The following is a 57,671-nucleotide window of genomic DNA, read 5'->3' on the forward strand; positions in this document are numbered from 1 at the left end:
AAATGGCAAATAGATTTAGAAATGAAAGAATAGAAATAAAATTAACTAAGGAAGAGAAAGAAGTTTTTGAAAAGAAAATGAAACTTGCAAATTGCAAAACTATGTCCCACTTTCTTAGGAAATGTGTATTGGAAAAAGAAATTTATGTAGTAGATTTAGAACCATTTAGAAACCTACAATGGCTACTTTCAAATGCAACTAACATAGAGCAGATTGCAAAAGCTACTAATACAACTGGAATTATTTACAAAAATGAAATCGAATCAATGAATAAACAGATAGAAAAATTATCAAAAGAAATATAGCAGATCCATTCCCTACTTCTTAATAAATCAAAATAAATCTTGTTAGACATATCAAAATTTAAGTATTATTGGTCTTCAAATCATATAAAATCTAATACCTACTATAAGTCATTAAATATCAGACGAACAATATTACATTTTTAATAAAAACTAGATACATCAAATAGTATTTTAACGAATATGATTATGTTTTTATTTTTCAAATCAATCTATCAAATTTAAAAAATAACCTTCCAAACTTACATATAATATTCTAAGTAAATACAATAAAAAAGAATACCCCTATTCAAGAGTATTCTTAAAATAAAAGTAGTAATTATATTTTTTTATTCTATGGAATAATATTAAAAATCAGCATAAAACATAAGTAGAAATAGTACCTGATTTTCAATTAAATCGAAGAGATATCTATAACATTTTCTTCTCCAAAATACTCTTTAGCTTTTTCTAATACGTCAGGATCATCAGTAGGCATATATATTATTAAATTCTTTTTTGCTCTAGTTATGCATACATAAAATAATCTTTTTGTGCGTTTCTGAACATTAGAGTTCAGAGATCCTTTCCCAAATAAAGTATTAAAATCGTATTTATTCCAATCAGACTCTAATACAATAAGTACATTGTCATATTCGCTACCCTTAACACTATGTTGAGTACAAATTGGTGAAAATTCTTTTAAATATGAAACACTTTTTCTATATTGATTAAATGTTATCTTTTTTATTCTCTCCCATAAATAAAACCCTTTATTTAAAATATAATCGCTAAATAATTCATCTTCTTTGAGTAACCCTTTTACTTCCGCAAATTTTAAAACATTTTCTATCGTTTGATTATCTTCACTTACAAGATAACCAATTGCTTGCTTAAGACAAATCTTATCATTTCTATTATGAATAGAAAATTTTGTTATTCGTAGAAAATCATTAAATTTATTAGCCTCATATAATTCAATAATCTCCTCTAATATATCTAACCTGCGTAAAATCCTATCTCTATAAGAATTAGCTTCATATCTACCATTCATCCCATTTAATTTATATGACATAAGTGATTCCTTAGTAATTCTACATTTTTCGTAAGCTTCTTCCCATGACATATCTTCTAAAACACTGTATATTGACTGATAAATTTCATTCCCGTTAATTTGTTCCAGCAAATCTAATTTCTTAAATGTCGGTTCTACTTCTAACGCCAGTTCTCCCAAGGCCTTTTCGCTATCTAAATTTCCCTTACCAATTTTTTTCTTTATCTTGCTTATAAGCGTAATTATTAGATCAGCATTATATAGATTATATAAGTCTTTAAATCCCGCCATTCCAGCATTATATTTATGTGTTAACCTTAACTCTTTTGTTTGTTTTCCATCAGAAAAATCCCAAGATTCAAAAATATTCTTCCCCTTTACACTTATAAAATCATTTGTTCCAGTTCCATATAAAAATTTAATACTACCTTCTCTAATAGTACCATTCTCCATATTAGGTGCGTTTATATCTTCTGAAGGTCTTTGCTCAATATCATCATCTCTAAACTTATTGGCTACTTCGATTACAACTCTTGGATTTCTTCGGTTTTGCGTCTTTACTATTTTAGTTAAATTATATTGATTTAAATTACCAACTCCGTCGTCATATATAGACTGCATTGAATCTCCAAAAAAACCAATCACATTTTTCTTATTGCTTTGCTCAAGATGCTTTAGTAAAATATCAGCAACTAAAGGACTTGTATCCTGATATTCATCAACAAAAATACAATCTGCAATATCCTTTAAAATGTCCGCTATTTTTTTATATTTCCCAAACATTTTCTCTGCAACAATCAAAATGTGATCATGGCTGATTTTCACTATATTTTCATCATTTGGCGTTACAGAATAATACTCGTCATAATCAACATAAAGATTTTCGAAATATTCTTCAGAAATTAAATCCTCAGAAAAATCTTTTGGCTTTTTAAAGTTCTTTTCATTATCATCGTTAATAAGCTCAACTAAAATATTTTTTATTTCATTCTGATATTTTCTGATAAGAGCCCATATAAACTCATGTATTGTTGAAACCCAAATATTCTCATTTTCTATTCTTGATAAAATTTCGGCAACTGCATTATTTGTATATGTAATGCATACTATCTTAATATCTGGAAATTCCTCTGTGAGTGCCTTTATTAAGGAAATTAAGGAGTATGTTTTTCCACTTCCTGCTCCACCTTCTAAAATAAAATTTTCACCATTTTTTATACATTTAAGAGCTTCTAATACTTCTTTTTCCAATGTTAGCGTATCCATAATAAGCCCTCCTCAATATAATGTGGAACTACCCATTTTTCATCTTCTTCTCCATTCTCATCATCAAAATACAATAAGCTTGATGCAAATGCCGATTTCTTTTTTACATTATTTAAAGCAAAATTATAATAATCACCATTTTCTATTTCATCATTCGAAAAATCTTTTAAAGCTCCGTACTCACAAAGCCCCTCTTTATTCTTTAATATAAAGGCTTTATTTAACGCTATAAATGCATCTTCAAAACTACTTGCTTGGTACTCACCATCAGTTTCCGGTATTTGATAAGCTATTCTTATATTATTTTTAATTTTATCCTCAGGTGTTTTTTTTAAAAGTTCCTCAAATTCATTATTTGACTCATCAAGACAAGTATCTTTGAAAAAATCTTTTATGGAAGCGTTGCTTGTATACTTTGCTTCCTGAGGGTGTGATTTTACATATCTCCCATTGTTATTTTTAGTAGCGGCATCTATATCTGTGATTATTAAAACCTTAATACCTAAAAACTCAAATAATGGAATAAAGATATGTGAATGCGCTCCAACTTCTATTATAGAAATATTCTGTGATAATAGTGGTATAAGATCTGCTTTTGGCTTTTCTTTATTATCAATCTTATGCATCATCATTGGCATTAAAATTCGTTCAGTATCTCCTTCTATACAAATAGCTTTATCAGTAAAGAAAAGTTCACTTCTATTCATTGTAAGATATTGTTTTACAAACTTAAATCCTTTCTGTTCATCTCCGCCATACTCTTCTTTTAAAGAATTAAAACTCTTAGCTATAACCGTATTTCCGTTTTTCTTCAAATATATAATGTCATCAAAGTTACATTCAGAAACTATATGTGATGAATGCGAAGTAATTAAAATCTGCAACTGCTTATTCTTTTCTTTCAACAACTTATTTCTATGTGCTTTGATATGAGATTTAATATTCCTTATAAATATATACTGTAACTGAGGGTGTGTATGTGCTTCAGGTTCTTCAATATATAAAAGATTTATATCTGCTGGTTGTTCAAACAATTCCTGTATATTGGTTTCAATCTCAAATAAAATACCAATTAAATTCAAATACCCCAACCCATTATATGTTTCTGGAAGCGAACAATCTCCCCCTTGTCTATAACTTAAGTTTGTATTATCTGACAATAAATTTTTCTCTGAAATAGATGACTCTATTGCTATATCAATTCCATTTTCTGCGCCACCATAAGTTTTAATAACATCTATAACATCACTAAAAATACCATCAATAGGTTCTCCAGCTTCACTTTTTTCTCCATTGTAAATCTTGTATAATTCTTTATCGGCTTCCTCCAATTTTTCTTCAAGTCTTGTAAATACCGATTCACTTTCATCTTTTGCAGCTTTATAAGAACTGAAATATTTACCAGTTAAACTTGATAAAACATGATTACGATCATCATTAGAAACCGCTCGATCAGCTCTTATTCCTGCCACTTTAATGACTTTTTGAATATCTTTATTATCAATTTCTTCTGATCTATCTTGCGTTATTTTGTTTGCTTCAACATCAAACCCTCTTGAATATTTTTTCGTTTCAAAGAAGTTTCCAAAATTCTTACTCATAAATTTGGAAAATGATTTAAAATCTTCAATATTTTTTTCACTCATAATGTTTTTTAATTCTATAATTTTTTTTGCAGCTATTAACGAAATAAATTCTAAAACTATTATGTTATTATCTGGATTTAAGTCCATCATGAATTTTTGAATATTCTCATATGAATCATTATCATTATACTCAATAAATAATTGCATATTAATAGTTTCTAATAATTGAACTTCATCCAGCTTTGTTATATCAAACCCAATTATTTTTTTATAAAGATCTTTCTGACATTCTAAATTTATATCTTCCCAAAATAATTTAGATGAATTTAGCATTTTATCTAAAACAATAATGGATGATGTTTTTCCACAATTATTTTTACCTATAACTAGCGACAATTCATCTTTAAAATTTAACTCAAAATTTTTTAATAATCTAAAGTTTTTGACTTTCATCTTTTTTAAAATCATTTTAATACTCCTTTTTACCTTCTACATCAAACTTTTCTTTTATATTTATTTTCCTAAAATCCTTTGTCTACTTACATCAACTTGTTGTTTTCGAGACGATTCTCACTACATCAACAACTTTATCAAAGGTCAGATTTCCAATATACTTATTTTCATTAAGATATACTTCCCACAAGGATCTTAGGTATGAATCTCCTTTTATGTCATCGATTATTTCCTTATAGTCTTGCATTATCTCCTGACTTCCTCTTCTGTTTGAGGTTCTTTGTATTGCTTCTTTTAAAATCTCATAGTTTATCTGGTCTTTTTTTAGTTTGTAGAGGGTATATAGGTCGTAGAAGTCTCTCATTCGTGTTGTTGTTATATTTCTTCTGATTATGGTTTCGTATTTTTCTGCTAATATTGTTTCTACCGGATATGCCATTATTTTTATAGCTTCTTTGCTAAAGATACATGGATAGGTGTATTCTATTTCCCTTGGTGTTATTGCGTCTCCTGTTGTTAGGTCAAGTTTCATAGAGTTTTTAGTTTTCCCAACATTTGCTATTAGTGAAACTCTAAAGTTCTCGTACTCATCTTCTTCTCTAATATAGGAGATGTCTTTTATTTCAAATTTTATTCCATCGTCAACACTGATATTAATAATTTCTTGAACTATTTCTTTTATTCTTTCTTCTTTTAGAGCTATGCCTTTAATGGTTGTGTCCATATCCATAGTTGTTCTATTTTCGATCCCGATTAAAGATGATATTAGAAATCCTCCCTTTATTACAAAATTATTTTTGTATTGTGATTTAGACAGTCTATCTAAAAATCTTTCAAAGAAATATATTTGCAGAATTTCTTGCGACTTTAGATTTTTCTTCTCTGCCAAATTTCTTATTTTGCCCTTTATACTCTCGATATTAATCACGATAATACCTCCATGTATTTTCTAATTTCATCTTCTATTTTAAATAGTCTGCTGTATTTTATTATTCGTCTTAGATTTTTATTTGGTGATTTAAAGTATCTTTTTATGCCTTCTGTAAAAATTTGCTTATCTATTTTTTCTCTGTCGATTATGATATCGCATATTGTTCTTTCAATATCATAAACTGGGATAAGATTGCCTTGGGGTGATTTTATTTCTGTCTTTCCTAGTTCGTATAAATCTTTTTTTACATAGTGAACTTGTAGATCCTCATATCTCTTTTTGATATGGCTTGCATTATAGCCTTGAGGCACAGATATATGAAATAAATTTGGGGTCCTATCTGATAGGTCATGGAGGTATAGGGCTGTTTGATGGGAAAATATAATTCGATTGCTATTAGATGATATTAAAACAAAATCGTCTATTACTTTTCCTTTTAATTGATATAGTCCCGGTCTTAATCTTTCTAATTGTCCGCTCTTTGTTAATTCTGATAAATTATATCTACTATATCCAAGCTCTTCTGCTTCTTTGTTGGTGATTACTAAATTTTCTTGTATATATTCTTTAAGTGTATTCATAGTCTGCCTCCTATCGTTTACGCTTTTATTATATGTTATAAAAGCGAATATGTAAAATTGGCTTGTGATTGTTTTTTATTTTTTGAAAAAGGATGTAACGAATCCTTACTCCCTTCAGTAAAAAAAGAGCAGCTTTTTAAGCTACTCTTGTAGAAAGTACAAAATGAGTTAATTATATTTTTTGTGTTTTCTCATACCAGTCTCAAAACTACTCTTACATCCATATAGTTTTTTAAGTCTTTTTGACGTATCCTTCTTCATCTTTTTCAAAGACAAAATGCTTGTAGAACTGCTTAAAATGCAGGATTCCTAAGTTTACTTCTTTTGTATCAACGCTACCGTTTCTACGTGGGTGGTTTGGGGGAACATGTCTATCGGTTGTATTTTTATTAATTTGTAGCCTTTTTTGGACAGTCTTTCTATGTCTCTTGCTTGTGTTGCCACGTTGCAGGATACGTATACTATTCGTTCAGGATTTATTTTCCCGATTGCTTCTATTACTTTTTCGTCACAGCCGGCACGTACGGGGTCCAATACCACGACTTCCGCTTTTATACCTTTTTTTGCCAGTTCGGGCAGGTATTTCGCTACGTCTGCCGCGTGAAATTCTACGTTTTTTATTTTGTTTCTTTTCGCATTTTCTTTTGCGTTTTCTATTGCGTCTTTTATTATTTCTATTCCTATTACGTGTTTTGCTTTTTGTGCCAAGTACAATGAAATGGTTCCCGTTCCGCAGTATGCGTCTATTACCGTTTCATTTCCGGAAAGGTTTGCAAAGTCGAGTGCTTTTTCGTAGAGTTTTTCGGCTTGTTCTTTATTTACTTGGAAGAATGAGTACGGTGAGATTTCAAATGTCAGTTTTCCGATGGACGCTTTAAGTGTTTTTTCTCCCCATATGTGTTCCATTTTATTTCCTAGTATGACATTCGTTTTTTTATCTTGTACGTTATGGTAAATGGAAATAACTTCGGGAACGCTCTTTCTCATTTCTTCTATCCATTTTTCTTTGCAAGGAAGTTCGTTTGTGGAAGTCACGATTACAGCCATAAGTTTTCCGTCGTCGCCTATGCGTCCCACGATGTGTCGCATACTGCCCTTGTGTGTTTTTTCATTGTATACGGTAATTTTGTTTTTATTTATGAAATCTTGTGCAAATTTTGCAAGTTTATTGTTTGTTTCATTCTGTATCATGCAGTCGGTGGAAGGAATTATTTCATGTGTTCCGCTTTTGTAGTAACCCGATACCGCTTTTCCGTTTTGAGTTCCTATCGGTATGGACATTTTATTGCGATATCCTACGATATGCGTTGCCGACACTACCGGAAGCACTTTGTTTTCATCTTGTTTTCCGATACGTGAAATAACCGATTTTACACGATTAAGTTTAAATTTCAATTGTCCTTCATACGACAATTCGGGTATTTGGCACGCTCCGCAAGTCACGTCCGGTATGCAGTGCGATTTGATACGATCGGGAGATTTTTTTACAATCGAAATCAATTTGCCGAGTGCGTAAGTTTTTTTCACAAGCGTAATTTCAGCTTTTACAATTTCATCGGGCAATGCACCTTTTACGAATACCGTAAATCCGTTCACGTTTCCTATTCCTTCTCCATGCACTCCCAAATCACGTACAAAAACCTCATAAATTTCATGTAATTTCACGTTTTCCACACAAAACACTCCTTTAATTTTATATTTAACATTATATCATGGAGAATACACAAAATTGCACGAAAAAAGCCGACATTCATAGAGTCGGCTTTTTGTATTTGTTTTTAATATTTTATGCGAGTGAACCCATCGGATCCCAGGGTTTCAGATGTATGGGTTCTTTTTCGTATGCTTCCACAACTTCTTTTGAGAGATATTTTTTGTTGATAAGTGCCTGATACATGTATTCATCGAACCATGCATCGCTCATTACCAAGTAGCCTCTGCTGCCGGAGTCTTTTCCCCATGAGTTTTCTACTTTAAATCTGTTTACTTTTCCGGTTTTTTCGTCTACATCTGCACCTACGAATACCATTGCGTGTGTCATGAGTGATTCTTTGTAGTCGAGTCTTTCGGCTTTGGATAAATCATATTTTACGTTGAACAAATCAAATATTTTTACGCTTTCCAAGTCGAGTCTTGATCCGGCTCTATCGAAAAATTGTATTACATCGCAGCCGAACCATACGGGATGACCGTCTTTCAATTGGTCGATTACCGCTTTTTTCATTACGTCAATCGGCACATTGACATATTTTACATGGTCCAATTCGGTAACATTTCCCAAAAAGTCCACAGTGTATGACTTGTAGTACGGTTTGTCTTTTGTCGGTGCATTGATTAATGAAATATAATCGTCAAGATTGAGTCCGATATGTTTTTTCACGAACTCTTGAGGTGTGATATTTTTGTATGAAATGAATTTTTTCTTTTCATCTCTTGCTTCGAAATCTATAACTGTCGGCGGTGTACCGAGTGAAACGGAAAGAATATTGTAAATATTCGTCATAAATTCTTCGACTTTTTTGTCGAGTTTCTTCAAATCCTTATCCTTTTCATAAGAGTTTCTCAAATCTCTTGCATACATTCTCAAAACTTTTGTCAGGTAGTCGTTCAATGCGGATGTACAGGAGGAGTTTTCACTTTCCGGCATGGCATATGCAGGTACGAGTCCGTACTTGTTGATAATATTTTTAATCATGTCCCATTGTCCGCCGTCTCCCATCGGATCGGTCAATATATGCGCTACAAGTCTTCCGTCCAAATCTTCTTCTACGGTTTTGATTACGGATTCAAGGAAATAATTACATCTTTCGAGTTTATCATAAAAAAGTGTGTAACTTTTTGAGAGTTCAAAGCTTTTCAAATTGTATTTTTTGCAAAGTTCGTATTCCATTACGTTGAGAGCTGCAAACATCCAGCATCTTCCGGATCTCTTTTGATTTCTGATGTCTTTTTCTTTAAGTTCTATATTGAAAGTATGTCTGTTCGTATCGTCTTCGAAACGATTGAAAGCGGCTTTCATAATACCGTTATTTACAGACGCTCTCTGTGCGATAAGATTTCCTCTGTCGGAGGAGAAATTTTTTCTGCTTTTTTCCAAAAATTCTTTACTTATTTTCATATTTTCCCTCTTTCATTTCAAATTCCGTTTCACTATTATAATAATCGTATTGATAACAAGTATCAACTATGAATTTTATTTTAATAAAAACATGTGAGATACCACAGAAAAAAGCCGACTTTGCGGGTCGACTTTTTTTGAAATATTTATTTTTTCATGTTCATAATCATTTCTTCGAGTTGTGCAATTCTTTCTTCTTGCTGCGCCATTTTTTCTCTCATCATTTCGTTTTCTTTCTGCATTATGTAGATTGAGGAAATAGGTCCTGCCTGATAGCGCATCGGTATCATGCTCTTTTCTGCAGAGTGTCCGAATTTGTATGTTACTCCGACATTTGCCATGTACTTGTGTGAGTTTGTGAATGATACGCCACCATGTACCATGAGGTTTTCCGATGTGAAGTGTGCCAAGCCGAGTGCGTATGCCTGCTGACCTTCGTATGTGGATGCAGATCCCATTACTTGTGTGGGTGCCATAGGGTCGTATTGCAGAGGTTTGAGTCCTGCAAGTGCTGCAGACATTGCACCGGTCACATTGATACGTCCGCCGAGTTCGGCGATGTCTTTCTTCACATCGTTCTGTCCATTTGCCATCGCATCTATCTTTTGTTTTACTTCCAACGCCAATCGACTGGCTGCCGCCGATTCATCTTTTGCAGATTCCGCTTTAGTATCCGCTTGAGTAATATTATTTGCATTTTCTTTCACGGCTTGTTGAAGTCCTTCAGTTGCATCTTTTCCGACAACCTTCTTTAAATCTTCGAAATCCTTTTTCAATCCGCCTTTTCCGTCAACTCCCTCTAAAATGTCTTTATTATTTTTAGAAACTAATTTATTTGTTTGACTATCCTTAGTTACATCATAAATCTCTTTTCTTAACCCTTCTTTATGATCTTTTCCTATAGCATCTTGAAGTTTTTTAATATCACCTTTCAATCCGCCGTTTCCGTCATCTCCTTGTATGAGTTTTTTGTTTTCATTGATTTTACCTTCCAACTCATCCTTTGCTTGCTTAATTTTACCATCAACATCACCAAGAATAGACTGTCTTTGTTTAGTCAATTCGCCTTGCAACTTATCTTTATCAAGTTTTTTATCTACTTTTTCATTATTTTGAGTCTGATACTGATTAAATGAATCTCCAATATTATCAATTTTTTTGTCAAGACCATTTGCCTTGTCTACTTTACCTTCCAACTCTTTTATTTTATCATTGTAATCTTGTTGATTTACTTTCTTATTCAATTCCGCCTGTACATCCGGATCAATCTGTGCGTGTACCATAGGTGCGGCGCTTGTCAACATTGCCAATACAGCTCCGGTCAATATAATTTTTCTCATGTTATCCTCCAAGTTTTTGTTATACTCTGCAAAAGATGAATTCTATATACAATATTCTCTTTTACAAAAAACATAGACAAATTCAAGTTTTCATTTTCGTGCAAACTTTATCGCAGATTACATCTACTGTATATCTATATTTGTCTTTATCATTTATTGCTTGTAATTTTAAAACATTTTAAGAATTATGTATGAATTACGATTTAAAATATAACATAAGAGTTCGAGATTGTCGATACTTTCGGTACATATTTTTATCTCTTTTTAGTTTTATAACATTTTGTTTATATATACTTTCCGTTTAATTTAATACATATTATATAAAGCATGTATTGAATGTTTTTTATTTTTATTTTTATTTTTCCGCTTTTTGCAATTTCTTAAATTTATTTTATCTCAATTACTTTGTAATCTTTGTTTTCTATTGTCGTTTTAAGTGTTTCGTCCGAGACTTCTTTTGTGAGTTTTACAGTTGCGGTTCCACTTTCATGATTTACGTTTGCGTTTTCCACTCCATCCAAATTTTCAAGTGCTTTTTTTATTGTATTTTCACAATGTGAACACATCATTCCTTCGATTTTTATTGTTTTTTGCATTTTGTTTTCCTCTTTTCTTTTTATTTTTCGTTTTTTGATTTTCGTTTCTTTTTCAGATTTGTACAGACGCAGTGCATTAAGTACCACGCTCGTACCTGAGAGCGACATTGCAAGTGATGCCCACATTGGATTTATGTATATTCCGATCGGTGCAAGTATTCCTCCGGCTATGGGTATCAGTATTATATTGTAGGCAAATGCGAAGAATAAATTTTCGTGTATGGTTTTGAGTGTGTCTTTGGAAATTTTTACGGTTTCACAAATGCTTTCGAGATTTTCTTTCATCAAAACTATGTCTGCAGATTCTATCGCCACATCGGTGCCTTTTCCTATTGCGATACCTACATGTGCGCTCATGAGTGCAACTGCATCGTTTGTACCGTCACCGATCATTATAGTTTTATGATTTTTTGAAATTTCTTTTATTTTTTCGGCTTTTTCATGCGGAAGGAGTTCGCTTCCGTATTTTTTTATGCCGAGTTTTTTTGCAATGTTTTCTACCGTTTCTTTTTTATCTCCGCTCAGCAATATTATTTCTTTGCCGTCTTTTTGAAGTTGCTCGATTGTTTCTTTTGCGTTTTCTTTTATTTCATCGGACAGTATTACAAATCCGATGTATTTACCGTTTTCGGATACGTATACCACGATGTTTTCTCTTGCTTTTTCATTTGCTTTCCGTTTTTCTTCTTCAGGTATTTTTGCGTATTTTTCTACAAATGAGAGTTTTCCTGTAGTTATTTGTTTTCCGTTTATCGTGCCTTTTGTTCCGCTGCCGATTATTTCTTCGAAATTTTCAACCTCTCTCGTTTGAGTGTTTTTCACTTTCGCATATTCGCATATCGCTTTTGCTGTCGGATGTATGCTTTTCTTTTCTATTGAATATATTTTTTCAAGAAATTCTTTTTCGTCCGTTTCATAGGCGTATATTTCTCCAACTTCGAGTTTTCCTTTTGTTACGGTGCCGGTTTTGTCGAATATTATCGTGTCGCATTTTCCGGCTTCTTGGAGCGCTTTCGAGTTCTTGAAGAGTATTCCTTTTTTCAATGCTTTTCCGCTACCGGCCATTATCGCTACGGGTGTGGCAAGTCCCAATGCACAGGGGCATGAGATGACAAGTACGCTTATGGCACGCTCCCATGCAAATGCGAAGTTTTCACCGATTATGTACCAAAGTATGAATGTCAATACTGAAATAATTATTATCGAGAATACGAAAATTGTCGCAATTTTGTCCGCAAGTTTCGCCACACTCGCTTTTTGCGATGCGGTTTCGTTTACGAGTTTTATTATTTTGGCAAGTGTCGTATCTTCTCCCGTACTTTCCGCTTTGCATGTAATGTGTCCTTGTGTATTCACCGTTGCACACAGTACTTTGTCGCCGAGTTTTTTTACGTTTCCGCTACTTTCTCCGGTGAGTGATGATTCGTCCAGTACGGCACGTCCTTCCACGACAATTCCGTCCGCCGGTACTCTTTCACCCGTCCGTACGATGAAAATTTCTCCGATTTTCAGTTCTTCGGCATTTATTTCCGTTTCTTTTCCGTTTCGTACAACATTCGCTTTTGCAGGCATGATTTCCATAAGCTCGCTCAATGCTTGCGATACTTTCCCTTTTGTACGTTCTTCGAGCATTTTCCCAAGTCCGACAAAAGTAATTATCATCGCAGCCGATTCGAAGTAAATCATGTGAAATATCTCATGCGTTATATTTCCTAAGTTCATAAAAAGAACGATAAGGCTGTAAATGTATGAGATACCCGTCCCGAGTGTTATGAGTGTATCCATATTGAATGAGAACGTCAAAAACGTTTTAAGACCGCTTTTCAAAAGTTTTTTATTCAATATCAGTATTACGCCGCTCAAAATTACTTGCATGGAAATATTTATTTTCAGCGGAGTATGTATTCCGATCATTTCTCCCATAGAGAAAATCATGAGAATTATAAGAAGTATTATAGAAATTAAAGTACGATGGTTTTTCATCGTACTTTTTTCGCCGGTTGTATTTTCTTTTTTGTCTTTTATTCCGTATCCTAAATTTTTCACGACTTCAAATACTTCTTTTTCGTTGTAATTTCCGTCAAGTTGCATTGTGTTTGTCAGGATATTTACGGATACGTTTTGAGTTCCTTTTATTTCTTTTACACTTTTCTCTATACGATTTTTACATACACTGCAGTGCATGCCGGTTATTTCATATATTTTCATCATTTCACCGTAAGCTTTCTGTCCAATGAATCCGGTTCGTATGCAGGAATTTTTTTGAGTTTGTGCAAGTTTGCTTTGTGCATACCGTCTATGCGTTTTTTCGTTTCATCGTTTTCACATATTCCCGTAAGTATGTACTTGTCCAACGTTTTGTATGTAAATCCGATTTTTTCTTCGTCACTTAATCCGGAAAGTCCGTCACTTGGAGTTTTTTCAACTATTTCATCGGGAAGTTCCAGACATTTTCCGATTTGCTTCACTTCTTCCACGAGAAGTCCCGCTATGGGTGCGAAGTCGCCTGCGGAGTCGCCGAATTTGGTCGAGTATCCTACATAGTCTTCGGATAAATTGCAAGTGTTTGCCACTCTTCCGCCTTCCGGAAACATTTGCGCAACTGCATACAGTGCGGTCATACGTAATCTCGGTATGATATTTATTTTTGCATCTTCGGTCAATTCGTTTCTGCCCGAGATTTTTTTCATTTCTTCGCTTTCTTCAAGCATTTCACGCATGCTTTCATTTACTTTTTTTATGTTCAAAGTGATATTTTTTATATCTAAAAGTTTTACGGTTTTTCTTGCATCGTCAATGTCTTTTTGTTCTCCGTTCGGCAAAAGTACTCCTATTACACGTTCTTTTCCGAGTGCTTTTACGCATAACGCCGCTACCGTTGCGGAGTCTTTTCCTCCGGATATTCCGACAATTGCATATGATTTTTTTCCGTTTTCATCAAAAAACTTTTTTATCCAACCCGTTATTCTTTCGGTTGTGTGCTCAGGATTTGTTAACATTTTTACCTCCTCACTTTGTAAACTGTAATATATTATACATTATTTTAATTTCAATTTTTCAATTTTTCTTCCATGTGATTTGCAAGTATGTAGCTTTTATATTCGCCGTCAGTTTTCCGTTTATACTTTTTTCTTCAAAAAATCTTTTCGCCGCATCGAGTTCTTCTTCGGTATTTTCTCCGTTTTTCATGTATGAAAGCCACACTTCTGCCGGTTGTGTGACTTTATCCTTTATTTCCACAATTTCGGTTTCGTACTTGTAATTCAATTTTTTCAGAAGTTTTATTATTTCGTTTTCTTCTTTTCCTTCAATATTTTCTTTTTGTAAATATTCGTTTACCGCTTCGAATATGTCCGCTTTACCGTCTTGAAATTGCAGCAATCGTATGTATTTTTTCGACATTCTGCTCATTTCACGTACGGATTTAATATTCGCCATGTCCGGTCCCATTACGCTGTACACCAAATCATAGCTTTCATTCGGCGTTTTCTTTGCGAGTTCTTTCCAATCGCCGATTTCGTACTTTATGTATTTTCCGGTTTTTTCATCCGTAAATTTTTTTGCGATACTTATTGCGACTTCGGAAATATCCCAACCGGTGACGTATATTTTCCGTTTTGCGAAATTTCTCAAATCTTCGCCCGTTCCGCAACCTATATCAAGTGCATTTTTTATTTTTTCGGGAAATTTATAAAATACGGAGTTTTCATTTCTTTTTTCTTTTTCATTTTCAATTGTGAAATTTTTATATCTTTCGTCCCAAATTTGTGCTTCGTTCATTAATTTTTCCTATTCAATTCTTCCCATTTCAATTCACGATCATAGAAAGGATTTACTTTTTCATCGTGATGTATTGCAAATATGGTAATATTCGGGAAATCTTTTTCAATATTTTTCAAAATTTCATTTCTGCATTCAATATCCGTTGCGGAAAGCGATTCGTCCATGTATACCCAATCCGGATTTTGTACCCATATACGTGCAAGTGCCAGTCTTTGCTGTTCGCCGCCGGAGAGTATGAGTTCCCAATTGTTGAATTCATGAATTTTCCCTTTGAGATGATCGAGTTTCACTTTTTCGAGTGCATGAAGTACATCTTTGTCTTGAAGCTTCAATTTTTCATCCGGATAGGTAAGTACTTGCGCTATGGTTCCTATCGGAAGGTAGGGGTTTTGTGAGAGGAATATCGCTTTCCCTTTCGGTTTTTCTATTGTACCTTTTCCGTATCCCCAAAGTCCTTTTATCGTGTAAAGAAGTGTACTTTTACCGGCATTTGACGGGCCGGAAAGTGCTACGTGTTCACCTTTATTTATTTCAAGTTTCGGTATGTATGCAAGTTTTTTACCGTCCGGAAGTATCAATTCGATGTCTTTTAAGAGAAGTTTTTCTTCGTCACTTTCTTTTACTATGAAATTCTTCTGTCGTTCGCTCTTTCTTATCGCATTTTCAAATTGTATAAGACGATCTACCGTAGCTTTCCATTCCGCAAGTGATGAATAGTTGAATATAAACCACGAAAGGGCAACTCTTACTCCGCCGAATGCTTGAACGGTCTGCATTATTTCACCCATTTGAAATGCTCCTGCAAAGTATTGCGGTGCAGCTACGATATATGGTACATATGCCGAAAGTTGCGTGTATCCGGAGTGGAAATAATTCATATGTCTGCGTTTTATATACATATTTATCCAAACGGTGTATACGTGTTTGAATCTTTCCGAGAGTGATTTTTCTTCGTAAAGTTCTCCGCCGTATGCTCCGATTGCCTTTGCATTGTCACGTATACGCATGAGTCCGTATCGATAGTCCGCCTCTATTTTCTGACTTTGCTTTTCGAGATTTATGAGCGGTTTACCGATAAGGTGCGTGAAGTACGTACCGACTATGACGAATGCTATCGCTATCCACAAAAGACTTCCGGGTACATGGTATCCGAGTATTATATATTGATCTGAAAGTTTCCATAAAATTACCGAGAACACTCCCAATGACCCTATGGAGTCTATGAAATCGAATATCATATTTATCGTGAGTGCAGGAAATAATTGCAAATCCTGTGCTATACGTTGATCCGGATTATCCAAATTTCCCAGTCCCGTTTCACGATAGTAACATTTAGATGAAAGCCAACGATTTACATAATGTGCGGAAAGCCAACGTCTCCATATAAGTATAGCTTTACTGCAGAAAAATTTTTGGTTTGCAAAAAGTACGAGACTTACGCTTGCAAGAATACACAAAATTCCCAACTGTGTCATAAACTCTTCCAAGTTTCGAGATTGAAGTGAATTGAAAAAATCTCGTGACCAATCGCTGAGTCTTGCAGTTGTATATACATTTATCAAGTCGCACGCAAGTGCAATCAAAAGATAAACTCCTACTTTGTAACGTTCCTTCGTTTTCCAAAACGGTATCGCAAGTACTTTCCATTGCTTGTAAAAATCTTTTATAAGTTTAATTCTTTCAGACATAATATTTCCTTCGTTGTAATTGATACTGATTATCATATTATATCATAAGAATATCGCTTCTTACTTATATTTCATATACAATTCTTACAAAAAGCATATGAAAAAACCCGAAGATATTTCTCTTCGGGTAAATCGTTTTTCATTTTCAATTTTTTCAATTACTGATTTTTAGCCGCTTTGAGTACGGTTACTTTCGTTTCTTCCGGAACGTATGCAAGTGATTTTGCACGTCTTCCGTGGAATATGTAGTAAATTATCAAGCATGCTATTGCTATCGCACCTGAAATTTCATAAAGCTGAGAGAAGTTCATCATATCGTGCAATGAACCGAGTACGTAAGGTCCTACACCTATACCGAGGTCAAGTGCTACGAAGTATGTGGAAAGTGCAACGCTGACACGTGCCGGCGGTGTAATCTTTATACATACAGCTTGACCGTTCGACATGAATGTACCATAACCCAATCCGATGAATATACCGGAAAGAAGAAGTTCCCAAGATTTTGTAGTAATTGCAAGAAGGAACATTCCCAAAGCCAAGAATACATAACACGGATAAAGTACGGAGTTTTCACCTTTTCTGTCAAACAACACTCCTGTAGCCGGACGTGTAAGTGTAATAATACCGGCATAAAATACGAAGAACAATGTACTTGCTTCTACAAGATTTATTTCACGAGCATAAGATGCCAAGAAGGTAAGAACACTTGAATACGAAAAGCCCATCAAAAATCCTACTAAAGAAATTGCCCATACTCTCGGTTCCAAGTAATTTGAAACGGAAAATTTCTTCATAGCCTGACGTTGTTCTTCCGTAAGGTTAATTTCTCTGATATTGAGCATGAAGCATCCGATCATACAAAGCACAATCAATGCGCAGCAGAATCCGATAATCATTCTGAAGTCGGCAACGAGCAACAATATCATACCGAGGAACGGACCTACAGCCGCTGCCAAGCTTGTACTCAAACCGTAGTAGTTTACGCCCTGACCCTTCTTGGAACCCGGTATACATGCAGTGACAATTGTATTTGTAGCGGTGGATGTAATACCGTATGCAAGACCGTTCAAGAAACGAACTACAAACATCATTGTAAGACTGGGAATGTAGAAATACATAAGTGTTGTAATAAGGTAGAAAATCATTCCGCCGTACAATGTCTTTTTACGTCCGTAAATTTCAATATTGTTACCGAATTGCAAACGTGCAACCAATGTACCCAAAATAAAGATACCGGAAGCAAGACCTGCCTCACCCATTGATGCGTTGAGCTGATCTTTTGCAACGACTGCAATAATAACCATCAACAGATAATAAATCAAATAAACTAAAAAATTGATAACCGTATCAAGAATAAAATCCTTGTTCCAGAGTGTTCTCTCTGACATTTTAAAAATGCATCTCCTTTTTTCGAATGTAGAACCGATTATACACCTTCTTTTTTTATTTGTAAAATCTTTTGTATAAAAAATAAATTTTATCTATACAATAAAGCTTGAAAAAGGTAAATAAGCATACACTATTTAGCACTTTTCTCTATTTTATTTTTAATTTATGAAGTTATTTCTAATTTTAAATATATTTTTGTTTAATTTACTTATACCGTACTATAAAATTTTTTCGAGAAACACGAGCACTCATGCCGATATAAAATTTTTTCATAACGAATTTTGTTTATTATTTTACTTTTTGAATATTTTTCAAGTAAAAATCATATTTTTGTATATTTATAAATTTTTCATAAAAATAGCGTAGCAGCCATATAAACTGCTACGCTAAAAAAGTCTAACTTTTTTGTGTCACATCATAACGGGAGTTTTCATTTTACCATGTGTAACTGTAAGTAAACATAACCGTTCTTTCATCACCTAAAAATCCGATATTGGGACGTGGATCTTCAATTATTTCATTGGGATCTGTACCTTCCGGTATCGGGAAAATATCTTTTATATCTTCTCTTTTAACCTTTTTCGGATGATCTTGATAAAGACTTACATAATATTCTCTATCAAACAAGTTCTTTACTTGCAAACTGAATTTATCATTCTTTCTTTCATAGGTAAGTCCCAAATCATAAATAACCGCACCCGGGATTTTTACTGTATTTGTTTCATCAAGTGCTTCACCGAAATAACGCAAACCTGCATTTAAAATCCATTTTCCTTTTTTGTTTTGATTAATAACTTTTTCCGTTTGAATTGAAAATGTATGTTTCGGTGCTTCGGCCATAATTGCTCTGCCTCTTCTACCGACCAACTTCGGTATTCTCTTCGGATCTACATTGGGATTTACATTCGAATCGAACTCGGAATCTATTTTTATAGGCTTATCATCAAATACTTTTGCAATAAGGAAACTATAAGATAAATTTACATTCCATGTCGGATTTATTTGTTTTTCAAATTTTAAATCAATACCTTTTGAACCGACTTTTCCTACTCTTTCAAAACAATCAAATGTCGGTCTGTCTTTTTCATGTTTTTCATTATATTCTTTCTCGTAATTATCCAAACATTCATATTGACTGTCTTCAGTCGGCCCTTCATCGGGATTTATATTACATTTACCGTATGCTTCACTAGGGTCTATCGGTGGTAAATCTCCTTTTTGTTCTACCAATGCCGGTACATCAAATTGTGTAAGCTTAAATGTCGAAATACTTCCCTTTGTTTTTCCGTCACGACTTTCATAACGTACTCCGGCTTCCCATTCATCAGATTTTGTAGGCGGTAAAGGTCTTTTATCTTTATCCCATGCCATATTGGATCTGAATCCGCTGCTCCAATGTACATACGGCAGCCATTCATCGGTAAGTTCATATACAATACCAATCTGTCCGCTTGTTGCATATTCTCTGAAATTAGTTAAAGGAGAAACATCATCACTCGTATAAACATCATAAAGTCCTCTACGTATGCTGCCGGACAAATGATACTTACCTATATGCTCGGTATGAGATAAATATGCACCCCATTCTCTACTCCATGCAGGTACTACTTCTTTTACCGCGGGAACTTTCCAATCATTCGGCACCCATTTTTTCCTGCCCGACAAAAAATCCGGAATATCTTTCTTTTCCCATGTGCGCCAAACCCATTGTTCACCGGACTGATAAGTATGTTCATAATGCCAATCTGTACCAAGTACGGTATCTCGACTTCCTTTATCGGTGTCTTTATGTAACCTCAAATATTGGTCAAGTCCATATGAATCACCTTTCAAATCAAGAACTGTGCCTTCACGCTTAAATCCACCGTATCCGTCATCAAATCCCCATGTTTGTTTTGATAAAAGAGTAGTCTTTCTTACCGTACCTTGATGATGGAACGAAATATTTTTGTTGAAATTATGTTCCCACTCATAAACAGTTCCCCACTGTTTCAAATTAAATTTATCCCAACCTTTTTTACCTATGTATGCACGATCCGGAACAATTTTAAAAAATTCGTGATTTCCGAACTTTATCTGTGGTTGTGCCTTCAATCCGTCTACATGGTCATATTGATAAAACGGTTTAATTGTAAAACGATCTTTTTCCGTCTGTTTTTCAAATGAAGGTGCAAAATAAACTCTTGTATTTGAGGATTGATCGAAAAATAAATCTTTTTTACTCAAAAGTCCTACAAAACGCATTGCACTTTCATTATTTTTATTCGTTCTGTTTATGTCGAATGTTATCGTTTTTTCATTCTTGGTTCCGATACGTATTTCACCTTTTGCATAATCAAAAGTTTTCGGTGCTTTCATTTGCATATTGATTACACCGCTCGGTGAACCGTCACCGTGAAATGTTGAAGAAGGTCCACGTAGTACTTCTACTTTTTCCATTCCGTAAATTTCAGGACTGAAAATAAACATTCCCGTATCATAAGCTTTCATACCGTCAACAAGTAAATTTGACGGAGCCACATCCATACCCCTTATTTTGGCATAATTCTGAAATGGAATATCGCCGCGGTAATTACCGATTAATCCCGTTTCGTCTGAAAGTGCATCTTGAATTGTGCGTGCATTTTTCTTTTCAAGTTCTTCTTCATCTACCGTATTTACGGTTGCCGGCGTATATTTTTCGGCTGTAGGTATTTTATTTGCAAGTCTGCTTCTTATCTTATAACGATCTCCGTATACGTAAAACGTTCCCAATTGATAGTCGGGAATATCTTTCTCCTTGCTTTTGGCATTGTCTTGTGCAGATACTCCTAATGTGATTCCGCTTGCCAATGCAAGCAAAATTAAACTTTTAAAAATTTTATGATTTTTCATGAGTCCTCCTTTTTGATAATTATTTTCATTATTAATCAGTATATACCCGACTTAAAATTTATTCAATTAAATTTTTATATTTATTTTATTCTATATTTATATATTTTAATAAAACTAAACAATAATAAAATGAATTTTTAATTTAAAATCGAGTCTATATTTTTATTTTTTATTTCAATGCAATAAAAAACGGAGAAATAATCTCCGTTTTATTTTATATTCTGTAATTGTATGAAAGTACAAATGTACGTCCGCTTCCCACAAATGCGTCACCATCACTTGTTACGCTTGTATAGTACTTTCTATTTAAAATATTCTTCACCGCCAATGAAAGTGAACTGTTTTTATTTTCTTTTGAAACATATGCATCAAATACCGTCACACCGCCGAGTTTGGTACTGTTATGATTCTGACGGTTAAATTGATTGCGTTCACCTATATAATGTATTCCCACGCCTGCCGTAATATCGCCAAATGTTTTTTCCGCACGCAAACTTAATGATTGACGAGGCGAATTTGCGGAAGGTTTACCCACTTCATCCGCAGTTGCGGACTTTGTCACTTTTGAATCGAGATAGCTGTAATTTGCCTTTACCTTTACATCTCCGTATTTATTTTCCCATGAAACATCTACACCTTTTGATGCAACTTCTCCGATTGAGCGATAATAATCAGGTATAGCCCATCCGTTAGGTAAAATTTTATTAACCGGATCCGGTACATTTTGTTTTCTTAAATCATATATTGCAATACTTGCTTTTACATTTGAATTTTTCGGTAAGTAACGCAAACCTATTTCAAATTCACGTCCGGTTGTCGGAGGTAAAATATTTTTATCTTTATCAAGGAAATATACCGGTTTGAACGAATTATTCCAATGTGCATACGGCAGTACTTCATCGGTCAATTCATACACTACACCAAGTTGTCCCGTAGTGGCATAAATTTCTTTCAAATTGTCATCACTTGATACAAACAAGGCACGGCGCATACCACCGCTGAAATTCCACTTACCTCGCTTTTCATTATGCGATGCATAAAGTCCCCATTCACGTCCCCAATAATTACCGGACATTAATTGACCGTTTTTCAGTGCATTTTCAATTTCATTTATTGCGGGTTTTTCCAAGTCGGATAATTTTCTTGTCATGAAATTTTGCTTTTGTTTCCAATCTACATTTTCATAATGCCAATCAAGTCCGACAAACGTATCACGACTGTTTTTTCCGTTTTCTTCATGACGCTTTATATATTGATCAAGTCCGTATGATCTGCCCTTGTAATCGTTGACACGAGGCATTAATCTCATTTCATCGTTATTTATAGGAAACACACTCGGTGCCATAATATCTTTCGAGAAATTTTTAATATCTCTTATAAAACCTTTTTGATGGAATGACCACATATTGTCAAATTTATGATTGAAACTTACATTAAGTCCGACTTGTTTTACATCTTGATTTTGCCAACCCTTACCGCCGAAAAGCGTTTTATCCGAATATTTTTCGAAGTGTGCATGACTTTTCAATTTTTCCATAGGTTGCAACGCACTTCCGTTTACATGGTCTTTCTGATAAAAAACTTTCACGGTTACATCTGTTTTATCTCCGATTTTCTTTTTGACGGAAGGTGCTATATATGTACGTGTAATATCCGAGTTATTTGTAAATAAATCTTTCTTTTCAAAACTTCCTACAAGTCTGATTGATTTATCTCCGTCTGTCGTGTTTGTATCGAAATTTAAAACTTTTTGTTTATTACTTCCGAATTTTACTTCAACTTCGGAAAAGTTTTCATTTTTCGGTGCTTTAAGTTCCATATTTATAACACCGCTCACAGAACCGGCACCGTTAAAAGTGGAAGATGGTCCCCGAAGAATTTCCGCTTTTTCAAGACCGTAAACGTTCTCGCTCATGACTTGCTGTCCGACATAACCGAATGTTTTCATACCGTCCGTAAGAAAATTTGAATTGTCGAGGGTTTCGCCACGAATATTTGCAAAATATCCTACTGTGGAATTACTCTTCCAATCACCTGTTATACCTGTTTCATATTTTAACGCTTCTGCCAAATTATCCGATGCGGTCTTTTTTATTTCCTTACTTGTTACTATATTTACACTCGCAGGAATGTATTTAATTTCTTTTTCAAGTTTTCCGCCGAGCGTGGATGTATTTTTATAGCGATTTCCGTAAACGTAAAACGTTCCCAATTCAAAACTTGGAATATCTTTTTGTTTGTTTTTCGCACTGTCTTGTGCAGATACTCCTAATGTGATTCCGCTTGCCAATGCGAGCAAAATCATATACCGTAAACCTTTATTTATTTTCATATAGTACCTCCGTAGAGAATAATTTAAATGATAATCATTACCAATTATGGTAATATATCTTGGACGATTTTGCAATTTTTATTTAATTTATATTCGGTTTGTCTTTAAATTTACATAACTTTAATTTTCATAATAAAAAATCCTTTGCCTTTTTTTCCGGCAAAGGATTTCAGTTTTATATTTTACCAACGATGTTCGTATGTGAGTGTAACGTTTCTTTCTTCGCCTTTGAATCCTCGGTAGTTTTGTCCTTGATTTTGAATTGAGAGTGTGTATTTTTTGTTCAACAAGTTATTTACTTGCAATCTCCATGTATTGTTTCCTCTTTCATATGTGAGATTTGCATCGTATACGGTTACGCCCGGAAGTACAATTGTGTTTTTTTCGTTTGTTCTTTGTCCGGTGTATCTCATGCCGAGTCCGAATGAAAGTTCTCCGTCTTTATATTTTTTTATGTCTTTTTCGAGCATTATATTAAATGTCTGTTCCGGCGAATTTTGTACTTTTTTACCTATGAGTTTTTTGTCGAGGTCTTTGAGTATTTCGGTGTGTGTTTTGTTGTATGTTGCCGTTACATGCAAGTCGTTTGCAAGTTCTCCGTGCATTTTTATTTCAAAACCTTTTGAAAGTACTTCTCCGATTGATTTACTTATGGTAAGTATTCCGTTCGGTGTGACTGCAAATTCATCCGTTACTATTGCTTTGTCTTTTTCTCTTAGGTCATATATTGATGCTTGTAATTTAAAGTGTGTGTTTTTCGGTTCGTATCTTATTCCTATTTCCCATTCTTTACCGCGTGTGGGTTTCAGAAGTTTTCCGTCTTTGTCAAATCCTTTTACGGGGTGGAATGAGTTGTTCCAATGTATGTAGGGAAGTATGGAGTCCGTCACTTCGTATACCATTCCCACGTTTCCTGTTGTTGCTCGTGTTTCTTCTTTTCCGATTTGGTTTCCGTAGGTTGAGTAGTATCCTCTTCTTACTCCTGCAGAGAAGTGCCATTTGCCTATTTCTCTATTGTGTGATGCGTATATTCCGTATTCTCTGTTTGAATAGTCCAACGGTCTGAATTTTCTTTCATTTTCAGGTTCTTTTCTTGTTTTCTTGCCTGAGAGAAAATCTTCTATTTCATCTATTCCCCATGAGTTGAGTTTACGTTGTGATGTTTTTACTATGCTTCTGTCGTAGTGAATGTCTGCACCGATTATTGTATCTTGATGTGTTTTTCCGTTTACTTTGTGTATTGTAATATATTGATCGAGTCCGTATGTATTTGTATTTGCATCTGCACTTATCGCATCACGTTTCAGTATTTGATCGATTTCAACGTATCTTGCATCTGTTTGTCTTGATTCGGAGTTCGATTTTCTTATCATTCCTTTTTGTGTGTAAGTTATTTCTTTATTTATTTTATGTTCAATTTCATAGTTTATACCTTTTTGTTTCACATCGTATCTGTCCCAACCTTTTATACCGAAAAATGATGTTTCCGATATTTTTTCAAATATACTTTGATCTCCCAAAAGGTTTGTGGTTGTTCCCAAAAATCCGTTTACGTGGTCTTTTTGATAGAAAGGTTTTAAAATAATTTTTGTTTTTTCGCCTTTTTTCCACGTAAATGACGGTGCAAAGTATTGTCTTTCATGGTCGGAGTAATCTATGTAAAGGTTTTTCTTTCCGATACTTCCTACAAATCTTGCGGAAAATGTTTTATTTTCATTTGTTCTGTTCAAATCGAAGTGAATTACTTTTTCATTTTTTTGCCCGATTTTCATTTCCATGTCGGAAAAATTATTTTCTTTGGGAGCTTTAAGTTCCATATTTATAAGTCCGCTTACCGATCCTGCTCCACCTACGGTTGATGACGGTCCTCTGAGTATTTCTACACGCTCAAGTCCGTAGATATCTTGGTTTATTCCTAAATATTTTTTCCCTTCATTACCGAACACTTTCATTCCGTCTACTAAAATATTACTGTTTGCTACAGTAAATCCTCTTATTTTCGGTTCGCTTTTTACCGGTGAGTCGCCTTGTACGTTTCCGACTATTCCGGCTTCGTATGCGAGTGCTTTATGCAGATTGTCTGCTCCGAGTTTTTTTATTTTTTTGCTGTCCACTACGTCTATTTGTGCGGGTATGTACTTTATTTCTTGTGCGATTTTTCCCGCCAGTTTTGTTTTTCCTTTGTTTCTTATTCCATATATATGAAATAACGGCAGAGTGAATTCTTTTAATTTTTCATCTGTTTTTGCATTTACCGGTAATGCAATTGCAGTTAATGCACTTATGCAACATAATATGCTTAAAATCTTGTTTTTTCTCATATTTCCTCCGAGTATAGGTATGTCCTAATTCTTTTATAGATGTTTTTTATTATATATGCCTAAAAAATATATCGCAAATAAAATTTTTATAAACTTAATTGTATTTTTTCACTTTACCTTTAATTTGTTTTTTATTTCAAAATGCTTCTTTCATTTTGTCCATACTCGATTTATTCAATTTCGTTTCTTTAAATAGGCATATACTCGTGTTGCATTTTTCTACTTCTTAAATTTTTGCAAGTTTTGTTTGTTCTTTGTTTCTACTCCTTATATATACATATATATAGGTTTCACATTTTTCGCATATTTTTTCTTGTTTTCCGTTATGCATTAATTCGATTATCAGTAATATTTGATAGAATTCTTTTATATATATATTTCTTACTACAACTTGATAGAAAATTTTTATATATAAACGGTTCGCCATATATCGATATGAATTTTATTTCGGATTTTTTTCAGTCAATTATATATGGTTATTTTTTATGCCATCTTTATTCTCATATTTGATTAAAAATCTCCCCTATAACGGTATTTTTTGTATTTTTTAATTTTTTCGTTTTTTATATCGCTTTTTCCTCTATACAAAAATATTTTTTAAAATTTTCCTGTTTTTTACTTTTTTAATATTTTTATTTTCATTTTTACTTGATTTCTGCAAAATTTATTATTGCATTTTTAAAATCTTCTAACGTATAATGTACAAAACTAAAAAATACCACTAAAAAAAAAGAGGGGGATTATAAAATGGAAGGACAAGAAAAGGAAAATCCCGGAGGTCTCCAACGTTCGTTGAAGGCGCGCCATATGAATATGATTGCTATAGGCGGTGCTATCGGTACAGGTTTGTTTGTTGCCGGTGGTGAAACTGTAAGTACTGCCGGTCCGGGTGGTGCTTTGGTCGCTTATGCTCTTATAGGTGTCATGGTTTATTTTTTGATGACAAGTTTGGGAGAAATGGCTGCTTATTTGCCGATCAGCGGTTCATTTGAGGAGTATGCCAATCGTTATATAGATAAGTCTCTCGGATTTGCTCTCGGTTGGAATTACTGGTTTAACTGGGCAATTACATTAGCTGCGGAACTCGTTGCCGGCGCATTGATTATGAAGTATTGGTTCCCCGATACTCCCGCCGCTTTCTGGAGTGCTTTGTTTTTGGTAATTCTTTTTGTTTTGAATTTCCTTTCTACGAAAATGTTCGGTGAAAGTGAATTCGTTTTCTCAAGTATTAAGGTTATTACCGTTTTGGTATTCCTTTTCGCAGGTATTTGCCTGATTTTGGGTTTAGGTCCCGATCCCAGCCCCGGTTTTGCAAACTGGACTGTCGGTGAAGCTCCGTTTGTAGGCGGTTTTGCTTCCATGTTGAGTATTTTCATGGTTGCAGGTTTCTCTTTCCAGGGTACTGAAATGATCGGTATCGCTGCAGGTGAAAGTGAGGATCCCGAAAAGAATATTCCTCATGCCGTCAAGTCTATTTTCTGGCGTATTTTGTTGTTCTACTTCGGTGCATTTATCGTTATCGGTTTCTTGATTCCTTATACCGATCCGAATTTGCTCAATACCGATGTTGCCAACATTTCAATAAGCCCGTTTACTTTGGTTTTCGATCGTTTCGGTCTTCCTGCCGCAGCTTCTTTGATGAATGCCGTTATTTTGACAGCGGTTCTTTCGGCAGGTAATTCAGGTCTTTACGTTTCCACACGTATGCTTTACTCGATGGCGGAATCCGGTCAGGCTCCGAAATTCTTCTTGAAACTCAACAAGCGCGGTGTTCCGACTCGTGCTTTGATTGCAACTTCAATTTTCGGTTTGGTTGCATTCCTCACTTCGTTCATCGGTGAAGGTAAGACTTATGACTGGCTCGTTAATTTGAGCGGTTTGGCAGGATTTATTACTTGGATAGGTATCGCAATTTGTCATTACCGTTTCCGTCGTGCATATGTAAAGCAGGGCAGAAGTTTGGATGATTTACCTTATCGTGCTAAATGGTTCCCGTTCGGACCTCTTCTCGCATTGATTATGTGTATTATCGTTACTGCAGGCCAGAACTATACAGCATTCTTGGGACCGGAAATCGATTGGTACGGTGTATCCGTTGCTTATACAGGTATTCCGATATTCCTTTTGATTTACATTATTCACAAGATTAAGTACAAGACTCACCTTGTACCTCTTGAAAAGGTAAATCTTTCACGTGATACTTCTCATCATGATGAAGAATAATTGAATTTTAAAGGTTCGTAGAAATACGAGCCTTTTTGCTTGTAATTTTTTCCGTTTTCCGAAATTTTAAATACAAGTACTTGAATTTTAAATGGAGTTTGACAGCCGACATCTAAAGTCTTATTATCAAACTCCATTTTGTTATGCACTAAATTATTTTATTCCAAGTTTTTCAGTATTATTTACGTTTATTATTTATTTCTTATTCATAAGAATATCTTATAAATTTTTGTGTTTTTAAAAATTTTCATTCATATTCAGGTCATATTCATTTTCAGCGATTTTTATGGCGATATTTATTTCTTTGAAATCGACATATTTTTAATGATTTGAGATTGTCATGCAAGTGTTATGGCAATCATAAATGTACCGCTTTTCAGGTCGATGTATTTTTACCGTCAACAGAGTTCATTTAACGTTTTACGCTGAAAAGCAATTTAAAAGCGATATGTTTCCATATCGCCATTGGTGCGAGCGAAGGGACTCGAACCCCCATGCACAAGGCGTCGGATCCTAAATCCGGTGCGTCTACCAATTCCGCCACGCTCGCAAGTACTTTTTTATTATATCAGCTTATTGCCTTCGGTCAAGCTACATTTTATTAAGTTCGTCCAATGTAAGAAGGAAGCTTCCGGCAAAGTGTTCCATGAACCAATCCACTTCTTTAAGTTTCAGATTTTCAAGCTTTTTCTTTGTTGTACGGTATGCCTCTTCAAATTCCGTATTTCCGGCTTGTTTTTCTTCGGCGCATTTCAAAAATGCACTGAGTACGTCCGCAGCTTTTGCAAGCGGCCATAGCGGGTCTTTTTCCATGTCTGCGACATAGGGTCTGTATGTTTCTTGAAGTTCTTCGGGAAGTGTGGACAGCAATCTCTGTCTTGCCGCATCTTCGATTTGTGCGTATTTTTCATGAAGTTCTTCGGTGAAATATTTTACGGGTGTCGGCATATCTCCGGTGAATACTTCCCCTGCGTCATGATAAAGTGCAAGCATGCCGCAATGTTCGGCATCACATGGTTCGTTGAATACTTTTTCACGTATTACCGCAAGTCCGTGTGCAATCATTACCGTTTGCAATGTGTGTTCGGCATCGTTTTCGGGGAATGAGTTTCTCATAAGTCCCCATCTTCTGATGTATTTCATCCTTGCTACGTATGCAAAAAATGCGTTCATTTAGTCCTCCGATTTACAATTCCAAAAATGCGCTACCGGCCCGTTTCCATGTCCGACAGAATTGTTTACTGCGTTTTTTATGGCATTTGTAATATATTTTTTCGCTTTTCTTACACTGTCTTCAAGCGTGTATCCTTTTGCAAGGTATACAGCAAGTGCAGATGACAGTGTGCATCCCGTTCCATGAGTGTTTTTCGTTTCGTACTTTACACCTTTATATTCTATAAATCTTTCTCCGTTGTAGAGTAAATCCGTTGCATCATTTATGAGATGTCCGCCTTTTATGAGTACGGCATTGCATTTATAATTCATTATTTTTTTTGCGGCAATTTTCATGTCTTCAAGTGTTTTTATTTCCATGTCCGCCAATACTTCCGCCTCTTGAATGTTCGGTGTAATCAGTGTGGATATGGGAAATAATTTTTCTTTGTAAACTTTTATCGCCGCTTCTTCCATAAGTCTTGCACCGGTTGTTGCAACCATTACCGGATCGACTACGAGCGGTGATTTGTTTCTCTTTTTCAAAAATTCCGTTACGGCTTGTGTTATTTCAGGCGTTGAAAGCATTCCGGTTTTTACTCCGTCCGGTTCGATGTCGTCATATACGGCTTCGAGTTGTGAGATTACGGTTTTTACATTAATGTTTTGTACATCGGTTACACCTTGTGTATTTTGTGCGGTTATGGAACAAATGCAGCTCATCCCGTATGTACCCAATGCCGAGAATGTTTTCAAATCGGCTTGTATTCCGGCTCCGCCCGATGAGTCGGATCCTGCTATTGTAAGTAATTTTTTCATAATTTACCTTCTTTACTATATTCGAGGTGTTATATATGCCACCAAAATTCCTTTATTTTTCTCTTTATTATAGTCGATAACAAGACATGATGCAGTACATACAGGTATGTATGCACCTGTCAATTCTTTAAGATACGATTGAATAAAAGGGTGATGACTTACGAATATATTTATACAATCCTCTTCCAAAAACGGTTTTACAAGAGTCCAGTCCTCTTGCAGCAACTCTTTTTCTTCTTCTATGTGAGAATTACTTTTTTGTGCAATAATTTTTGCGGTTTGTTTTGTACGTGTAAAAGGTGATGAATGTATATTCAACTTTTTACTTTGTAAATATTTAAAGAGTATTTCAGATGTCTTTTCAACTTCTTTTATGCCTTTTTCAGTAAGTTTTCTGTCTTTGTTTTTTATAAAAGCGGTTTCCTTTTCCGCTTCACCGTGCCTTATCAAAAGTATCCGCATTTTTACTCCTTATTCGTTATTTCTTCACTCAATTCCTGTCCTTCTATAATATCTTTTGTTGTTTGTCCGTCCGAGTACTTTATTTTCAGATTTTTCCCTTTAGTTGTAAAAACTTTGTCTGCCGATGCTCCGCTTGCAAGAATTTTTTCTATGACTACATGCCCGTCTTTTATACGTATTTGTGCAGTAACTTCATTTTTCTTCTTCGTTACGGAATCTTCGCCTTTCTTTTCTTTTACTTGTACTTTTTCGGAGAGTTCGACAATTGAATACTTTTTCAAATCGTCTTTTGTTACATACATTCTGTCGACCGGAAATTTGAAGTTTACCGTTCCTTTGTCTATGTAATTTACTCTTGCAATGAAATAGTCCCCTGTGGCCGGTTCACTTGACTGTGCATGATCAAGTCTCATCAATCCGTCTCTGTCGGTATAAACCGATACATATATTTCTTCGCCTTCTTTCAAATTTTTATCGCCTTCCAATTTTGTCTGAAAGAGGGGTATGTATACGAGTATATAATTTCTGTTGTAAAAATCTCCGGAGAAGTTTATTGTCGCCGGTACTTTGAATACCTTTCCTTCCGCCATTGTCGTATTGTATGAATGTTTCATCCAACCTAAAAATATAAATTCGGCTATTACAATAATAAATATCGCAAGAAGTGTCGCTTTCTTATTCATGGCTTACCTCCTTGTTTTCGATATTTCCTTTTGAAATATGCTCGTCATCTTTGTCCGCAATAACTTTTTTGTGTTTTCTTTTTCTTTTAACTGTCGCAATTTTTATAAATATCGCACATATAACTGCAGCTGCAATTCCTATAATGATAAAGAATATTCCTCTGTCTACCATACTGAATGACGAATCTATTATACGTACTGCGGATATTGCAAGTATAATGCAAAATCCTATCCATCTTTTCAATATATTTCCGCTTTTCCAACCTTTCCACAAAAGTGCAAATGCCAAAACCATACTGTATACGGATATACAAATTACGGATAAACTTCCGTTTTGTACAAAATTTGCACATACTGCGGATATGAACATGCAAAACGGTGTAAATCCCGCAAGAAATGCCATGCCTTCTCTATAAATAAACATACGAAATACCAAAAAAGCGTCTATGCACAAAAACAGTACATACAGTATCCAAAGTATCCAATTTCCGGAAACATTTTGCCATACATTACCGAATCCGCTTTGCAAAAGTACCGCAAATACGGAAATCGCACCGAGTATTTTAAATGATTGCGATACATAGTTTTGCTTGTGAAGTATTCCGCCGGTCATCCAAGTGAGTGTGGATGCAAGCGACAGAAACATTACTTGCCAGAACAAATTGTTTACAGATTTGAATATCAAAAACAATATGCAAAGTGTCCAAACCCAAGCAAATGCAATTACAGATTTATGCCTTTTTTCAATCAAAAGTTTTACCATGAAAGGCAAGTACAAAATAAGATAAAACCATGCAAGAAGTTCCGTCCATGTCGAATATACCGACAATGCCGCTCCTGTAACTGCACTTATTGCCGATACAATTGCCGCTCCTGCAGAAGATGTCACATATGAAAGCAAAAGCAGAAAAGTGGCGGCGGCGGAATAAATAAAGTAATAATCATCATTCATTTTAAAAGAATCCATTACAAGAAACGCACAGGCGACAAGCGACAATGCGTGAAAAGTGTAAACGAACTCTTTTATTTCACTTGCTATACGATGACGGAAATTCCGCTTTCGTGAAGAAACCGCCACAACTTCATCGTCTTCTTCGGAAACTTCAACATCGTTTGCCGATTGTGAAGGCTCATCTTCAACAGGTATTTTTTTATCGAAAATTACAACTGCAATCATCATAATCGCCGATATTACCGGTAACAACATCGAAGCTTGAAAACGTTGATCTTGAGTAAGTGCGGTCCAATACCCCGACAATATAAATCCGATACCAAAAATCACACAAATAAAAGCAAGAAAACCGAATGCTTCCCCTTGCCATTGTCTATATTCTTTTTTGTAGCGCGATAAAATTATATCTCCCGTATCCTTATTTATTATTTTTTCATCAATCCATTTACTTACTTCCTTACCTAGCCAACGCCTATGATTCATGAAAACCTCCGATATAAAAAAGGGAACCGAAAAAATCGATCCCCTTAAATTCTTACTTCACTACAAATACAGGTATTTTCGAGCGACTCAACAAGTAACCGGACACCGATCCCATAAGTAAACCTTTTATCTGTCCCAATCCTCGACTTCCCATAACGATAAGATCACATTCGTATTCTTCGGAAAGTTCAAGAATGACCGGTCCGGGTGAACCTACTTCAAGAAGCATTTCATGTTCTATGTCGTCAGGCACGATTTCATCGGCCTCTCTCAAATGTTTCTTACTCAAAGATTCCATATCCTCCGACATCTTTGTCGCAAGACTTCCTTCCTTTATGGAAGTTTGATCGAAACTTGTCATAGCGGCAGCAAGATTACAAACCGATGCTATATATATTTTGCAATCCTCGGAGCATTTTGCAAGCTGAACAGCCGCTCTCAGTGCTTTCTTTGCATTTTCGGTTCCGTCATAAGGAACGATAATATTCTTATATTCCAACATACTTTATTCCGCCTTTCTCTTATGCCCCTTTTTCCGTACTCCTACGTAAAATATCACCTATATTTTACCATGTACGCCATGTAAATTAAAGTTTAACTCATTTTACATATTTTGCAAGTACTTTTTACAAAATCACACCGAACTTTTTTTATACGGTGCATTCAAAGGTGCAGCATTCATACTTGAAATTTCCGTTCTCAAAATTCGTACAAGTTTAGGAAATACAAGAACGAGTACAACGCTATTCATTACATAGTTAAATAAAATAATAGGTACTCTTGCATATAATTGCATAATAAAAGTATTTCCGGTAACCTGAGAAACCCATAATGTATTTAAAAATACACTCGTCAAAAGAGAATTTACAAATACCGCAATAAGAATATTTTTCTTCGTTATATCTTTTCTGTAAAAAAAATAACTGTAAACGAGTGCGGTTACTATTCTTGTAATCACGAAGGGAAAGTAAAATCCGCCGGCGGAAGAAAAAAAAGCATTTCCGATAAAATCTTCAACAATTACACTTATAATGGAAATTACCGGTCCGAATATCGCACATGTCAACGCACTTACTATAAATGTAACTCCGGTTTTCATCGTTATAAAGTGAATGGAAAGAAATTTCGATGAGATAATACTCATCACAATAAATACGGAAATCAAACTCAATACTTTAGCATTTTTCAAGTCGTTCAATATAACACCCTCTTTTCAAAAATAATTATACTATTGTACATTGTACCATTTGATTTATTACTTTTCTTACACATCCGTAAAAATTTACAAAATAAAAAAACGGCAGGTTTCCCCACCGTTTTAAATCGATTAGAATGCGTAGTTGAATTCAAGTCCCCAAGTGTTGTCTGCTTTAACTCCAGCTTCTTTTTTGTTGAATTCCAACGCAGCTTTCAATGTTACATCTTCATATACGGTAGCCTTTGCTTCCGCTTTCCACATGGATAAATCTTCTGAAATTCCCAAATTTTCAAAAATTTCATTCGAATCTTTATCGTAGTACTTAAGTTTTGCTTCCCAGCTTCCTACCGTATCATTTACATTACCGTATTTTACACCGATAACCTTGACAGTCGGATCTTTAGGAGCATCAACTTTTACAATATCACCGAATACTGAAACGTTTTCGGCAACATCGGCATTAGCGTTAATTCCGTATGCATTTACCTTGTTTTCGCCAAGTGAACGTACAAAGAATCCTCCAACCTTCACTTGATTATTTACATCGAATGAACCCTTCAAGTATCCTACGTTATCCGCATCTTTTACATCAGTGAATACATTGAAATTTTCAAACAAACGATTTTTACCGCAACCTGCTTCTACTGCATATTGGTCTTTTGCGTAAGATACAACAACACCGTCAAAGCTGTTGTCGAAAACGTCTTTATCGCTTCCCAATGTAACACCTGTACGTCCGAGGTCCAATTTCAAACCTTCAACCTGAGCCGGTGAATAAACAACGTGTAAACGATCCAAAGCTACATGTTTAACGTTATTATCCACATTGAACAAATTACTGAAAGCAACACGTCCGCTTACTGTCACTTCATCTGTCAAATCTGCATCAGCCTGCAAACGTACACGTGCAGCTATAGGATCATCATGGTTTTTTACATTCAAATACTTCACATTTACATCTCCGGAAAATTTTACATTGCCGTTCACGTTTGCAGCGTATCCGGATACGCCTGCTGTAAGAGCAACTACCGCTGCCATTGCGAGAATCTTTTTCATAAGAATTCCTCCTCAAAAAATATAAAACAGTAAAAACGTTAAAATATTTTTTGCTTAAGAGTTTCCGTGTTTCCTCTAAACAAAACAATATTTATAATATTATATTAACATTTATAAACTGTATTTTTCAACTTGTTCTTATTATTTTATAAATATTTTATTTAATACCATGCTTACTTTTATTTTAGGCATTTAAAAAGGACCGCTTTTGCAGTCCTTAATTTTATTTTATAATGTAAACTTGCGCTTTGGAGTGGCTTACAAGATAGCTTGATACCGATCCCATGAGTATTCCTTCTATCGGTCCCAATCCTCTTGAACCCATTACTATAAGATCGCAATTATGTTTCTCAGCCAACATTAGAAGTTCCGGTCTTGGTTCGCCTTCCAGGAAAATCGTTTCTTTTTTTACCGTTTCAGGAACTTTTGCTGCTGCTTTTTCCAATTCATCTTTTGCGATTTGTCTTAACTCTTCTACGCTTTTTTCTTCACTGTGTTTCAAAGCTTTTGCTTTTGAAAATATCGTTGCGATATACATTTTACATTCTTTTGAACATTGTGCAAGGTCGATTGCGTGTTCCAACGCTTTGCGGGCATGATCGGATCCGTCATACGGAACTAATATATTTTTGTAATTTAACATTTGAATTCCGCCTTCCATAATCATTTTTTCGACTTGTTGTCGTTTAATTAATTATATCACCATTATTTTTTATATTAAAGGCAATAAAATTATAGCATTTTTTTATACCTTAATATTCATTTTTTATTTTCTTTTTATTTACAAAAAAGGAACCGCTTTTGCGATTCCCTTTCGTTATTTTACTATGCATACCGGTACTTTTGCATGACTTACCAAGTAGCTTGATACCGATCCCATAAATATTCCTTTTATAGGTCCCAATCCTCTTGATCCCATAACTATTAAATCGCAGTTGTATTTTTCTGCAATTTCCAAGAGTACTTGTGTCGGTGATCCTATTTCATAAATCATATTTGCCGGAAGGTCTTGCGGTATTAATTTTTCAGCTTCTTTCAATGCTTCTCTTGCTTCCATTTCGGAGTCTTCGGCAAGTTCCGCAGTAAGTTTACCTTCGGAGATTGATGCTTGGTCCGATTTACGTACCGCTGCCACCATGTTGCATACAGATGCTACGTGAAGTGTGCAGTCTTCGGAGTTTTGAGCCATGTCTACCGCTTGTTTCAATGCTTCTCTCGCATGGTCGGAACCGTCATAAGGAACCAATATATTTTTGTACTTTAACATACTTGTCGCCTTCTTCCTTTATTTTTGCCTTTATCAAGAATTTTTCATTATTCTTCATATACATTATAGCACTTAATTGATTTTTGCTTTATTGAATTTTTTTATTATTTGATTTATTCGACAGCACTGTTTTTGGATAATTCAAGCTTGATTATTTCTTTTTTCTTTTTCTGCAATAAAACGGATGTATTTATTTCCATTTGGTGCGGCATCAGAAATCTTGTGTATTCCGGCCATAACGATTTCATTTGTGATTTTGAATATTCAATTGTTTCTTCAAATGAAGGTTGTTTACAGATTTTCCCGTTTATAATAATCGGTTTGAGCATATCTTCCACGATGTAGCTGTCTTTTTTGAGTGTTTTCGTACGCCAGTTTGCAGATTCGGTGGTGAATGTAAATTCTTCACCTTTCGGCATCGGTTCACTTTCAAGGCACATGAGGTCGGTTATGATTTTACCGTTTTTCTTTTTGTAAAAACGTCTTACACTTTTTACTCCGGGATTTGTCATTTTCGCAACATCATTTGAAATTTTCATTACCGATTCAAATCCGTTTCCGGTTTCTTTTTCGCACATTTTGAAGACTCCGCCCAATGCACTTGTCCCGTCTGCGGTTATTACTTTCGTACCTACGCCCCAAGATGTGACCGTGCAACCTTGTGCTTTTAAGAGTTCTATGCTGTATTCATCAAGGTCGTTGGATGCGGAAATGATTGCATCTTCAAATCCTTCTTTGTCGAATATTTCTCTTGCTTTTTTCGACAGATATGCCAAATCTCCGCTGTCTATACGTATTCCGTATTTTTTTGGAAGTCTGTTTTCAGCTCGAAGTTCTTTGAATACTTTTACCGCATTCGGTATTCCTCCGGAAAGTACGTTGTAGGTATCTACAAGCAATATAATATTTTCATCGTATTGTCTTGCATATTCACGGAACGCTTCAAGTTCGGTATCAAAACTCATTACCCAACTGTGTGCCATAGTACCCATGACCGGAAGTCCGAAAAGTTTTCCGGCTTCGACATGTGATGTACCGTTGAATCCTCCGATGACTGCGGCACGTGTCCCCCACAGAGATGCAGAGTGCCCTTGTGCACGTCTAAGTCCGAATTCCATGAGCATGTCGTTTTTTGCGGCGATGCGCATGCGTCTTGCTTTTGTTGCAATCAGACTTTCGTGGTTCATTATCATTGAAAGTCCGGTTTCCAAGAGCATCGCCTCGGTTATCGTTCCGTGAAATCTAAGTAAAGTTTCTTTCGGAAATGCAATTGTACCTTCTTTCATTGCATAAATGCTTCCTTTGAATTCGAAGTTTTCAAGATAGTCCAAAAACTCCGGATAAAATTTATTCAGACTTCGCAAGTATTCTATATCTTCTTTAGAGTATCTGAATTCTTTTATAAATTTGATTAAATGTGAAATACCGGCAACTACAGTGTATGCTCCGTCAAACGGATTTTTTCTGTAAAATCTGTCGAATACAACTTTCTTTTCGTGTTCGTTTCGTTTGAAAAGTGCATTTGCCATTGTCAATTGGTACAAGTCGGTTACAAGTCCTTTACAGTTCATAAAAACTCCTCCTTGTGAAACAAAGGAGAATCTTTCGATTTCTCCTTATTTTGCATCTTCTCTGTTTTTCAATATTTTCACCGGCACATCCAAGTGTGTAAGTACGTCTATTGCAAGATCTCTCGTATCTTTTGTCGTATGTACTACACATGTCGAGCGTTGAGTGTTTATCGTTGTCAAAACGCCCAAGTATTCGTATCCTTCCAATATTCTGTTTACATAGTTCACGTCCGACGGGCGTACTTCTATGTATAAATAATTATCTTCCATTTGCTTTTCTCCTCATAATCGTATACGGTTCAAGTTTACGATAAGCTTCCATTGTAAGTTCTTCCAAAGGATGAGGTGCTTTTTCCACTTGTTCTCCGTCCTTGTTTGTGAGTTTTCCTATTTCCAAAGGAAATACTTCTCCGCTCGGACTTAAGCATTCTACGATTTCTCCGACTTTGAAATGATTTCTCTGTTGTACTTGTGCGGTTTTCGTATTTTCATCATATGTTTTAATCATGCCGATAAAATCATACGGTTGTACCGGTTGTGATTTTTCGTATTCCTGAGCTTTTTCGTCCGCTTGGGCAAATGCAAAACCTGTCGTGTACGGACGGTGTGAAATTTTTTCGAGTTCTTCTTTCCATTCCGGTCTGAATTTGTAATTTTCTTTTTCACGATAGTATGCATCGATTGCTTTTCGATATGTAGCTATGACTGCCGCTACATAGTATACGCTTTTCATTCGTCCTTCGATTTTCAAGCTTGATACTCCGGCTTCTGCAAGTTCCGGTATATGCTCGATAAGACATAAGTCTTTACTGTTGAAAATATATGTACCGTGTTCGTCTTCTTCTATCGGAAAATATTGTCCCGGACGTGATTCTTCCATTACGGAATACTTGAATCTGCATGCCTGTATACATTCTCCTCGGTTGGATTGTCTTTTACCGTGTGTGAAAAAATTCGACAAAAGACAACGTCCCGACCATGATATGCACATTGCGCCGTGGCCGAATACTTCAAGTTCGACATCTACTTTTTTACGTATATCCGCCATTTCCGAAACGGACACTTCACGTGCAAGCACTATGCGCTCGGCACCCATATCTTTCCACATTTTTGCCGCTCGCCAATTTGCGGTGCTTGCTTGAGTACTGATATGTACCGGCAAATTCGGTGTCACTTCACGACATACGGAAAATATTCCCAAATCCGAAACGATTACCGCATCGACTTTTATTTCATAAAGATACTTGAGATAGTCGTCAAGCCCTTCCAATTCATCTTCACGTGGAATTATATTTACCGTTATATATACTTTTTTACCTCGCTCGTGTGCGTAATCTACGGCTTCCTTCAATTGTTCTTTTGAAAAGTTTCCGCCATATGCACGCAAACCGAACTGTTTTCCCGCCAAAAATACGGCATCCGCACCGAAGCGAAATGCCATTTTCATTTTTTCCATATTACCGGCAGGTGCCAACAACTCCATTTTTTCCATTATTTGTTTCGAAATGATATAGCCATTCCGTCTCCTTCTTCATAAATTACAGTAGAATACTCACGATTTACATATTCCAAGTATTCTCTCAGTCTCACAACTATGGTGCGATACCGATGCGGAGGATATTCCACGCTTTTTACAAGTCCTTTGAAAAGTACATTGTCGGCAACGATTACAGCTTTTTCGGAAAGTATTTTTTCAATTTTCTTCAAATGATTCAGATATTGCCCCTTCGGTCCGTCCAAGTAAACAAAATCGTAATTTGCCGAAAGTTCGGATATTACCTTGTCCGCATCACCTGAAATACAATTTATACGTTCCGTCATATTTGCATCTTCGATTGCTTTTTTTGCACGTTCAAATCTTTTCGTATCTTTTTCTACGGTATCTATAATTGCATCATCGTTTGCCGTGGCCATAAGCAATGCGGAAAATCCGATTGCCGTACCTATTTCCAAAATTCTTTTCGGTTTGTTTTCATAAACTGTTTTAAAAAGTAATTGACGTTCGGATTCACGAATTATCGGTATATTGTAAGTTTCAGCCTCAAATTCAAGCTCTTTCATTACTTTTGAAACAAATTTATCCATTACCCCTCCGTATAAATTTTTTCTATTTGTGCCTGATGTTCCTCATACGTTTTCGAGAATACATGATGTCCGTCCTTTGTGGCGACATAGTAAAGGTATTCTCCCGCTTTTGCATCAAGTACGGCATTTATCGCATCTATACCGGGACTTGCAATAGGTCCGGGAGGAAGTCCTACTCTCATGTATGTATTGTAGGGTGATGCAACTTTCGTATCTTCAACCGACAATTCTTTTTTGTTCCAATCGAGAACATACTGAACTGTCGCATCTATTTGCAACGGCATATTTTTTTCGAGCCTTGCCAAAATTACGGAAGCAATCATTTTTTGATCTTCTTTGAAAAGCGCTTCCTTTTCCACCATAGATGCAAGAGTCATGAGTTTGTGCAAAGACATATTCTTTGCCTTTGCACGTTTACGTATATTTTCATCAAGCATTTTGTCCGTACTTTTATACATCAAATCGCAAATCTGCTTGGAAGTGTACTCTTTGGGTATATCATACGTATCCGCTTTCAAAAATCCTTCCGCTTTTATCTTCGCACTTTCAGGTCCGTACATATAACTCAAAGACCCGTAGTCGGATGCTACATCTATGAAGTCGTCCGTATTCGTAAATCCGGATTTTTTCAGAATTTCCGCAATTTGGTAAACATTCGACCCTTCAGGAATTGTAATCGTAATAAACGCATGTCTGCCCTTGTGCAACTCGGAAATTGTTTCACGTATAGTCAAACCTTGATGCAATTTATAAAAACCGCTCTGCAAAGTACCGTCTTCATGTGTAACGAAAACCGCCACACGAAACAAAAATGCACTTCTTACGATACCGTTATCTTCGAGTATTTTTGAAATCTGTCTTCCGGTGGCATGTGCCGGTATTTCCAACATTACTTCTTTATTTCCGCTTCTTTTATCGAAAGCGTAAAAATAAAAAAAAGCGAATGCAACAAGACATATGAAAAAAACTGCCGCCATGACAATATATTTTCTTTTTGTTTGCATATCGCAAGATTTTTTTAGAAATAAAAATTTATCCAAAATAATCCTCACTTAAACCGAAACACATTTAATATTCTCAATTATACCACAATCAGTGTTTTGTTTAAAAAAATAAGCTAAAATATTATGAAGGAGGAAAAAATGAATTTAAAAACAGGATTGAATGCAACTTCAACTTTTAAAATCAAATCGACGGAAACCGCAAAATTTATAAAAAGCGGTTCTCTTCCGGTACTTGCAACTCCCGTACTTTGCGCATACATTGAAGAAACTTGCGTAAAAGCATCGGAAAATCATCTACCGAAAGGTTTTACAACGGTAGGTTTTCAAATCAAACTTGATCACATCGCACCAAGTGCCGTAAATTCCGAGATAAGTGTTGTCGCAAAACTTATTCATGTCGACGGGAAAAAATTGGAATTTGAAGCAATTGCAAAAGAAAAAACAAAAACAATAGGACATGCGAAGCATTTACGAATGATTGTAAATGAAGAAAAATTTATAAGCAAATTGAGTAACAAATAATCACACTTTTATTCAAATATCTCCGCCGTCATCTTGCAATACTCCCGAACAGTCGAAAAGAGGTATAAATTGTTTGCTTGATGATTCTTTTTGCTGCACGTACCCGTCTTCTATGCCGAGTTCTTCCATGTATTCTTGAGCTTGTTCGTACTCTTCGTCCGTAATTTTTCTGTTTATTTCAGGAAATTCGCTTGCTCTGCCGTACGGTGTGTATTGTCGCATCAGACTGAAAAGTATTTGTCCTTTATCGAATGTTTCGGCTATATATTCCAATACACCTTTTGTATTTTCCCATTGAGAAGGAAGCATGAGATGACGTACAAGTACACCTTTTTTCAAAAGTCCGTCACTTCCCATTTCATAAGGACCGGTCTGCCGATACATTTGCTCTATGGCGGCAGTCGCTTTATTGAAATAATCCGGCGCACGACTATACTTTCTTGCAGCTTCTTCATCCGAGTACTTCAAATCCGGAAGCCATATTTGAATTTTCTTTCTCAAAAACGCAACCGCACTTCGACTTTCATAACCGCCGCAATTGTATACAACCGGAACCGGCAATTCTTCATTCAGACTTTGATATATTGCATGTGTGAAATGTGTAGGCGTAACAAGATCTATATTATGAGCACCTCGTGCGATAAGTTCATGGTAAATCTCTCTCAAACGCTCAACGGATATTTCCTTGCCCTTACGCAATTCGGATATTTCATAATTCTGACAATATACGCAAGATAAATTGCAACCGGCAAAAAATACCGTTCCTGCACCCTTCGTACCGCTTATACAAGGCTCTTCCCAATGATGAAGCGCCGCACGTGAAACTACCGGCAGGTATCCCAAACGGCAATATCCTACTTGACCTTTATCATTTATTGAATTTTTACGAAAAACTTTGCACGCTCTGGGACAAACATTACAAATTCCCATTTTTCCGCCCTTTCACATTTATTTATAGAAATATTCTATCACTACGCATTTTTTATTACAAAATTTCCAAAAAATATTGCACGAAATTTGATAAGAGTTTATAATGTTCACGTACAATTTTATATTTGGTTGCGAAAGGAGCTTCTTATGGAAAAAAGGGCCGGTTTTTTGGATCGACTGTTTCATTTGACGGAGCATGGTACCGACATAAAGACTGAAATCATCGCCGGTATTACAACATTTATGACAATGGCATATATTTTAATTGTCAATCCGTCTATTTTAAGTGCCGCAGGCATGGATAAAGGTGCAGTTTTGACTGCAACCGCATTGGCAGGATTTATAGGCACGATATTGATGGCTGGTTTCGCAAACTACCCGTTTGCATTGGCACCCGGTATGGGACTCAATGCTTTTTTTGCGTTTACGGTTTGCAAACAGATGGGCTACTCTTGGGAAATGGCTCTTGCTGCGGTATTTGTAGAAGGTCTTATCTTCATAGTGCTTTCTCTTACAAATATTCGTGAAGCGATATTCAATGCCATACCGTTCAACTTGAAACAAGCTGTTTCGGCAGGTATAGGACTTTTCATTGCATTCATCGGAATGGGAACTGCAAATATTATAGTTGCAAATCCTGCAACGAAAATATCTTTGTTTTCATTCAAAGGTGCATTGACTGCAGGAACATTTGCATCTACGGGTACACCGGTTGTAATTGCTATATTCGGTATACTTTTCACTTCAATTCTGCTTGCAAAAAATGTAAAAGGAAATATTCTCTGGGGCGTTCTTGCCACTTGGATTTTAGGCATGATTTGTGAGGCAACGGGACTTTATGTACCCAATCCGGAATTGGGAGCATTCTCGACATTCCCGCATTTACCTAACGGAATTGCATCGCTTTGGCCGGCAAGTATTTCTCCGATATTTTTCAAACTTGATTTTTCACAGATACTTACATTCAACTTCATTGTAGTATTGTTTTCATTCCTCTTTGTCGACATATTCGACACACTGGGTACATTGGTAGGTGTTTCCACAAAAGCAAACATGCTTGATGAAAACGGAAAACTTCCGAATATCAAAGGAGCATTGCTGGCGGACGCCGTAGCGACATCTATCGGTGCAGTATTGGGTACAAGTACTACAACGACTTTCGTAGAAAGTGCTGCAGGTGTATCTGAAGGCGGACGTACGGGACTTACCGCGGTAACGGTAGCTGTACTGTTCATAATTTCGCTTTTCTTATCTCCGATATTCATGGCAATACCGGGATTTGCAACGGCTCCGGCACTTGTAGTAGTAGGATTCCTCATGTTCACTTCAGTTGCAAAACTTGATTTGAGTGATATAACCGAAGCGGTTCCATGCTACTTGGCAATACTTGCAATGCCGTTCTTCTACAGCATATCCGAAGGAATTTCATTCGGCGTAATTTCCTACGTACTTATCAATCTTTTCTGCGGAAAGACGAATAAAATAAGTATATTGATGTACATATTGGCGATAATATTTATAGCAAAATATATGCTTCTTTAAAAAATAAAAGTCATGAACTTATACCTTTTTCGGTAACTTTGAGAAAATAAATAAGCTCATGGCTTTTTTACTTTGAATTTTGAATGATAAAACTTCATTCTCTTTCACAAAATAAATATTTCTGAAAATATTTGCACAAACAAATTCATCAAACATAAAGTCATGATTTTACTCATGGCTTTTTATGTTTTTACACCGCTTGCAATAAAATTTCTTCAATCATTTCATCATGCTTCTTACGGATATATATTTCAATAACATTTAAACGTATTTTTTTACACATAATAAAAAAGGATATGAATATTCATATCCTTTTATTGTTGCTTTACTTTTTATTCGGTTTGTGCGTTTATTATTTGCCATACGAGGTCGCCGGCTTCGTAGAGGTCTTTTTCTTTCAGGCTTTCTTTGTTTGTATGGAAGTCCGTCATTCCTACTCCTACGAGAAGTGTTTCAAATCCGTGTGTTACGAAGAGATTGGAGTCGGATCCTCCGTTGCTTTGTCTTATGTCGAGTTTGTAGCCTCCGTTTTTGCATGCTTTTGCAAAGAGTTTCATCGCTTCATGGTCTTCTTTTATGTTGAATGCTTCGTATTCTTTATTTTTCTTTATTGTAAGTTTTGCGTCTTTATATTTTGCTGTTGCATTTTTGAATGCGTTGTCGATTTTTTCTACCGTTTTTTCAAGTTTTTCGTTGTTTCTGCTTCTCGCTTCGCAGTGTACGATGCAGGTTTCCGGTACGATGTTTGTTGCAAGTCCGCCTTCTATCGTTCCGATGTTGCATGTTGTTTCGTCATCTATTTTTCCCGTGGGTGAGTTTGCAATTGCAATTCCGGCGATTTGTATTGCATTTATTCCTTTTTCCGGTTCCATTCCGGCATGTGCGGCACGTCCCGTTATCGTGTATTCCATTGTGTATTGTGACGGGCCGGCATTGTATACCGTTCCGGCTTCTCCGTCTCCGTCAAATGTGTATCCGTAGTCCACGTCACCGGCAAGTGTCGCATCAAAGTATCTTGAACCCATGAGTCCGATTTCTTCTTGTATTGTAAATATTACGGTTAATTTTCCGTGCGGCGTTTTCTTTTCTTTCATTTGGTAGAGGCCTTCGAGTATCGCCGTAACTCCGGCTTTGTCATCACTTCCCAATACCGTTGTTCCGTCCGAACGAAATACTCCGTCTTTCAGTATCGGTTTTATGTTTTTACATTTTTCAACGCAGTCCATGTGTCCCGTAATTGCAATTGACGGAAGTCCTTCTTGTGTTTCCGGAAATATCGCTATGAGGTTTCCGCTGTTTCCGCCCGTTTTTTCTCCGGCGCTGTCTTCTACTATGATTGATGCGCCGAGGTCTTTGAGTTTACATTTCAAGTAATCGCATACTTCTCTTTCTTTTTTGCTTGCGGCATATATGCTTACGAGTTCACAAAATGTTTCCTTCATTCTTGCTTTGTTTACCATTCTTCTTCTCCTCTTTTTCTTTTCTCTTTATTTCACGTATTTTTTCTTCGAGATGTATCGCTCTTTGTATTGCGTTTTTTCCGAATTTTTTACGTATTTCGTCTACTGCTTTTGCAGCTTTTTCCTTTTTTTCTCTTTTATCGTCAAATAACGACTTCATGTGCATTTGCGGTGTGAGGTTCGATGCATATACTCCCAAAAGCCGTATTTTTTCGGTGATTTTTATTCGGCTCATCAACAGTTTGCAAATTTTGTATATTTCGTCCGTAAGGTTCAGTCCTTCTTCTTGCGACATGGATCTCGTGATTGTTTTGAAAGATTCAAATCTTACTCTCAAAGTTATCGTTCGTGCGGACATTTTTTTCTCTCTGAGTCTTTGCGCAACTATGTCGCAGTGTATAATAAGTTTTCTTTCGATATCTTCTTTTTCAAAAATATCGTATGCATATGTCGTTTCATCTCCGATTGACTTCGGTGCCTGTTCCGCCGTTACTTCACGATTGTCGACTCCTTGTGCAAGCAGGTACAAATTTTTTCCGATATTTCCCGTTTTTTTACAAAATCTGTCATAGTTTTCTTTTTGTATATCTCCGATTGTTTTATATCCTTGTTTCAAAAGAGTTTTCTCGGTGACCCTGCCCACTCCCCACAATGCACGTACGGGTAGAGGTGCTATCGTTTCTTTTTCTTTTCCGTACGGTATTATCGTAAGTCCGTCCGGCTTGTTCATATCCGATGCAATTTTTGCAAGAAATTTATTCGGTGCTATTCCTACCGATGCGGTAAGGTGCAATTTTTCTTTTATTTCATTCCTTATCGCATCTCCTATGGCGTTCAGTGTAGGATATTGCTTATTCATTCCGGATATATCCATGAATGCTTCGTCCATCGAAAGCGGTTCTATTTCTGCTGCATAATTATACATTATTTTATGTATTTCTTCAGACACTTTCCTATATACATCCATTCGGGGTTTTACGTATATACCGTCCGGACAGAGTTTCAACGCTTCAGCTATCGGCATTGCCGAATGCACTCCGAATTTGCGTGCTTCATATGATGCGGTCGCAACTACAGATCTTGAAGTTTTACCTCCGACAATTACGGGTTTTCCTTTCCATTCCGGATTATCTCGCTGTTCAACGGAAGCGAAAAAAGCATCCATATCGACATGCATTATCCAACGACGCATTTTACCTCCTTTTTTTTATATATTAGCATAAGGAGCGTATTTTTATAAACAAAGTGTGCAAATTTATAATTAAACAATAATCTCATATTAATCTTTCGCAATTGATAAGCAACAAAAAAAGACGGAATAAAACCGTCCTTTTTTCATCAAGCATTATGAATTTTGTAAATCTTCATTTCGGTTTGAAAAATAAACAAAATTACACTTATAACGAATCGAATGCTCAAGTCGAATTCAACTTCGATCAGTCAATTCACATATTATTATTCACATTGTTCGTCTTCTTTGCAATACTTTATTTGCTTGCAAATACATTTATCTTTCAGTTTGTACAGTTCCGGAATGAAGTCCATAACTTTTCCGAATGTTTCGTCATTTATGGAATACTTTGTCCATAAACCTTCTCTTCTGGAGTTTACAACTTTTGCTTCAATCAGAATTTTCATGTGATAGCTCAGGGTAGATTGCGACAGTGTAAAATTACTCAAAATATCACATGCCGACATCTCTTTGCACGAGAGCATGTCTACAATACACAAACGTGTTTCATCAGATAATGCTTTGAATATATTTGCATATTCTTTATAGCTTGGCTCAAAATTCATTGTCTTTTCCTCTATCGTGATACTGCTTTCCAATTAAAAAATTTTATAACTTCACAATAGATAATAGCTTAAATACTCAAACATGTCAATATAGTCTATACGTTTCATGCCATTGTCATACATCATTAAGTTGATAATTTTATTTTCTCATGTTCCGCTTTCCAGTATCTGGGAATAAATATATCTCTATATAAATCTATTGCATAATAGTCCGTAAGTCCGGATACGAAGTCAAGTGCGGCACGTTTGTCGTCTTCTGCAATTTTTCTGTATTTTTCCGGTATGTCTTTCGGATTTTTTATGAAATATCCGTACAATTCTTTTACTACGTGGTAGCCTCTTCTGCGTTCCGGCATAAGAACCGGTGCCAAATATACGTTGTCGAACATGAATTTTCTGAATATCAGCAAGGTTTCATCGCCTTTTTCGGACATATGTATTTCATTTTTGTCTATTGAATTTTCGACAAGTTCGCTTACCATTGATGTGATGATTTGAGAGTGTCTTGTGCCGAAACGCTTTTTTACCTCTTCCGGTAAATCTTGAGGTGTCAGCATCTTGCTTGCCTGTGCATCGTCATAGTCGTGGCAAAGGTAGGCGATACGATCGGCGTATTTCACTATTTTACCTTCAAGAGTTTTTGCAAGTACTTCTCCGGTATGATGCAAAATTCCGTCCAATACTGCATCCGTCAAGTTAAGTCCTTTTCCGTCTTTTTCGATTTTGCTTACAAGTCTTACACTTTGCTCATTGTGCTTGAAATGTCCGCATGCATCGGCAAGTGCAAATTCACCTATATGTCCGAACGGTGTATGTCCCAAGTCGTGTCCGTAGGCAACCGCTTCCGCAAGGTCTTCGTTCAGCGACAATGCACGTGCTACCGTACGTGCTATTTGTGCCACTTCCAATGTATGTGTCATGCGTGTGCGATAATAATCGCCCTTCGGCGCCATGTATACTTGCGTTTTGTGTTTCAATCTTCGAAATGCACTGCTGTGCAATATGCGATCCCGATCACGCTGAAACTTTGTACGCAAAGGACATTCCTGCTCGATATGCTTACGATGTGCATTGACAGAAAGCATAGCATACTTGCTCAAAGTTCGTCTTTCTCGTTCTTCGGTACGTTCTCGTATCATTGTTACTCCTTTACATTTATTTGAAATATTTTTGAAATAAATACATTTTTATTTGCAAACGGGTCTTAATTTTATATAGAAAAATTCTTTTGAATATATATTTACTTTAACATATATTTTTATTTGCATAAAGAAAAAGCGACTTTGCAGTCGCTTCTTTTAATATTTATCACCGTAAAATTCTTTATTTTTTTCCACTATCGCCATTATTTTGCTTGCAGTTTCTTCTATCGCTTTATCCGATACGTCTATAACGGTACAGTGAAGTCTTCGCATTACTTCTTTTGCATATACGAGTTCGTCCTGTATTCGTGTAATATCGGTATAATTTGCCACTCCCGAAAATCCGAGCGCCTTCATTCTTTCGGTACGTATCCCGTTCAATTTATAGGGATCTATAATAAGTCCGATTATACGATGAGGCGGAACTCTGAATATTTCTTCCGGCAATTTCACTTCCGGAACAAGAGGAAGATTTGCAACCTTTATTCTCTTATGTGCCATGTACATGGACAAAGGAGTTTTTGAAGTACGTGATACTCCGATAAGTACAATGTCAGCCTTTTCAAAGCCCGAAGGTATTTTTCCGTCATCGTATTTTACCGCAAATTCGATTGCTTCCACTTTTTTGAAATATTCTTCATCGAGTCGATGTATCATTCCGGGTTTAAGTTTCGGTTTCGTTGTTGTGATAGTTTCCAAAGTCTTGAGCATGGGTCCGAGAATATCCACGTATGCAACTCCGGCATTTTTTGCAAGTCTTTCGAATGTTTCTCTAAGCTCCATCGACACCAGTGTATGGCAAATCATTGCACCGCTTTCCGATGCGTCTTGTACTATACGTTTTATCTGTTCGGTGTGCCTTACAAAGGGTATGCGTGTAATTTCTATATCTTCATCAAATTGTGCAATTGTGGCTTTCGCTACGCTTTCCGCAGTTTCACCTACAGAGTCGGATACTATATATATTTCCGGAATTTTTTCCATAATTACCTCCGCTTACCTTTACCGAGTTCGAGGAAAAGTCTTGTAATATTCGTCTTTGACATACGTCCTACAAGTACAAATCTTCGCTCCCCATCAACATCTTCAAATTTTCCTACGGGTAAACAGTCTATTTCATAATCTATCATCTTTTGTGCAATACTTACCAAATCTTCGGTAGGTTCGGCATAAATCATCTTTGCACGTGAGGTCATAACCATTGAAATCGGTACTTTCGTCAAATCGTCATTTCCCATTGCACATTTCAAAAGGTCTTTTCTCGATACAACACCTGCAACGTCATCTTCCTGTCCGACAAATATGGTTCCTATATCCTCGGTAAAAAGAAGTACGGCCGCATCGTAAGCATTTGCACTGCTCTTTACCATAATCGGACGGGACATGCAATCTTTCACCGTAACTGAACGTATTTCCACAGATACCGGATTTTCACCGCCACCTAAGTAAAAATAGCCCAATCTGCGGCGAGCCGCAATGATTTCTCCGGCAAGAAGTACCGCCAAATCACCTCTTAATGCACTTCTCGTTACATTAAGACGCTCGGCGATAGTTTCACCTGTTATCGGTTCATTTTCACGTATAATACGAGCTATCTCTTTCTGTCGACTAGTTAATTGCATGTTATCCATCCTATCCATCAATTTATATTGATATTACCACTCGTAATCTTCTGTTTCCGCCAATCCTCTTCCGGTTGCCGCATCAAGCATAATACGCTGTTCGATGTGTGCAACATTTCTCTTTGTAGTCTTTACCATATCGGGATTTACGGATACGCAATCTATACCGCTCTTAATCAAAAATTCTGTAAAATCAGGATATACCGACGGTGCCTGTCCGCAAATGGAAACTGTCTTTCCGTCCTTGTGTGCCGCCTTGATTAAATGACGAACGGCACGCTTTATAGCAATATTTCTTTCATCAAATAAATGTGAAACGGTATCGTTATTTCTGTCGCAACCGAGTATAAGCATCGTCAAATCGTTCGAACCGATTGAGTAACCGTCAACATACTTGTTGAAACGATCCGCCATAATAATATTCGCCGGAAGTTCCGCCATAAGGTAAAGTTTGAAATCCGGACCTCTTACAAGTCCTTCTTCACGCATAATGGAAGTAATCTTTTCCGCCTCTTCAACCGTACGACAGAAAGGAATCATACAATTCAAATTCTTCAAACCGTATTCCTCACGCACCTTCTTTACCGCTTTGAGTTCAAGACGGAACGCTTCCGAATACTTCGGATCATAATAACGTGATGCACCTCTCCAACCGAGCAAATCTGCCGGTTCCAAAGGTTCATAACGATCTCCGCCCTTCAAATCACGATACTCACCGGACTTGAAATCGGAGAAACGAAGTACAACCGGACGAGGAGCCATTGCACGACAAACTTTGCTGATACCTTCCGCCAATTTATCTATAACGACTTCAGGTCTGCCCGTTTCGATAAGGTACAAAGGATGTTCGTGAATGAAAGTTGTCCAAATAAATTCTTCACGCATCAAACCGATACCGTCACAAGGAAGCTTAGAATACTTGTCTGCCAAATCCGGATCTCCCAAATTCATCATTACATGAGTACCTGTCGGCGGGAAATATTCAACCGCTACCGCCTCATGACGTTCCTCTTCCTTCTTTATCAAATCGGAAACGATACCGCTATAAACAACACCGTTCTGTGCATCTACGGTAACTTCCTGACCGGTTTTCAAAGTCTTTGTAACTTCGACACTTCTGCTCTTTGTACCTACAATACAAGGAATACCCAACTCACGGGAAACAATGGACGCATGACAAGTCATACCGCCGGCATCGGTAATAATTGCAATAGCCTTCTTCATAGCCGGCACCCAATCCGGAGCTGTCATTGTAGTAACGAGAATTTCACCCTCATTAAACTCGTGAATATCCTTAGGATCGATAATTACATGAACCTTACCGCAAGCAACACCCGGGCTTGCCGGAAGACCCTTTACAACCACATTATGTTCTTCGGTAATGTTCAATTTTACTTCCTCCTCAGCAGATTTCTTATTCTTTCTTGACCATACGGTTTCAGGTCTTGCCTGAAGAATCCACAAACGATTTTCATGATCCACTGCCCATTCCATATCCATGTAGCAACCGTAATGTTTTTCTATCTGTTTTGCATAATTTGCAAGTTCCGCGATCTGTTCATCTGAAATAACTTGCTTTTTGGAAAGTTCTTCCGGCACAATCGTCTCAACGACATCTCCGCCTTCTTTTCTCACAAGTTGAATGCTCTTTTCGGTAATACTTCTGGAAATAATAGACAAATCATCTTTCTTTACAACATAATTATCCGGAGTAACTGTACCCTGAACAATGTATTCACCGAGGCCCCAAGCACCCTCGATCATAATACGATCATCGGCACCGGTAGCCAAATCTACCGTAAACATGACACCTGCAGCCTTTGCATCCGCCATCATCTGAATGGCAGCCGACAAAGCTACATCCTCATGAGCAAAACCTTGCTTTTCTCTATAATAAACGGCACGATCCGTAAAAGTGGAAGCATAACATTCCTTAACCTTACGAATAACCATATCCTTACCCTTTACATTAAGATAAGTATCCTGCTGACCGGCAAAAGAAGCATCCGGCAAATCTTCAGCAGTTGCGGAAGATCTTACAGCCACATAAGGATCGCTCACACCCACACGCTTTGCAAGTTCATCATAAGCATCACCGATAGTATTTGCCAAATCACTCGGCATTTCCGCAGAAATGATACTCTGACGAATTTTCAAACAAACATCTTGCAACTCCTGAGAATCTTCAACATCACTCAAAGTTCCGAGCAATTCATGAATTTTTTTATTCTGTCCGGTTTTTTCCATAAAATAACGATAGGCATCAGCCGTTGTCGCATATCCGTACGGCACAGGAACCTTCGTTGCGGAAGTAAGTTCACCCAAAGAAGAAGACTTACCGCCGACAATACTCACATCGGCTCTACGCAACTCCTCAAACCATAACACATATGCGTTGCCATTATTTCCCATAATATCCCCCTTAGACTGTGTCTTAAAAGTTTTTATTGTATGCTATTTCAGACATTTCAACATTTATAGTATACCGATTAAAATAAAAAGTCAATAATATAAGAAAGTGTAATAAATAAATATAATAAAAAAGACAAGCATTACCGCTTGTCTCAAAATTGTATACTTTTTAAGAATTTTTGTATTACTTATAATGAAATAAGTTTATATATCAATATATGCAATTAAATCATAACTTAATCACTTTAAGTTATTAATATTGTGCATTAAGTGTTTACTTATACATTATTTATGAAACACAAAAAGATACTCATGTGCAATCAAAAGAAAATTATACTTTATGCTGTTTGTTTTCCAATATCCGGTAGCTCTGCAATTATGTTGCTCTTTTATAATTATTTCCTTCAACTTGAAACCTTGTTCTATAAATAAATTCATAGTTTCAAAAGCAAGAGGAATCATATGTCCCTTCTGCCTCATATCACCCATAAGAATTGCACAGAACTTTTCTTCTTTCAATACACGATAAAATTCTTTTGCAACAACTTTCATTTGTTCAAGAAAATCATCTTTTTTTAAAAGAGATAAATCGCTTTTTATGTTTTCACTGTACTTGATAATATTTGCATATGGCGGATGCGTACATATAAAATCTATAGATTCATCTTTTATGAAATTAAGATTTCTTGCATCACCTTTTTTTATAAAAATTTTACCTTTTGCTTTTTCATATGTAAAATCGGTTTTTTCTTTGCACCTTTCAATTGCGGTATCATTGACATCTACACCGATACAATTGCGATTTAAAAGTTTTGCTTCAACAAGAGTTGTACCGCCGCCGGCAAACGCATCAAGCACTGTATCATTTTCTTCAGAATACCTCAGCAATAAATTTCGAGGTATGTACGGTGACCAATTTCCTCTCCATTTTGCATCATGTGTTGCCCAATTCCCTCGTTTCGGAAAACTCCAATGTGTAGTCATCTCCAACTCAAAATCTTCGGGTTCCCAAATTTTTATCTTTTTCATACTCATTTTAAAACCTTTTTCAAAATGCCATTTTCCAAATCATTCAAATTATAAATATGTTCCATAACATCAAATGTTTCTTGCAAATTAAATTTCGCAGATTTCCAACCTTGCCCGTCAGTAATCCAAATAAATTCAAATCGGTTCGTTTCTCTCGTTTCAAGTGCAAGAGTTTTGTAACTTCTTGCCGTTTCATTTAATTTACTTCCGCTGCTTTTATAAAAATTCGTTTCAATTCCGTATACGGTATTTTGAGTTTTTACTACAAAATCAAAACGTTTTTCAGTTTTACCTTTATTCGACAACTTCGATAAATCCAATCCCCAACGCTTTGTTATTTCAGATATGTACATTTCTTTAAAAAATGTCTTGTCTTTTACAAATCCGGCTTTTATTAAAAAATTTTCGACAACTTTTTCCATCATTTTTCCGCCACGATTTTTACGTGCGTTTGAATCAAGCCCGACTTCTATTCCCAATACATAATCGTAAACATTTTTAATAATGTACTTGCTCAGTAAAGTAAACAGTCCCGTTTCTTTCATAAAATAAACAATTTCTTCAACATCATAAGCTTTGTTCTTATCTGAAAAATTGTATTTTTTTATTCCTTTTCCATCTCTGCAACTCAATTCATTTTGACGTACCGCCAAGAGAATAGGTATACATTGAATTGTTTTAGGATATTCTTTCAAAATTTTTCTGAAGTCTTTTTCAATATCTTTCGAGCCTGTCAATGAACTTAATATAAATAACTCAACTTTAAATTTTTCAGCATTTTTATATGCCTTTTTAAAATCGGTAAAATATGTATATTCATATATATTCTCACTGAAACTTGACAACCATTCCGAAAAATTACGCATAAACTCCTCCGACAATTACACTTCAAAATTGGAAACTAAAATTTCATTTATTCTTCCTCTTTTCAATTTATTGCTGTTTAACATTCTTGACGCTTTAACTCTCTTTATTATTTTGTTACTGTACAAATCATCAAAAAAATTGTCCTCTCGGTTATTGTTCTTAGGATCTGAATTACTCAATACGATTTTTGCACCTTTTTTTGTAAGTTTTTCTATAAACTCGCCGAGTTCCAATTGTTCTTTATCACTGAATCCCGACTTTGTATATGCGGTAAAAGCCGATGTCTCGGTTATCGGTCTATATGGCGGGTCAAAGTACACAAATGTTTTTTCATCTATAAAATCAAATGAATTTTTATAATCTCCGCAAACTATTTCCACATTTTGCAACAGTTTTGAAACGTTTCTCAAATTTTCTGCATCACAAATTAAAGGATTTTTATACACTCCTGCCGGAACATTGTACAAACCTTTTTGATTTACTCTGAAAAGTCCGTTGTAACAAGTTTTATTTAAAAATATAAGTAATGATGCTTTAGTTGTAAAATTAAAATTCTTATCAAATATCATAGAATTAAACTCATCACGTTTTACAAGGTAATATTCCTTGCGTTTTTCACTGTCTTTTTCCATGTATTCTTTTTTAAGTATACTTAAATTTTCTATCAGTTCTTCTACATTATCTCTTACAACTTTGTAAGCATTTATCAATTCCGGATTTATATCACTTATATATACAGATTCCAAATCATAAGTTTTAAGTATGTCAAATAATACGGCACCTCCGCCGATAAACGGTTCCGCATATTTTGTTATTTTTTCATCGAACGGATAATACTTCCTTATCTCTTCAAGCAGTTGAGTTTTACCGCCAACCCATTTCAGGAACGGTTTTCCTTGTAATAATTTTCCGTTTCTACATTCTTTACTCATCTTCCGTTTCCTTTCTCATTATCTTTTTATTATAGTCTATTTCTACTTACTTGAATACTTTTCACCAATAAAAAAACAGATACCGTTTATTTTTTCGGTATCCGTTTGTTTTTATATTATTATCATCGCTCCCGCTGCCAATAGCAGTCCGTAGGTGAGGTTGTTGAATGTTTTTTGATTTATCTTTTTGTGTATTTTGTTTCCTATGTACATTGCTATGATTATCGGTATGATTGACAGTATTAAAAGGTATGCAAGATCCATTGTGTACAGTCCTTTTTTTATGTCCGCATACATGAGTACGATGTTCAGTATGCTCCATACTGCCGATACATTTGCACGAAATTCGTTTTTGTCTTGAAATGTGCTTACAAGGTATATTACGAGCAGCGACCCTCCGGATACGAACATTCCGTGTATTACTCCGGCTCCGATGAGTATCGGTATCGCTATGTAGTCGGGTATTTTCCCTTTGTACGGTTTGAAAAGTATGTTTTTGAGTGCTACGAGTACGATTATCGCTCCGTATATCGGTATGAGTATGTTTGCGTCTACCATTGTGTACATTTGTATTCCGAAATACATTCCTACGAGCATGAATACGACTATTTTCGTTACTTCTTTTGTTTTCAGATATTTTCTGTTCATTATAGCAACGATTATACATACTGCCCATGATACTATATTTATTACCGCTTTTGCGGTGTCGGGGCCATAGAGAAGTATTGTCGGCGGTATCGAGAGCATTACTCCGGCAAATCCTGTGAGTGATTGTATGATATTGGATATAAATATGGCGATCATGAATATCCATTCTTTTATATTTTGAAGTTCCAAAATTTATGTACCTCCGTTTTATTTCATTTTCATTTGTAACTCATGTTTCTCAGTTTATACCATTTCTATTATTCTGTAAAGTCATTCATGGGCTTCTTTATGATAAAAACTCATAGCATTTTTGCATTCTTTGTTTCATTTTTTTCATTTTTGTTCATTTTTCCGCACAAAAAAAGACACCGTCAAGTGTCTTTTTATTTTATACATTCAGACTGTTTGTTTTTTGCAGTGTTTTATGTATAAGTCTGTCAAAACGAGTATGAGATGTACTACCGATAGTGACAGTGAAATTATTGAAAGTACGAACATTGCTTTTTTCATGGCTGCCTCCTAATTGGTTTTAATACTGTTTATTTGTATGTTAGCATTTATTTTCTTTTTTTGCTATACGTTTTTTTGTTTTTATTTTGATTTTTACTTTATTTTCAGTTTTTTTGCACAAAAAAAAGCACTTTCGTGCTTGATTTTTTTGGCAGGGATAGGTGGAGTCGAACCACCGATGACGGAGTCAAAGTCCGTTGCCTTACCGCTTGGCTATACCCCTATATTAAATTAAAAAATGGGGCGAGTAGTGGGGTTCGAACCCACGCATAACGGAGCCACAATCCGCCGTGTTAACCGCTTCACCATACCCGCCACATGTCGACCATGTCGGACAACAAGTATTATAACATATATATATTTTATACGTCAACTTGTCGGATTGAAAAAAAGTTTTCGTTTTTTTAGTTAATTCCGGAAATTTTACACTGTTTTTCATACATTTATTTTTCATACATTTATTTTATATATATTTTTACATATATATGTTTTATATCCGATTTTGAATACAAATGAAAAAATTGATTGAATTTTCTTTTTGAGGTTGCAATTAATTTGCATAGATATTGCGTTCATGTATAATAATATGTATATTAAATTTGGAGGAACTATGAGTACTTTTTTATTTCGCAATCGTTCAATAAACGATTTTTTGGATGTTTTGGCTTCTCCCGCATCCGTTCCGGGCGGCGGTGCCGTTGCCGGTTTGCAGGGTGCAGAGGCGTGTGCTTTGGCGGAGATGGTTTGTAATTTCACTCTTACAAATAAGAAGTATGCTTCTATTGAGAGTGATGTGCGTGAAGTTTTGGCAAAACTTTTTTCTGCACGCAATGAATTTTTATCTCTTATGGATAAGGATGCCGAGGGGTTTTCCAAGTTGATGGAAGTTTTACAAAAACCTAAGGAGTCTTTTTCAAGTCCCTCCGAACGTACAAAAGTTTTGGATGACGCTTTCAAGCTTTCCGCTGCCGCTCCGACAGATATGTCTAAGCTTTGTGTTTCTCTTGTTCCTTGTTTCGTTTTTATTTTGGAAAAGGGAAATAAAAATCTCCTCTCCGATGCGCTTGTCGCATGTAAGGTGTTGACCACATGTTTCTTTTCCTCTTTGGAAAATATAAGGGTCAATGTAAATTATGTGAAGGATAAGGCTTATGTCGAGGATGTTGAAAGTGTTTTGAAAAGTCGTGTTTCAGATATGAGTATTTTGGAAGATACTTTGAAAAGGTACGTGTGAGGTGAAAAATGGATTTATTGAAACAACGCATTTTAAATGAAGGTACGGTTTTACCGGGTAATATTTTGAAGGTTGATTCTTTTTTGAATCATCAGATTGATACTCATCTTGCTATGGAAATGGGTAAGGAGTTTGCAAAGGTTTTCAGCGATTGCAAAATCGATCGTGTTTTGACTATCGAGGCTTCCGGTATTGCAATAGGTTTTGCTACCGCTTTGGCTATCGGCGTTCCGCTTGTTTTCGCAAAAAAGACCCGTTCCGCAGTTATGAATGATTTGATGTATTCTACCGAGGTCGAGTCTTTTACGAAAAAGAAAACAAATACGGTTTTCGTAAGTAAACGTTTTTTACCCGAAGGGGAAAATGTTTTGATTGTAGATGACTTCTTGGCAACGGGTGCCGCTTCATTGGGATTGGCACGTCTTGTCGAAATGGCGGGATCTACAGTTGCCGGTATCGGCATTGCGGTAGAGAAA

48 protein-coding genes and 3 tRNA genes (1 of these 51 running past the window's edge) are annotated in these 57,671 nt (G+C 35.8%); 6 read left to right on the forward strand and 45 right to left on the reverse strand.

Translation table 11 applies throughout. The features are described from left to right. Nucleotides 1-2 precede the first annotated feature (2 nt). Entirely contained in the window at nt 3-305 is a 303-nt protein-coding gene (locus P6922_RS03800) for a plasmid mobilization protein (protein WP_276874452.1), read from the forward strand. Between the two features lie 391 nt (nt 306-696). Here the strand turns inward: P6922_RS03800 and P6922_RS03805 are convergent, their stop codons facing one another. The 15 genes from P6922_RS03805 to P6922_RS03875 form a co-directional block, all read right to left on the reverse strand. After that, the gene (locus P6922_RS03805) at nt 697-2,601 is read right to left on the reverse strand and encodes a UvrD-helicase domain-containing protein (protein ID WP_276874455.1); all 1,905 of its coding nucleotides are present in this window, start codon (nt 2,599-2,601) and stop codon (nt 697-699) included. Beyond that, nucleotides 2,589-4,655 (reverse strand): ATP-dependent nuclease, encoded by a 2,067-nt coding sequence (locus P6922_RS03810; protein WP_276874458.1) that lies wholly within the window; start codon nt 4,653-4,655, stop codon nt 2,589-2,591. The genes P6922_RS03805 and P6922_RS03810 overlap by 13 nt, the downstream gene beginning before the upstream one ends. A 76-nt stretch (nt 4,656-4,731) precedes the next feature. Then, on the reverse strand, nt 4,732-5,568 hold the full coding sequence (locus tag P6922_RS03815) for a nucleotidyl transferase AbiEii/AbiGii toxin family protein (protein WP_276874459.1): 837 nt from the start codon (nt 5,566-5,568) through the stop codon (nt 4,732-4,734). Beyond that, entirely contained in the window at nt 5,565-6,152 is a 588-nt protein-coding gene (locus P6922_RS03820) for a type IV toxin-antitoxin system AbiEi family antitoxin domain-containing protein (RefSeq protein ID WP_276874462.1), read from the reverse strand. The genes P6922_RS03815 and P6922_RS03820 overlap by 4 nt, the downstream gene beginning before the upstream one ends. Nucleotides 6,153-6,467: 315 nt before the next feature. Further along, entirely contained in the window at nt 6,468-7,826 is a 1,359-nt protein-coding gene (gene rlmD, locus P6922_RS03825) for a 23S rRNA (uracil(1939)-C(5))-methyltransferase RlmD (protein ID WP_276874464.1), read from the reverse strand. A gap of 112 nt (nt 7,827-7,938) precedes the next feature. Next, nucleotides 7,939-9,270 (reverse strand): C1 family peptidase, encoded by a 1,332-nt coding sequence (locus tag P6922_RS03830; RefSeq protein WP_007556139.1) that lies wholly within the window; start codon nt 9,268-9,270, stop codon nt 7,939-7,941. A 146-nt stretch (nt 9,271-9,416) separates the two neighbouring features. Beyond that, entirely contained in the window at nt 9,417-10,610 is a 1,194-nt protein-coding gene (locus tag P6922_RS03835) for a YadA C-terminal domain-containing protein (RefSeq protein ID WP_276874467.1), read from the reverse strand. Nucleotides 10,611-10,996: 386 nt separating this feature from the next. Further along, entirely contained in the window at nt 10,997-13,414 is a 2,418-nt protein-coding gene (locus P6922_RS03840; protein ID WP_276874470.1) for a heavy metal translocating P-type ATPase, read from the reverse strand. Further along, nucleotides 13,414-14,205 (reverse strand): NAD(+) synthase, encoded by a 792-nt coding sequence (gene nadE, locus P6922_RS03845; RefSeq protein ID WP_276874472.1) that lies wholly within the window; start codon nt 14,203-14,205, stop codon nt 13,414-13,416. The genes P6922_RS03840 and nadE overlap by 1 nt, the downstream gene beginning before the upstream one ends. A gap of 58 nt (nt 14,206-14,263) precedes the next feature. Continuing rightward, on the reverse strand, nt 14,264-14,986 hold the full coding sequence (locus tag P6922_RS03850) for a class I SAM-dependent methyltransferase (protein ID WP_276874475.1): 723 nt from the start codon (nt 14,984-14,986) through the stop codon (nt 14,264-14,266). Next, the gene (locus tag P6922_RS03855) at nt 14,986-16,677 is read right to left on the reverse strand and encodes an ABC transporter ATP-binding protein/permease (protein ID WP_276874477.1); all 1,692 of its coding nucleotides are present in this window, start codon (nt 16,675-16,677) and stop codon (nt 14,986-14,988) included. Before P6922_RS03855 ends, P6922_RS03850 begins: the two co-directional genes overlap by 1 nt. Nucleotides 16,678-16,835: 158 nt before the next feature. Then, entirely contained in the window at nt 16,836-18,065 is a 1,230-nt protein-coding gene (locus P6922_RS03860; RefSeq protein WP_276874479.1) for an MFS transporter, read from the reverse strand. A gap of 436 nt (nt 18,066-18,501) precedes the next feature. Beyond that, entirely contained in the window at nt 18,502-20,940 is a 2,439-nt protein-coding gene (locus P6922_RS03865) for a TonB-dependent siderophore receptor (RefSeq protein WP_276874481.1), read from the reverse strand. 214 nt (nt 20,941-21,154) lie between these two features. Next, entirely contained in the window at nt 21,155-23,272 is a 2,118-nt protein-coding gene (locus tag P6922_RS03870; RefSeq protein WP_276874483.1) for a TonB-dependent siderophore receptor, read from the reverse strand. Between the two features lie 182 nt (nt 23,273-23,454). Then, complete coding sequence (locus P6922_RS03875) at nt 23,455-25,593, reverse strand: TonB-dependent siderophore receptor (RefSeq protein ID WP_276874485.1); 2,139 nt, start codon at nt 25,591-25,593, stop codon at nt 23,455-23,457. A 747-nt stretch (nt 25,594-26,340) separates the two neighbouring features. On the opposite strand from P6922_RS03875, the gene P6922_RS03880 reads away from it, so the two are divergent. Further along, nucleotides 26,341-27,816, forward strand: a complete 1,476-nt coding sequence (locus P6922_RS03880) for an amino acid permease (protein ID WP_276874488.1) — start codon at nt 26,341-26,343, stop codon at nt 27,814-27,816. A 466-nt stretch (nt 27,817-28,282) separates the two neighbouring features. Here P6922_RS03880 and P6922_RS03885 read toward each other — a convergent pair. The 16 genes from P6922_RS03885 to mltG form a co-directional block, all read right to left on the reverse strand. Then, nucleotides 28,283-28,366 (reverse strand) — tRNA-Leu (locus P6922_RS03885). Nucleotides 28,367-28,407: 41 nt separating this feature from the next. Continuing rightward, a complete protein-coding gene (gene yfbR / locus P6922_RS03890; protein WP_007556125.1) occupies nt 28,408-28,989 on the reverse strand; it encodes a 5'-deoxynucleotidase in 582 nt (193 codons plus the stop codon). Next, nucleotides 28,990-29,787, reverse strand: coding sequence for a bifunctional hydroxymethylpyrimidine kinase/phosphomethylpyrimidine kinase (thiD, locus tag P6922_RS03895; protein ID WP_276874491.1), 798 nt, complete (start codon nt 29,785-29,787; stop codon nt 28,990-28,992). It abuts the gene before it with no gap. 15 nt (nt 29,788-29,802) lie between these two features. After that, nucleotides 29,803-30,249 carry a SixA phosphatase family protein gene (locus tag P6922_RS03900; RefSeq protein ID WP_276874494.1) on the reverse strand — a complete coding sequence of 149 codons (447 nt, stop codon included), beginning with the start codon at nt 30,247-30,249 and terminating at the stop codon, nt 29,803-29,805. Nucleotides 30,250-30,251: 2 nt separating this feature from the next. Then, the gene (locus P6922_RS03905; protein WP_007554913.1) at nt 30,252-30,932 is read right to left on the reverse strand and encodes a hypothetical protein; all 681 of its coding nucleotides are present in this window, start codon (nt 30,930-30,932) and stop codon (nt 30,252-30,254) included. Next, nucleotides 30,925-32,367 (reverse strand): DUF2157 domain-containing protein, encoded by a 1,443-nt coding sequence (locus P6922_RS03910; protein WP_276874496.1) that lies wholly within the window; start codon nt 32,365-32,367, stop codon nt 30,925-30,927. Before P6922_RS03910 ends, P6922_RS03905 begins: the two co-directional genes overlap by 8 nt. A 52-nt stretch (nt 32,368-32,419) precedes the next feature. Then, the gene (locus tag P6922_RS03915) at nt 32,420-32,869 is read right to left on the reverse strand and encodes a universal stress protein (protein ID WP_007554895.1); all 450 of its coding nucleotides are present in this window, start codon (nt 32,867-32,869) and stop codon (nt 32,420-32,422) included. A 132-nt stretch (nt 32,870-33,001) separates the two neighbouring features. After that, the gene (locus tag P6922_RS03920; protein WP_276874498.1) at nt 33,002-33,565 is read right to left on the reverse strand and encodes a folate family ECF transporter S component; all 564 of its coding nucleotides are present in this window, start codon (nt 33,563-33,565) and stop codon (nt 33,002-33,004) included. 129 nt (nt 33,566-33,694) lie between these two features. Next, nucleotides 33,695-34,621: a hypothetical protein gene (locus P6922_RS03925; RefSeq protein ID WP_276874500.1), complete on the reverse strand. Its 927-nt coding sequence runs from the start codon at nt 34,619-34,621 to the stop codon at nt 33,695-33,697. 223 nt (nt 34,622-34,844) lie between these two features. After that, nucleotides 34,845-35,264, reverse strand: coding sequence for a universal stress protein (locus P6922_RS03930; RefSeq protein ID WP_276874502.1), 420 nt, complete (start codon nt 35,262-35,264; stop codon nt 34,845-34,847). A gap of 174 nt (nt 35,265-35,438) precedes the next feature. Then, complete coding sequence (locus P6922_RS03935) at nt 35,439-35,888, reverse strand: universal stress protein (protein WP_007554782.1); 450 nt, start codon at nt 35,886-35,888, stop codon at nt 35,439-35,441. Between the two features lie 113 nt (nt 35,889-36,001). Further along, nucleotides 36,002-37,459 (reverse strand): nicotinate phosphoribosyltransferase, encoded by a 1,458-nt coding sequence (locus P6922_RS03940; RefSeq protein WP_007556115.1) that lies wholly within the window; start codon nt 37,457-37,459, stop codon nt 36,002-36,004. 45 nt (nt 37,460-37,504) lie between these two features. Next, the gene (locus P6922_RS03945) at nt 37,505-37,729 is read right to left on the reverse strand and encodes a DUF4911 domain-containing protein (protein WP_276874506.1); all 225 of its coding nucleotides are present in this window, start codon (nt 37,727-37,729) and stop codon (nt 37,505-37,507) included. Next, complete coding sequence (locus tag P6922_RS03950; RefSeq protein WP_007554907.1) at nt 37,719-38,951, reverse strand: peptidase U32 family protein; 1,233 nt, start codon at nt 38,949-38,951, stop codon at nt 37,719-37,721. Before P6922_RS03950 ends, P6922_RS03945 begins: the two co-directional genes overlap by 11 nt. Next, nucleotides 38,951-39,544 (reverse strand): O-methyltransferase, encoded by a 594-nt coding sequence (locus tag P6922_RS03955; protein ID WP_276874507.1) that lies wholly within the window; start codon nt 39,542-39,544, stop codon nt 38,951-38,953. Before P6922_RS03955 ends, P6922_RS03950 begins: the two co-directional genes overlap by 1 nt. Next, a complete protein-coding gene (gene mltG / locus P6922_RS03960) occupies nt 39,544-40,584 on the reverse strand; it encodes an endolytic transglycosylase MltG (protein WP_276874509.1) in 1,041 nt (346 codons plus the stop codon). Before mltG ends, P6922_RS03955 begins: the two co-directional genes overlap by 1 nt. A gap of 102 nt (nt 40,585-40,686) precedes the next feature. Between mltG and P6922_RS03965 the strand changes: the two genes are divergently transcribed. After that, on the forward strand, nt 40,687-41,070 hold the full coding sequence (locus tag P6922_RS03965) for a thioesterase family protein (RefSeq protein WP_276874511.1): 384 nt from the start codon (nt 40,687-40,689) through the stop codon (nt 41,068-41,070). Between the two features lie 12 nt (nt 41,071-41,082). Here P6922_RS03965 and P6922_RS03970 read toward each other — a convergent pair whose 3' ends face one another. Continuing rightward, nucleotides 41,083-42,000, reverse strand: a complete 918-nt coding sequence (locus P6922_RS03970; RefSeq protein WP_007554821.1) for a radical SAM protein — start codon at nt 41,998-42,000, stop codon at nt 41,083-41,085. Nucleotides 42,001-42,147: 147 nt separating this feature from the next. Here P6922_RS03970 and P6922_RS03975 point away from each other — a divergent pair, with 147 nt between their 5' ends. After that, complete coding sequence (locus P6922_RS03975; RefSeq protein WP_276874514.1) at nt 42,148-43,542, forward strand: NCS2 family permease; 1,395 nt, start codon at nt 42,148-42,150, stop codon at nt 43,540-43,542. Between the two features lie 332 nt (nt 43,543-43,874). Here P6922_RS03975 and P6922_RS03980 read toward each other — a convergent pair whose 3' ends face one another. The 13 genes from P6922_RS03980 to P6922_RS04040 form a co-directional block, all read right to left on the reverse strand. Then, nucleotides 43,875-45,002 (reverse strand): M20/M25/M40 family metallo-hydrolase, encoded by a 1,128-nt coding sequence (locus tag P6922_RS03980; protein ID WP_276874515.1) that lies wholly within the window; start codon nt 45,000-45,002, stop codon nt 43,875-43,877. Continuing rightward, the gene (gene dinB / locus P6922_RS03985; RefSeq protein ID WP_276874517.1) at nt 44,965-46,194 is read right to left on the reverse strand and encodes a DNA polymerase IV; all 1,230 of its coding nucleotides are present in this window, start codon (nt 46,192-46,194) and stop codon (nt 44,965-44,967) included. Before dinB ends, P6922_RS03980 begins: the two co-directional genes overlap by 38 nt. 263 nt (nt 46,195-46,457) lie before the next feature. Continuing rightward, nucleotides 46,458-46,799 (reverse strand): ArsR/SmtB family transcription factor, encoded by a 342-nt coding sequence (locus P6922_RS03990; protein ID WP_007554829.1) that lies wholly within the window; start codon nt 46,797-46,799, stop codon nt 46,458-46,460. Nucleotides 46,800-46,924: 125 nt separating this feature from the next. Further along, nucleotides 46,925-47,938 (reverse strand): deoxyguanosinetriphosphate triphosphohydrolase, encoded by a 1,014-nt coding sequence (locus P6922_RS03995; protein WP_276874520.1) that lies wholly within the window; start codon nt 47,936-47,938, stop codon nt 46,925-46,927. 159 nt (nt 47,939-48,097) lie between these two features. Continuing rightward, complete coding sequence (locus P6922_RS04000; RefSeq protein WP_276874522.1) at nt 48,098-48,925, reverse strand: pyruvate, water dikinase regulatory protein; 828 nt, start codon at nt 48,923-48,925, stop codon at nt 48,098-48,100. 2 nt (nt 48,926-48,927) lie between these two features. Beyond that, nucleotides 48,928-49,563, reverse strand: coding sequence for a helix-turn-helix transcriptional regulator (locus P6922_RS04005; protein ID WP_276874524.1), 636 nt, complete (start codon nt 49,561-49,563; stop codon nt 48,928-48,930). Between the two features lie 33 nt (nt 49,564-49,596). After that, entirely contained in the window at nt 49,597-51,975 is a 2,379-nt protein-coding gene (ppsA, locus tag P6922_RS04010; RefSeq protein ID WP_276874526.1) for a phosphoenolpyruvate synthase, read from the reverse strand. 285 nt (nt 51,976-52,260) lie between these two features. Further along, nucleotides 52,261-53,010 carry a TRM11 family SAM-dependent methyltransferase gene (locus P6922_RS04015; RefSeq protein ID WP_276874529.1) on the reverse strand — a complete coding sequence of 250 codons (750 nt, stop codon included), beginning with the start codon at nt 53,008-53,010 and terminating at the stop codon, nt 52,261-52,263. Next, entirely contained in the window at nt 53,007-53,870 is an 864-nt protein-coding gene (locus tag P6922_RS04020; RefSeq protein ID WP_276874531.1) for a type II restriction endonuclease, read from the reverse strand. The genes P6922_RS04015 and P6922_RS04020 overlap by 4 nt, the downstream gene beginning before the upstream one ends. 15 nt (nt 53,871-53,885) lie before the next feature. After that, complete coding sequence (locus P6922_RS04025) at nt 53,886-54,803, reverse strand: DNA adenine methylase (protein ID WP_276874533.1); 918 nt, start codon at nt 54,801-54,803, stop codon at nt 53,886-53,888. A gap of 111 nt (nt 54,804-54,914) precedes the next feature. Next, nucleotides 54,915-55,640, reverse strand: coding sequence for a sulfite exporter TauE/SafE family protein (locus P6922_RS04030; RefSeq protein ID WP_276874536.1), 726 nt, complete (start codon nt 55,638-55,640; stop codon nt 54,915-54,917). A gap of 470 nt (nt 55,641-56,110) precedes the next feature. After that, nucleotides 56,111-56,184: transfer RNA gene (locus P6922_RS04035), tRNA-Gln, on the reverse strand. Nucleotides 56,185-56,200: 16 nt separating this feature from the next. Beyond that, a tRNA-His gene (locus tag P6922_RS04040) sits at nt 56,201-56,276 on the reverse strand. 295 nt (nt 56,277-56,571) lie between these two features. On the opposite strand from P6922_RS04040, the gene P6922_RS04045 reads away from it, so the two are divergent. Both P6922_RS04045 and P6922_RS04050 read left to right on the forward strand, forming a co-directional pair. After that, entirely contained in the window at nt 56,572-57,195 is a 624-nt protein-coding gene (locus P6922_RS04045) for a cyclodeaminase/cyclohydrolase family protein (protein ID WP_276874539.1), read from the forward strand. 8 nt (nt 57,196-57,203) lie between these two features. Next, nucleotides 57,204-57,671, forward strand: partial view of a xanthine phosphoribosyltransferase gene (locus P6922_RS04050; RefSeq protein WP_007554808.1) — the 5' portion only. Its footprint extends 105 nt past the window's final position; the window shows 468 of its 573 coding nt (coding positions 1-468); the start codon lies at nt 57,204-57,206; its stop codon lies off the right edge, out of view.

It is taken from the genome of Dialister micraerophilus (assembly GCF_947090205.1).
Lineage (GTDB): Bacteria > Bacillota > Negativicutes > Veillonellales > Dialisteraceae > Dialister > Dialister micraerophilus.

What these genes read in the sequence shown, in the direction of transcription:
- P6922_RS03820 (WP_276874462.1), bottom strand. Translation starts at nt 6,152, where the DNA reads ATGAATACACTTAAAGAATATATACAAGAAAATTTAGTAATCACCAAC.
- P6922_RS03865 (WP_276874481.1), bottom strand. Translation starts at nt 20,940, where the DNA reads ATGAAAAATCATAAAATTTTTAAAAGTTTAATTTTGCTTGCATTGGCA.
- P6922_RS03940 (WP_007556115.1), bottom strand. Translation starts at nt 37,459, where the DNA reads ATGAACTGTAAAGGACTTGTAACCGACTTGTACCAATTGACAATGGCA.
- P6922_RS03860 (WP_276874479.1), bottom strand. Translation starts at nt 18,065, where the DNA reads ATGTCAGAGAGAACACTCTGGAACAAGGATTTTATTCTTGATACGGTT.
- P6922_RS04045 (WP_276874539.1), top strand. Translation starts at nt 56,572, where the DNA reads ATGAGTACTTTTTTATTTCGCAATCGTTCAATAAACGATTTTTTGGAT.
- P6922_RS04025 (WP_276874533.1), bottom strand. Translation starts at nt 54,803, where the DNA reads ATGAGTAAAGAATGTAGAAACGGAAAATTATTACAAGGAAAACCGTTC.
- yfbR (WP_007556125.1), bottom strand. Translation starts at nt 28,989, where the DNA reads ATGAACGCATTTTTTGCATACGTAGCAAGGATGAAATACATCAGAAGA.
- P6922_RS03980 (WP_276874515.1), bottom strand. Translation starts at nt 45,002, where the DNA reads ATGGTAAACAAAGCAAGAATGAAGGAAACATTTTGTGAACTCGTAAGC.
- P6922_RS04000 (WP_276874522.1), bottom strand. Translation starts at nt 48,925, where the DNA reads ATGGAAAAAATTCCGGAAATATATATAGTATCCGACTCTGTAGGTGAA.
- P6922_RS03870 (WP_276874483.1), bottom strand. Translation starts at nt 23,272, where the DNA reads ATGAAAATAAATAAAGGTTTACGGTATATGATTTTGCTCGCATTGGCA.
- P6922_RS03930 (WP_276874502.1), bottom strand. Translation starts at nt 35,264, where the DNA reads ATGTTAAATTACAAAAATATATTAGTTCCGTATGACGGATCCGATCAT.
- P6922_RS03805 (WP_276874455.1), bottom strand. Translation starts at nt 2,601, where the DNA reads ATGGATACGCTAACATTGGAAAAAGAAGTATTAGAAGCTCTTAAATGT.
- P6922_RS03830 (WP_007556139.1), bottom strand. Translation starts at nt 9,270, where the DNA reads ATGAAAATAAGTAAAGAATTTTTGGAAAAAAGCAGAAAAAATTTCTCC.
- P6922_RS03935 (WP_007554782.1), bottom strand. Translation starts at nt 35,888, where the DNA reads ATGTTAAAGTACAAAAATATATTGGTTCCTTATGACGGTTCCGACCAT.
- P6922_RS04015 (WP_276874529.1), bottom strand. Translation starts at nt 53,010, where the DNA reads ATGAGTATGAAAAAGATAAAAATTTGGGAACCCGAAGATTTTGAGTTG.
- P6922_RS03995 (WP_276874520.1), bottom strand. Translation starts at nt 47,938, where the DNA reads ATGATACGAGAACGTACCGAAGAACGAGAAAGACGAACTTTGAGCAAG.
- P6922_RS03900 (WP_276874494.1), bottom strand. Translation starts at nt 30,249, where the DNA reads ATGCGGATACTTTTGATAAGGCACGGTGAAGCGGAAAAGGAAACCGCT.
- P6922_RS03955 (WP_276874507.1), bottom strand. Translation starts at nt 39,544, where the DNA reads ATGGATAAATTTGTTTCAAAAGTAATGAAAGAGCTTGAATTTGAGGCT.
- P6922_RS03880 (WP_276874488.1), top strand. Translation starts at nt 26,341, where the DNA reads ATGGAAGGACAAGAAAAGGAAAATCCCGGAGGTCTCCAACGTTCGTTG.
- P6922_RS03945 (WP_276874506.1), bottom strand. Translation starts at nt 37,729, where the DNA reads ATGGAAGATAATTATTTATACATAGAAGTACGCCCGTCGGACGTGAAC.
- P6922_RS03990 (WP_007554829.1), bottom strand. Translation starts at nt 46,799, where the DNA reads ATGAATTTTGAGCCAAGCTATAAAGAATATGCAAATATATTCAAAGCA.
- ppsA (WP_276874526.1), bottom strand. Translation starts at nt 51,975, where the DNA reads ATGGGAAATAATGGCAACGCATATGTGTTATGGTTTGAGGAGTTGCGT.
- P6922_RS03810 (WP_276874458.1), bottom strand. Translation starts at nt 4,655, where the DNA reads ATGATTTTAAAAAAGATGAAAGTCAAAAACTTTAGATTATTAAAAAAT.
- nadE (WP_276874472.1), bottom strand. Translation starts at nt 14,205, where the DNA reads ATGTTAACAAATCCTGAGCACACAACCGAAAGAATAACGGGTTGGATA.
- P6922_RS03950 (WP_007554907.1), bottom strand. Translation starts at nt 38,951, where the DNA reads ATGGAAAAAATGGAGTTGTTGGCACCTGCCGGTAATATGGAAAAAATG.
- P6922_RS03905 (WP_007554913.1), bottom strand. Translation starts at nt 30,932, where the DNA reads ATGAATAAGAAAGCGACACTTCTTGCGATATTTATTATTGTAATAGCC.
- P6922_RS03965 (WP_276874511.1), top strand. Translation starts at nt 40,687, where the DNA reads ATGAATTTAAAAACAGGATTGAATGCAACTTCAACTTTTAAAATCAAA.
- P6922_RS03910 (WP_276874496.1), bottom strand. Translation starts at nt 32,367, where the DNA reads ATGAATCATAGGCGTTGGCTAGGTAAGGAAGTAAGTAAATGGATTGAT.
- P6922_RS03850 (WP_276874475.1), bottom strand. Translation starts at nt 14,986, where the DNA reads ATGAACGAAGCACAAATTTGGGACGAAAGATATAAAAATTTCACAATT.
- thiD (WP_276874491.1), bottom strand. Translation starts at nt 29,787, where the DNA reads ATGAAAAAATTACTTACAATAGCAGGATCCGACTCATCGGGCGGAGCC.
- P6922_RS03800 (WP_276874452.1), top strand. Translation starts at nt 3, where the DNA reads ATGGCAAATAGATTTAGAAATGAAAGAATAGAAATAAAATTAACTAAG.
- P6922_RS03970 (WP_007554821.1), bottom strand. Translation starts at nt 42,000, where the DNA reads ATGGGAATTTGTAATGTTTGTCCCAGAGCGTGCAAAGTTTTTCGTAAA.
- P6922_RS03875 (WP_276874485.1), bottom strand. Translation starts at nt 25,593, where the DNA reads ATGAGAAAAAACAAGATTTTAAGCATATTATGTTGCATAAGTGCATTA.
- P6922_RS03975 (WP_276874514.1), top strand. Translation starts at nt 42,148, where the DNA reads ATGGAAAAAAGGGCCGGTTTTTTGGATCGACTGTTTCATTTGACGGAG.
- P6922_RS03915 (WP_007554895.1), bottom strand. Translation starts at nt 32,869, where the DNA reads ATGTTGGAATATAAGAATATTATCGTTCCTTATGACGGAACCGAAAAT.
- P6922_RS03925 (WP_276874500.1), bottom strand. Translation starts at nt 34,621, where the DNA reads ATGAAAAAGATTCTCGCAATGGCAGCGGTAGTTGCTCTTACAGCAGGC.
- P6922_RS03840 (WP_276874470.1), bottom strand. Translation starts at nt 13,414, where the DNA reads ATGAAAATATATGAAATAACCGGCATGCACTGCAGTGTATGTAAAAAT.
- dinB (WP_276874517.1), bottom strand. Translation starts at nt 46,194, where the DNA reads ATGCGTCGTTGGATAATGCATGTCGATATGGATGCTTTTTTCGCTTCC.
- P6922_RS03835 (WP_276874467.1), bottom strand. Translation starts at nt 10,610, where the DNA reads ATGAGAAAAATTATATTGACCGGAGCTGTATTGGCAATGTTGACAAGC.
- P6922_RS04020 (WP_276874531.1), bottom strand. Translation starts at nt 53,870, where the DNA reads ATGCGTAATTTTTCGGAATGGTTGTCAAGTTTCAGTGAGAATATATAT.
- P6922_RS04005 (WP_276874524.1), bottom strand. Translation starts at nt 49,563, where the DNA reads ATGCAATTAACTAGTCGACAGAAAGAGATAGCTCGTATTATACGTGAA.
- P6922_RS03855 (WP_276874477.1), bottom strand. Translation starts at nt 16,677, where the DNA reads ATGTCTGAAAGAATTAAACTTATAAAAGATTTTTACAAGCAATGGAAA.